Annotated in this window: 47 protein-coding genes, 1 tRNA gene, 1 other RNA gene and 1 pseudogene (2 of these 50 running past the window's edge); 15 read left to right on the top strand and 35 right to left on the bottom strand. The window is 64.6% G+C overall.

Annotated elements, in window-relative coordinates:
- The 13 genes from murB to rnpB all read right to left on the bottom strand — a co-directional run.
- On the bottom strand, window positions 1-101 hold the 5' portion of the coding sequence (murB, locus tag AAC071_RS11260) for a UDP-N-acetylmuramate dehydrogenase (protein WP_339832555.1). 838 nt of this gene lie to the left of the window's left edge; the window shows 101 of its 939 coding nt (coding positions 1-101); its start codon is at window positions 99-101; its stop codon lies off the left edge, out of view.
- Complete coding sequence (gene murC / locus AAC071_RS11255) at window positions 98-1,528, bottom strand: UDP-N-acetylmuramate--L-alanine ligase (RefSeq protein WP_339832553.1); 1,431 nt, start codon at window positions 1,526-1,528, stop codon at window positions 98-100. The genes murB and murC overlap by 4 nt, the downstream gene beginning before the upstream one ends.
- Window positions 1,528-2,718, bottom strand: coding sequence for an undecaprenyldiphospho-muramoylpentapeptide beta-N-acetylglucosaminyltransferase (gene murG, locus AAC071_RS11250; protein ID WP_339832552.1), 1,191 nt, complete (start codon window positions 2,716-2,718; stop codon window positions 1,528-1,530). The genes murC and murG overlap by 1 nt, the downstream gene beginning before the upstream one ends.
- Window positions 2,715-3,863, bottom strand: coding sequence for a putative lipid II flippase FtsW (gene ftsW, locus AAC071_RS11245; RefSeq protein WP_339832551.1), 1,149 nt, complete (start codon window positions 3,861-3,863; stop codon window positions 2,715-2,717). Before ftsW ends, murG begins: the two co-directional genes overlap by 4 nt.
- Window positions 3,860-5,269: a UDP-N-acetylmuramoyl-L-alanine--D-glutamate ligase gene (murD, locus tag AAC071_RS11240; protein ID WP_339832549.1), complete on the bottom strand. Its 1,410-nt coding sequence runs from the start codon at window positions 5,267-5,269 to the stop codon at window positions 3,860-3,862. The genes ftsW and murD overlap by 4 nt, the downstream gene beginning before the upstream one ends.
- Window positions 5,270-5,273: 4 nt before the next feature.
- The gene (gene mraY / locus AAC071_RS11235) at window positions 5,274-6,362 is read right to left on the bottom strand and encodes a phospho-N-acetylmuramoyl-pentapeptide-transferase (RefSeq protein WP_339832548.1); all 1,089 of its coding nucleotides are present in this window, start codon (window positions 6,360-6,362) and stop codon (window positions 5,274-5,276) included.
- A 3-nt stretch (window positions 6,363-6,365) separates the two neighbouring features.
- Complete coding sequence (locus AAC071_RS11230) at window positions 6,366-7,802, bottom strand: UDP-N-acetylmuramoylalanyl-D-glutamyl-2,6-diaminopimelate--D-alanyl-D-alanine ligase (RefSeq protein WP_339832547.1); 1,437 nt, start codon at window positions 7,800-7,802, stop codon at window positions 6,366-6,368.
- Entirely contained in the window at window positions 7,799-9,268 is a 1,470-nt protein-coding gene (locus AAC071_RS11225) for a UDP-N-acetylmuramoyl-L-alanyl-D-glutamate--2,6-diaminopimelate ligase (protein WP_339832545.1), read from the bottom strand. Before AAC071_RS11225 ends, AAC071_RS11230 begins: the two co-directional genes overlap by 4 nt.
- Before the next feature lie 31 nt (window positions 9,269-9,299).
- Complete coding sequence (locus AAC071_RS11220) at window positions 9,300-11,063, bottom strand: penicillin-binding protein 2 (RefSeq protein WP_339832543.1); 1,764 nt, start codon at window positions 11,061-11,063, stop codon at window positions 9,300-9,302.
- Window positions 11,060-11,434 (bottom strand): hypothetical protein, encoded by a 375-nt coding sequence (locus tag AAC071_RS11215; protein ID WP_339832541.1) that lies wholly within the window; start codon window positions 11,432-11,434, stop codon window positions 11,060-11,062. Before AAC071_RS11215 ends, AAC071_RS11220 begins: the two co-directional genes overlap by 4 nt.
- A complete protein-coding gene (gene rsmH, locus AAC071_RS11210; protein WP_339832539.1) occupies window positions 11,431-12,462 on the bottom strand; it encodes a 16S rRNA (cytosine(1402)-N(4))-methyltransferase RsmH in 1,032 nt (343 codons plus the stop codon). Before rsmH ends, AAC071_RS11215 begins: the two co-directional genes overlap by 4 nt.
- Window positions 12,459-12,935: a division/cell wall cluster transcriptional repressor MraZ gene (locus AAC071_RS11205; protein WP_339832536.1), complete on the bottom strand. Its 477-nt coding sequence runs from the start codon at window positions 12,933-12,935 to the stop codon at window positions 12,459-12,461. The genes rsmH and AAC071_RS11205 overlap by 4 nt, the downstream gene beginning before the upstream one ends.
- 349 nt (window positions 12,936-13,284) lie before the next feature.
- Window positions 13,285-13,658, bottom strand: an RNA gene (gene rnpB / locus AAC071_RS11200) — RNase P RNA component class A.
- 104 nt (window positions 13,659-13,762) lie between these two features.
- Here rnpB and AAC071_RS11195 point away from each other — a divergent pair.
- Entirely contained in the window at window positions 13,763-14,725 is a 963-nt protein-coding gene (locus AAC071_RS11195; protein ID WP_339832535.1) for a zinc-binding alcohol dehydrogenase family protein, read from the top strand.
- Here AAC071_RS11195 and AAC071_RS11190 read toward each other — a convergent pair.
- The 4 genes from AAC071_RS11190 to AAC071_RS11175 form a co-directional block, all read right to left on the bottom strand.
- Entirely contained in the window at window positions 14,722-15,465 is a 744-nt protein-coding gene (locus AAC071_RS11190) for an N-acetylmuramoyl-L-alanine amidase (RefSeq protein WP_339832534.1), read from the bottom strand. The two genes, AAC071_RS11195 and AAC071_RS11190, sit on opposite strands and share 4 nt — an antisense overlap.
- On the bottom strand, window positions 15,465-16,331 hold the full coding sequence (locus AAC071_RS11185; protein WP_339832531.1) for a DMT family transporter: 867 nt from the start codon (window positions 16,329-16,331) through the stop codon (window positions 15,465-15,467). Before AAC071_RS11185 ends, AAC071_RS11190 begins: the two co-directional genes overlap by 1 nt.
- Before the next feature lie 264 nt (window positions 16,332-16,595).
- Entirely contained in the window at window positions 16,596-17,783 is a 1,188-nt protein-coding gene (locus tag AAC071_RS11180) for an MFS transporter (RefSeq protein WP_339832530.1), read from the bottom strand.
- A gap of 69 nt (window positions 17,784-17,852) precedes the next feature.
- On the bottom strand, window positions 17,853-19,337 hold the full coding sequence (locus AAC071_RS11175) for a DUF2779 domain-containing protein (protein ID WP_339832528.1): 1,485 nt from the start codon (window positions 19,335-19,337) through the stop codon (window positions 17,853-17,855).
- 330 nt (window positions 19,338-19,667) lie between these two features.
- Here AAC071_RS11175 and AAC071_RS11170 point away from each other — a divergent pair, with 330 nt between their 5' ends.
- Window positions 19,668-20,579 (top strand): hypothetical protein, encoded by a 912-nt coding sequence (locus AAC071_RS11170; protein ID WP_339832526.1) that lies wholly within the window; start codon window positions 19,668-19,670, stop codon window positions 20,577-20,579.
- Between the two features lie 188 nt (window positions 20,580-20,767).
- Here the strand turns inward: AAC071_RS11170 and AAC071_RS11165 are convergent, their stop codons facing one another.
- Window positions 20,768-21,478 (bottom strand): TerB family tellurite resistance protein, encoded by a 711-nt coding sequence (locus tag AAC071_RS11165; RefSeq protein ID WP_339832523.1) that lies wholly within the window; start codon window positions 21,476-21,478, stop codon window positions 20,768-20,770.
- Window positions 21,479-21,620: 142 nt separating this feature from the next.
- Here AAC071_RS11165 and AAC071_RS11160 point away from each other — a divergent pair, with 142 nt between their 5' ends.
- Window positions 21,621-25,244, top strand: coding sequence for a hydantoinase B/oxoprolinase family protein (locus AAC071_RS11160; protein WP_339832521.1), 3,624 nt, complete (start codon window positions 21,621-21,623; stop codon window positions 25,242-25,244).
- Between the two features lie 444 nt (window positions 25,245-25,688).
- Here the strand turns inward: AAC071_RS11160 and AAC071_RS11155 are convergent, their stop codons facing one another.
- Entirely contained in the window at window positions 25,689-26,243 is a 555-nt protein-coding gene (locus AAC071_RS11155; protein WP_339832520.1) for a carboxymuconolactone decarboxylase family protein, read from the bottom strand.
- A gap of 83 nt (window positions 26,244-26,326) precedes the next feature.
- Here AAC071_RS11155 and AAC071_RS11150 point away from each other — a divergent pair, with 83 nt between their 5' ends.
- On the top strand, window positions 26,327-26,671 hold the full coding sequence (locus AAC071_RS11150; RefSeq protein WP_339832519.1) for a helix-turn-helix domain-containing protein: 345 nt from the start codon (window positions 26,327-26,329) through the stop codon (window positions 26,669-26,671).
- Window positions 26,672-26,689: 18 nt separating this feature from the next.
- Here the strand turns inward: AAC071_RS11150 and metH are convergent.
- The 3 genes and pseudogenes from metH to AAC071_RS11135 form a co-directional block, all read right to left on the bottom strand.
- A pseudogene (gene metH / locus AAC071_RS11145) lies at window positions 26,690-30,485 on the bottom strand (methionine synthase).
- A gap of 11 nt (window positions 30,486-30,496) precedes the next feature.
- Window positions 30,497-31,399, bottom strand: a complete 903-nt coding sequence (metF, locus tag AAC071_RS11140; RefSeq protein ID WP_339832517.1) for a methylenetetrahydrofolate reductase [NAD(P)H] — start codon at window positions 31,397-31,399, stop codon at window positions 30,497-30,499.
- Window positions 31,396-32,391, bottom strand: coding sequence for a metalloregulator ArsR/SmtB family transcription factor (locus tag AAC071_RS11135; protein ID WP_339832515.1), 996 nt, complete (start codon window positions 32,389-32,391; stop codon window positions 31,396-31,398). Before AAC071_RS11135 ends, metF begins: the two co-directional genes overlap by 4 nt.
- Before the next feature lie 347 nt (window positions 32,392-32,738).
- On the opposite strand from AAC071_RS11135, the gene AAC071_RS11130 reads away from it, so the two are divergent.
- The 6 genes from AAC071_RS11130 to AAC071_RS11105 all read left to right on the top strand — a co-directional run bounded on the left by AAC071_RS11130 (window position 32,739) and on the right by AAC071_RS11105 (window position 37,243).
- Complete coding sequence (locus tag AAC071_RS11130; protein ID WP_339832513.1) at window positions 32,739-33,530, top strand: VacJ family lipoprotein; 792 nt, start codon at window positions 32,739-32,741, stop codon at window positions 33,528-33,530.
- A gap of 53 nt (window positions 33,531-33,583) precedes the next feature.
- The gene (locus tag AAC071_RS11125; RefSeq protein ID WP_339832511.1) at window positions 33,584-34,240 is read left to right on the top strand and encodes an ABC transporter substrate-binding protein; all 657 of its coding nucleotides are present in this window, start codon (window positions 33,584-33,586) and stop codon (window positions 34,238-34,240) included.
- 481 nt (window positions 34,241-34,721) lie between these two features.
- Window positions 34,722-35,915 (top strand): MFS transporter, encoded by a 1,194-nt coding sequence (locus tag AAC071_RS11120; protein WP_339832510.1) that lies wholly within the window; start codon window positions 34,722-34,724, stop codon window positions 35,913-35,915.
- Window positions 35,916-36,000: 85 nt separating this feature from the next.
- Window positions 36,001-36,216: a type II toxin-antitoxin system PrlF family antitoxin gene (locus tag AAC071_RS11115; RefSeq protein ID WP_339832509.1), complete on the top strand. Its 216-nt coding sequence runs from the start codon at window positions 36,001-36,003 to the stop codon at window positions 36,214-36,216.
- Window positions 36,203-36,541 carry a type II toxin-antitoxin system PemK/MazF family toxin gene (locus AAC071_RS11110; protein ID WP_339832508.1) on the top strand — a complete coding sequence of 113 codons (339 nt, stop codon included), beginning with the start codon at window positions 36,203-36,205 and terminating at the stop codon, window positions 36,539-36,541. The genes AAC071_RS11115 and AAC071_RS11110 overlap by 14 nt, the downstream gene beginning before the upstream one ends.
- 147 nt (window positions 36,542-36,688) lie before the next feature.
- A complete protein-coding gene (locus tag AAC071_RS11105) occupies window positions 36,689-37,243 on the top strand; it encodes a PAS domain-containing protein (RefSeq protein WP_339832507.1) in 555 nt (184 codons plus the stop codon).
- Between the two features lie 30 nt (window positions 37,244-37,273).
- On the opposite strand, the gene AAC071_RS11100 is transcribed toward AAC071_RS11105, so the two are convergent.
- The 10 genes from AAC071_RS11100 to AAC071_RS11055 all read right to left on the bottom strand — a co-directional run bounded on the left by AAC071_RS11100 (window position 37,274) and on the right by AAC071_RS11055 (window position 47,606).
- A complete protein-coding gene (locus AAC071_RS11100) occupies window positions 37,274-37,492 on the bottom strand; it encodes a hypothetical protein (protein WP_339832505.1) in 219 nt (72 codons plus the stop codon).
- A 217-nt stretch (window positions 37,493-37,709) separates the two neighbouring features.
- A complete protein-coding gene (locus AAC071_RS11095; protein WP_339832504.1) occupies window positions 37,710-39,335 on the bottom strand; it encodes an ATP-binding protein in 1,626 nt (541 codons plus the stop codon).
- Window positions 39,336-39,611: 276 nt separating this feature from the next.
- A complete protein-coding gene (locus AAC071_RS11090) occupies window positions 39,612-40,256 on the bottom strand; it encodes an MT-A70 family methyltransferase (RefSeq protein ID WP_339832503.1) in 645 nt (214 codons plus the stop codon).
- Window positions 40,257-40,258: 2 nt separating this feature from the next.
- A complete protein-coding gene (locus AAC071_RS11085) occupies window positions 40,259-41,053 on the bottom strand; it encodes a BglII/BstYI family type II restriction endonuclease (RefSeq protein WP_339832502.1) in 795 nt (264 codons plus the stop codon).
- A 124-nt stretch (window positions 41,054-41,177) separates the two neighbouring features.
- Complete coding sequence (gene ettA, locus AAC071_RS11080) at window positions 41,178-42,833, bottom strand: energy-dependent translational throttle protein EttA (RefSeq protein WP_339832501.1); 1,656 nt, start codon at window positions 42,831-42,833, stop codon at window positions 41,178-41,180.
- A gap of 75 nt (window positions 42,834-42,908) precedes the next feature.
- Window positions 42,909-43,397, bottom strand: a complete 489-nt coding sequence (locus AAC071_RS11075; protein ID WP_339832499.1) for an SRPBCC family protein — start codon at window positions 43,395-43,397, stop codon at window positions 42,909-42,911.
- Window positions 43,394-43,735, bottom strand: coding sequence for a metalloregulator ArsR/SmtB family transcription factor (locus AAC071_RS11070; RefSeq protein WP_339832498.1), 342 nt, complete (start codon window positions 43,733-43,735; stop codon window positions 43,394-43,396). Before AAC071_RS11070 ends, AAC071_RS11075 begins: the two co-directional genes overlap by 4 nt.
- 205 nt (window positions 43,736-43,940) lie before the next feature.
- A tRNA-Ile gene (locus AAC071_RS11065) sits at window positions 43,941-44,017 on the bottom strand.
- Between the two features lie 57 nt (window positions 44,018-44,074).
- Complete coding sequence (locus AAC071_RS11060) at window positions 44,075-45,112, bottom strand: alpha/beta hydrolase (RefSeq protein ID WP_339832497.1); 1,038 nt, start codon at window positions 45,110-45,112, stop codon at window positions 44,075-44,077.
- 22 nt (window positions 45,113-45,134) lie between these two features.
- On the bottom strand, window positions 45,135-47,606 hold the full coding sequence (locus tag AAC071_RS11055; protein ID WP_339832496.1) for a 2Fe-2S iron-sulfur cluster-binding protein: 2,472 nt from the start codon (window positions 47,604-47,606) through the stop codon (window positions 45,135-45,137).
- Between the two features lie 190 nt (window positions 47,607-47,796).
- Between AAC071_RS11055 and AAC071_RS11050 the strand changes: the two genes are divergently transcribed.
- The 4 genes from AAC071_RS11050 to AAC071_RS11035 all read left to right on the top strand — a co-directional run bounded on the left by AAC071_RS11050 (window position 47,797) and on the right by AAC071_RS11035 (window position 51,335).
- Complete coding sequence (locus AAC071_RS11050; RefSeq protein ID WP_339832495.1) at window positions 47,797-48,522, top strand: SIMPL domain-containing protein; 726 nt, start codon at window positions 47,797-47,799, stop codon at window positions 48,520-48,522.
- 109 nt (window positions 48,523-48,631) lie between these two features.
- Complete coding sequence (locus AAC071_RS11045; RefSeq protein WP_339832494.1) at window positions 48,632-49,681, top strand: methyltransferase domain-containing protein; 1,050 nt, start codon at window positions 48,632-48,634, stop codon at window positions 49,679-49,681.
- A 90-nt stretch (window positions 49,682-49,771) separates the two neighbouring features.
- Window positions 49,772-50,797, top strand: a complete 1,026-nt coding sequence (locus AAC071_RS11040; protein ID WP_339832491.1) for a hypothetical protein — start codon at window positions 49,772-49,774, stop codon at window positions 50,795-50,797.
- A gap of 271 nt (window positions 50,798-51,068) precedes the next feature.
- A complete protein-coding gene (locus AAC071_RS11035) occupies window positions 51,069-51,335 on the top strand; it encodes a hypothetical protein (RefSeq protein ID WP_339832490.1) in 267 nt (88 codons plus the stop codon).
- A gap of 403 nt (window positions 51,336-51,738) precedes the next feature.
- On the opposite strand, the gene rpoD is transcribed toward AAC071_RS11035, so the two are convergent.
- The 3 genes from rpoD to AAC071_RS11020 form a co-directional block, all read right to left on the bottom strand.
- Entirely contained in the window at window positions 51,739-53,715 is a 1,977-nt protein-coding gene (rpoD, locus tag AAC071_RS11030; protein ID WP_339832489.1) for an RNA polymerase sigma factor RpoD, read from the bottom strand.
- Between the two features lie 285 nt (window positions 53,716-54,000).
- On the bottom strand, window positions 54,001-55,923 hold the full coding sequence (dnaG, locus tag AAC071_RS11025; RefSeq protein ID WP_339832487.1) for a DNA primase: 1,923 nt from the start codon (window positions 55,921-55,923) through the stop codon (window positions 54,001-54,003).
- Window positions 55,924-55,996: 73 nt separating this feature from the next.
- On the bottom strand, window positions 55,997-56,461 hold the full coding sequence (locus AAC071_RS11020; RefSeq protein ID WP_339832486.1) for a GatB/YqeY domain-containing protein: 465 nt from the start codon (window positions 56,459-56,461) through the stop codon (window positions 55,997-55,999).
- A gap of 358 nt (window positions 56,462-56,819) precedes the next feature.
- On the opposite strand from AAC071_RS11020, the gene carA reads away from it, so the two are divergent.
- Window positions 56,820-57,671, top strand: partial view of a glutamine-hydrolyzing carbamoyl-phosphate synthase small subunit gene (carA, locus tag AAC071_RS11015; protein WP_339832485.1) — the 5' portion only. Its footprint extends 348 nt past the window's final position; 852 of the gene's 1,200 nt are visible here — the first part of the coding sequence; it begins with the start codon at window positions 56,820-56,822; its stop codon lies off the right edge, out of view.

The following is a 57,671-nucleotide window of genomic DNA, read 5'->3' as shown; positions in this document are numbered from 1 at the left end:
AACCAGGTCAGCGGTGCCAGCGGCGCATCGGCAACGAGTTCGCCGCGCACCGAAGGCAGCCGGTCGATCAGATGCGGAAGGGAAGCACGCGCGGCCATCATTTGCGCCCCCCTGACTTGCCGGCGCCGAGCGCCGCCAGTTCGGCGGGCAGCGCATTGGCCCAGGCAGTAATGTTGCCCGCGCCGAGACAGACGACGAGATCGCCGGGCTTCGCCACCTGCGCCACCAGCGCCGCCAGCCCCTCCGGGCCGGGCAGCGGCATCACGTTGCGGTGGCCGCGCGCGCGCAGGCCCTCCACCAGCGCGTCGCGGCTGGCGCCCTCGATCGGCTTCTCGCCGGCTTCATAGACATCGGCCACGATCACCGCATCGGCATCGTTGAAACAGGCGCAGAATTCGTCGAACAGATTGTGCAGCCGCGTGTATCGATGCGGCTGCACCACGGCGATGACGCGACCCTGTGTCGCCGAACGCGCCGCCTGCAGCACCGCCGCGATCTCGACCGGGTGATGGCCGTAATCGTCATAGATGCTGACGCCGTTCCAGTTGCCGACATGCGTGAAACGCCGCTTGACGCCGCCGAAGCCTTCCAGCGCCAAACGGATCATGTCGTCGCCGATGCCCATCTGCAGCGCCACGCCGATCGCCGCCAGGCTGTTCAGCATGTTGTGCATCCCGTGCATCGCCAGCCGAACGCGCGGAATCTCGCGCGTCGCACCGGTCTTGCGGTCGGTGATCGTGACATCGAATGTATTGAAGCCGTCCTCGACACGCATGTTGGTCGCGCGGATATCGGCCTGCGGATTGGTGCCATAGGTCACAATGCGCCGGTCGCGCACGCGGCCGATCAGCGCCTGCACTTCCGGATGGTCGACGCACATCACGGCACAGCCGTAGAACGGCACGTTTTCGACAAAGGCGAGGAAGGCGTCCTTGGCCGCCTCGAACGAGCCGTAATAATCGAGATGTTCGGGATCGATATTGGTGACGATCGCAATCGTCGAGGGCAGCTTGACGAAGGTACCGTCGGATTCGTCGGCCTCGACCACCATCCATTCGCCGTCGCCGAGCCGCGCATTGGTCCCGTAGGCATTGATGATGCCGCCATTGATGACGGTCGGATCGAGCCCGGCGCCGTCGAGGATCGCCGCCACCAGCGAGGTTGTGGTGGTCTTGCCATGCGTGCCGGCCACCGACACGCAGGAACGCAACCGCATCAGTTCGGCCAGCATTTCGGCGCGCCGCACCACGGGCAGGAAGCGGGCGCGCGCCTCGATCAGTTCCGGATTGTCGGGTTTGATCGCCGACGACACGACGACCACCTGCGCATCGGCGAGGTTCTCGGCCTTCTGGCCGATGAATACCTTGATGCCGAGCCCGGCGAGCCGCTTGACGTTGGCGCTTTCCGACAGGTCGCTGCCCTGCACGCTGTAGCCGATATTGTGCATGACCTCGGCAATGCCGCTCATGCCGATACCGCCGATGCCGACGAAATGGATATTGCCGATGTCGAGAGGCGCGGGACGCATCATGCACCTCCGATCGCGAATTTGAGGACGCCGGAACCGCCGGTCGCGTCGGTGGCACGCAGCGGCGTACCGTCGGGCTGGAATTCGCCGCGGCCGAGCCGCTCGACGAGATCGGCGAGATCGCGCACGGCATGGGGCTGACCATGCGCCTTGGCGGCGCGCGCCGCCGCCGCGAGTTGCGCGGGGTCGGCCAGCAGCGTCGTCAGCAGCGCCGCCAGCGCCGTCTCGGTGAAATTCTTCTGCTCGATCGCCCAGGCCGCGCCGCTGCGCGCCAGTTTCTCGGCATTGGCCTTCTGGTCGTTGTCGAGCGAATGCGGCAGCGGCACCAGGATCGACGGCCGGCCGACGATCGCCAGCTCGCTGATCGTCGAGGCGCCCGAGCGGCCGATAACCAGATGCGCCGCCGCCAGCCGTTCCGGCATGTCGTCGAAGAAGGCGCTGAGTTCGGCCGCGATCCCGGCCGCCGCATAGACCGCACGTACGCGCTCGATATCCTCGGCCCGGGCCTGCTGCACCACCGACAGGCGGCGCCGCAGCACGTCGGGCAGTTGCGCAAGCGCGCCCGGCACGACATCGCTCATCACCCGCGCGCCCTGGCTGCCGCCGAACACCAGCAGATGAATGTGCCCCTCGTCCGCCGGCGCCTGGTAGCCGCGATCGGCGACGGCCATCACCGCATCGCGCACCGGATTGCCGGTCAGCACGACCTTGCCGGCATCGCGCGCCTTGAGGAATTTCGGTGCTTCGAAGGTCGAGGCGATGGCGTCGACATAAGGCGCGACCAGACGGTTGACCCGGCCGAGCACCGCATTCTGCTCATGCACGCAGACCGGCACTCCGCGCAGGATCGCGGCAGCGACCGGCGGCAGCGTCGGATAGCCGCCGAAGCCGATCAGCGCGGCCGGCTTGATCCGGCCGAGAATGCCGAAGGAGCGGGCGATGCCGGCGAGAATGGCCGGCGCCGCACGCACCAGCCCGATGGCCCCCTTGCCTGAAGGTGTGGCCGCCGGAACGGGATAGATATCGGCATCGGGAAACAGCCGGTCGAAACGCTGCACGCGCTCGTCGGTGATCAGCGCGATACGGCGGCCGCGGCGGCGCAGTTCCTGCGCCAGCGCCTGGCCGGGGAAAAGATGTCCGCCCGTGCCGCCCGCGGCAATGACGATGGGACCCTGCGGATAGCGCTTCATGCCGGCGCCCTCCCGTTGCCGGGCAGCGCGACATTGCTGCCCGCGCGGCGTCGCGTCAGCGCCAGCAGCATGCCCATCGCGAGCGCCAGCGCCAGCAGCGACGAGCCGCCATAGGAAATGAACGGCAGCGTCATCCCCTTGGACGGCACGAGATTGAGATTGACCGCCATGTTGATCAGCGCCTGCAGTCCGAACATCGCGACCAGGCCGCAGGTCGCGAACTGCACGAAGAGATCGCGCTCCTCGGCCGCCCGTTTCAGCGGCCGCACGACGATGAAGGCGAACAGGCCGATGATCATCAGCCCGACCACCACACCGAACTCCTCGGCTGCCACCGCGAAGATGAAATCGGTATGGGCGTCCGGCAGGATGCGCTTGACCTCGCCCTCGCCCGGGCCGCGCCCGAAGAACCCGGCCGCATGGAAAGCGTCAAGCGCCCGGTCGATCTGGTAGGTGTCGCCCGAATCCGGATTGAGGAAGCGGTCGACGCGGCTGGCGACATGCGGCATCAGCGTATAGGCGCAAACGACGCCCGCCAGCGCGAGCGCGGCCAGCGAACCGATCCAGCGCCAGGACAGGCCGGCCATGAAGAACATCGCGCCGAAGACCATCGTCACCAGCATCAGCTGCCCGAAATCGGGCTGCAGCGCCAGCACGCCCACCACCGCCGCGTAGAGCACCAGGGCAATGCCGGTGCCGGGAATACCGGGGCTGCGCTGGGCCTCGGCAAAGAGCCAGGCGACCAGCACCACGAAGGCCGGCTTGACGAACTCCGATGGCTGGATCGCGAACGGACCGACCTGCAGCCAGCGATGCGCGCCCTTGACCTCCGGGCCGACAAGCAGCGCCAGCACCATCAGTACCAGCGCGCCTGCAAAGACGAGCGCCGCGAGACGCCGCACCTGCCTCACATTGAGCAGCGACACGCCGATCATCACCGCGAGCGCCGGCAGGAAGAAGATCATCTGGCGATAAACGAAATGGAATGGCGGCAAATTGATGCGCATGGCAACCGCCGGACTGGCCGCCAGCGCCAGCACTGCGCCCAGCACCATCAGACAGACCAGGCAAAGCAGCGTCCACCGGTCGACGGTCCACCACCATTCGGCGATCAGGCTGCGATTGGTACGCGCGAGACGGATCATGCGGCAGCCCCTCCCGTCACGGCGAGCGCGCGCTGCACTTCGCGGCGGAACTGGTCGCCGCGCTCCTCGAAATTGCGGAACTGGTCGAACGAGGCGCAGGCCGGCGACAGCAGCACGACGCGCAGATCCGCATCGTCGGCCGTGGCATCCTGCGTCGCGGCCTCGACGGCGGCGGCCAGGGTGCCGCATTGCCGGTAGGCAACCTTGCCGTCGAGCGTATGCGCGAAGCTTTCGGCCGCTTCGCCGATCAGATAGGCGCGCGCAATATGCGGGAAAAGCGGCGCGAGGCTTTCGATGCCGCCTTCCTTGGCCTTGCCGCCGGCAATCCAGTAGATGTTCCGGTAGGCGGCCAGTGCCTTCGAGGCGGCATCGGCATTGGTCGCCTTGCTGTCATTGACGAACCGCATGCCGTCGCGCTCCGCCACGATCTCCATGCGGTGCGCAAGCCCGGGGAAACTCTCGAAGGCGGCGAAGATCTTTTCGCGCGTATAGCCGAGCGCGCGGCCGGTCGCATATGCCGCTGCCGCGTTCTGCCAGTTATGCGCGCCGGCCAGCGTCCGCATCTCCTTCAGGTCGCCGGCCTTGACCGCCTGCGTGCCGGCATTGTCGTAGAGCACGCCGTCGATCGCATAGACGCCGCGGCCGAGCGACTTGCCGACCGAAATCGGCACGACCCGGGCCGCGCGTCGCGCGCTGACACCGGTGCAGATATCCTTCGACAGCACATCGTCGACGCCGATGATCGCCGTATCGCCCGCCCCCTGCCGGTCGAAGAGCCGCGCCTTGACGGCCGCGTAATGCGCGAGCGAGCCGTGCCGGTCGATATGGTCCGGCGTGATGTTGAGCAGAATGGCAATGTTCGGCGCAAGACCGGGCGCAAGGTCGATCTGGTAGGAAGAAACCTCGATCACGTAGACGGTTGTCGATTTCGGCGCTTCGAGTTCGAGCACCGCCTTGCCGATATTGCCGCCGACCTGTGCCTCGCCGCCGCAGCGCCGGATCATGTGCCCGATCAGTGCCGTCGTGGTCGACTTGCCGTTGGTGCCGGTGATGGCGACGATCCGCGCGCCGGTGCCGCTTGCCGTCACCGCCCGCTGGAAAAGCTCGATATCGCCGATGATCTCGACACCGGCGGCCTGCGCCGCGCGCGCGGCCGGATGCGGTTCGGGGTGGGTCAGCGGCACGCCGGGGCTCAGCACCAGCGCCGCGATCGCCGTCCAGTCCCAGCCATCGATTTCGGCAAGCGCAAAACCCGCCGCCGCCGCTTCGGCCCGCTTTGCTTCCGAATCGTCCCAGGCCAGCACCGTCGCACCGCCGGCTTCGAGCGCGCGCAGCGTCGCAAGCCCGGACGTGCCGAGCCCGAACACCGCGACCTTGCGCTTGGCGAAACCGGTGGCTGCGATCATCCCCTCACCTCAGCTTCAGCGTTGCGAGACCAGCCATGGCGAGCACGACCGAGATGATCCAGAAGCGGACGACGATGGTGGGCTCCGCCCAGCCCTTCTGTTCGAAATGATGATGCAGCGGCGCCATGCGGAAGACGCGCTTGCCGGTCAGCTTGAACGAGGCGACCTGCACGATGACCGACACCGCTTCCAGCACGAACAGCCCGCCGATGATGGCGAGCACCAGTTCGTGCTTGGCCGCGACGGCGACGGTGCCGAGCGTGGCGCCGAGCGCCAGCGACCCGGTGTCGCCCATGAACACCATGGCCGGCGGCGCATTGTACCAGAGGAAACCGAGGCCGGCGCCGATCAGCGCGCCGCAGATGATCGCCAGTTCGCCGGTGCCCGGCACGAAATGCACCTGCAGGTAGTCGGCGAACACCGCATTGCCGACCAGGTAGACGATGAGGCCCAGCGACGCCGCGGCGATCATCACCGGCACGATGGCAAGCCCGTCCAGCCCGTCGGTCAGGTTGACGGCATTCGACGAACCGACAATGACCAGCGCGCCGAACACGAAGAAGAAGCCGCCGAGCTGCAACAACACGCTCTTGAAGAAGGGCACGGTCAGCGCCGTCTGCAACGGCTCGTTGGCCACCAGCACCAGCGCCCACATGGCGGCGATCGCAATGACGAATTCGAAGAAGAGCTTGACGCGCCCCGGCACGCCTTTCGGCGAAATCTTCGACACCTTGAGATAGTCGTCGGCAAATCCCACCGCGCCGAAGCCGAGCGTCACCAGCAGCACGATCCAGACATACTTGTTGGACAGATCGGCCCACAGCAGCACCGACGGCACCAGTCCGACCAGGATCAGGAACCCGCCCATGGTCGGCGTGCCCTGTTTCTGCACGATATGCGATTGCGGCCCGTCCTCGCGGATTGGTTGGCCGCGGCGCTGCCGTGACTTCAGCAACGCGATGATGCGCGGCCCGAACAGGAAGCTGATCAGCAGCGCCGTCAGCGTCGCCCCGCCGGTGCGGAACGTGATGTAGCGAAACACGTTGAACGCCGGTATCTCGCCTGCCATGCCGCCCAGTAGATCGTACAGCATCCCCTAATCCCCCCTGTTGCGCCGCAGGCTGGCGCCGTCGTCGTCGCCCATCCCCTTGAGCATCTCGACCAGCGGCCCCATCCGCGAACCGAGAGATCCCTTGACCATCGCGACGTCGCCGGGACGAATGGCGTCGCGCAGCAGCGGCGCGAGCGCATCCGACGTCTCGGCATAGGCACCCTGCAGGCCGGCCGGCAGCGCCTTGAAGAGTTCGCGCATATGCGGACCGCAGGCGAAAACGAGATCGATCCCGGAACGGTCGATATCGGCGGCCAGTTCGCGATGCATCGCCATCGAATCGTCGCCAAGCTCCAGCATGTCGCCCATAATCGCGAGACGCCGGCCGCCATTGGCAGGACGCGCCTGTCCGAGCGCGGCCAGCGCGGCGCGCATCGAGGCTGGATTGGCGTTGTAGCTCTCGTCGATCACGGTGAAGTCGCCGAGCGGCGCCGATACGACATGGCGCTCGCCGCGGCCCTTCGGCGCCTTGAGCTGCGCCATGGCAAGTGCGGCCAGCGCCAGATCGGCGTCGAGCGCCTGCACGCAGGCCAGCACCGCAAGGCTGTTCATCGCGATATGGCGCCCGGGCACGGCCAGCTTGTAGGTGACCTTCTGCCCGCAGATCGTTGCCGAGACGCAGGAGCAGCTTTCATTGAGCGCCAGCTTGTCGAGACGTGCGTCGGCGTCGGCATGCTCGCCGAACGAGATGATCCGCGCCGCGCCGCGCGCTTCGGCCCGTGCCCGGAGCCGCGCATAATGCGGGTTGTCGCGATTGAGAATGGCAACGCCGCCTTCCTGCAGTCCGTCGAAGATTTCGGCCTTGGCATCGGCGATCTCCTCGACCGAATTGAAGAAGGCCAGGTGCACGGCCTCGACCGTGGTGATCAGCGCGACAAAGGGCTCGACCAGCTTCGACAGCGGCGTGATTTCGCCCGGATGATTCATCCCGACTTCGAAAATCCCGAAGCGCGTATCGGCCGGCATTCGCGCCAGCGACAGCGGTACGCCCCAGAGATTGTTGTAGGACGCCGCCGAGGCATGGGTCGCACCCTGCTCGGACAGCACGAAGTGCAGCGCCTCCTTGGTACCGGTCTTGCCGACGCTGCCGGTTACCGCGACGATCTTCGCTGCGGCACGTCGCCGCGCGGCACGGCCCAGCGCATTGAGCGCCGAAAGCGTGTCGGCAACGACGACAAGAGGGCCCGCCGCACGCATCTGCGCGGTCGGCTTCGACACGATGGCCGCCGCCGCACCCTTGGCAAAGGCGCCTTCGACGAATTTGTGCCCGTCCGAGTTCTCGCCCTCGATCGCGACGAAGAGATCGCCGGCCTGCAGCGTCCGGCTGTCGATCGAAACGCCCGTCGCGCTCCAGTTTGCACCTTCGGCCTTGCCGCCGGTCGCCGCAATTGCATCGGCCTGTGTCCAGAGCGGTGTCGTCATGCGCCACCGCCGATCTTGCGCGCCGCTGCCGCAACGGCGTCATGGTCGGAAAAGGGAATGACCCTGTCGCCGACGATCTGTCCCGTCTCATGGCCCTTGCCGGCGACCACCAGCACATCGCCGGCCGCAAGCCCGCGCATCGCCGTTTCGATGGCTTCGGCCCTGTCGCCGATCTCCTGCGCGCCGGGACAGCCCTGCAGGATTGCGGCGCGAATGGCTGCCGCCGCCTCGCTGCGCGGATTGTCGTCGGTCACATAGACAATGTCGGCAAGCCGTGCCGCAATGGCACCCATCTGCGGGCGCTTGCCGGCATCGCGGTCGCCGCCGCAGCCGAAGACGACCGTCAGCCTGCCTTGCGCATGCGGACGCATCGCTTCGAGCACATTCTCCAGCGCATCGGGGGTATGCGCAAAATCGATATAGACCGAGGCACCGTTCGCGAGATGTACCGCCTCTTCCATGCGTCCGCGCGCACCCTGGAGCTTTTCAAGTGCCTTGAAAACCGTCGCGGCCATGCCGCCGCAGCCGATGACGAGCCCGGCCGCGACCAGCGCATTCGATGCCTGGAAGCCGCCGACCAGCGGCAGCGCGACTTCGTAATTGGCGCCGCCATGTACCAGTTCGAGTGTCTGCCCGCGCGCCGTCGGCCGCGTCGTCAGAAGGCAGATGCCGCGCCCCTTGCGCCCCACCGAGATGATCCGGTGTCCGCGCGCCCAGCACAACGCCTCGACTTCGGCCGCCTGCGGCGTGTCGGCATTGATGACGGCAATGCCGCCTGGCCCCATCACTTCGCCGAAAAGCCGCAGCTTCGCATAGAGGTAATCGTCGAAACTGGCGTGATAATCCATATGGTCGCGCGTGATATTGGTGAAACCCGCCGCCGCAAGCCGCACCCCGTCGAGCCGGTATTGCGCCAGGCCGTGGCTCGACGCTTCCATCGCCAGATGTGTCACACCCTCGTCTGCCAGCGTCGCCAGTTCGGCCTGCAGTGCCACCGGATCGGGCGTGGTGAACCCGAGCGGCCGTGTCCCGGCCGCGCGCTCGACGCCCAGCGTGCCGAGGCTGGCCGCCTCCTTGCCGAGCGCCGCCCAGATCTGCCGCACGAAAGTGGCAACCGATGTCTTCCCGTTGGTCCCCGTCACCGCGACGACGAGTTCGGGCTGCTTGCCGAAGAACCGCGCCGCCATCAGCGCCAGACGCCGGCGCGGATTGCGGTCGGCAATCACCGGCACGCGCGCCTCGATCACGGCGCCCTGCGGCACCAGCAGCGCCGCCGCGCCCTGCTCGAGCGCCTGCGGGATGAAGCGGCTGCCATCGACCTTGGTCCCCGGCAATGCGGCAAAAAGAAATCCGGGCCTGACCGCACGGCTGTCCGCGGTCAGGCCGAGTATCTCCGTCGCGCCCCCCTCCGGGAGCGCCGGGAGGTCGGACCCCATCAACGCCGCAAGCTGCATCTCTCCCAACATTCCTGTTCGCCGTCTACGCATACGCCTGTCGTCACTGCCCGCCCGCATCGAAGGACACGAGCTTCGCTTCACGCAACATTTGCTGTTCCTGCGGCTTCGTCGCCGGCCGCAACCCGAGCAGCGGCGCGACCCGCGCCACCACCCGCGAGGTCACCGGCGCCGCATTCCAGCCGGCCGTCGCATAGCCATAGGTGTCCTTTGTCGGCTTCGGTTCGTCGAACATCACGATCATCGCGTAGCGCGGATCGTTGGCCGGAAAGGCGCTGATGAACGAGGTGATCAGCTTGTTGCGGGCATAACGGCCGTTCTCGGCCTTCTCCGCCGTCCCGGTCTTGCCCATCACCGGATAGCCGGCCACATCGGCCTTGCGTCCCGTGCCTTCCGCCACCACCATCCGCATCAGCCCGCGCATCGTCTGGCTGACGTCGCTCGAAATCACCCGCGCCCCAAGCTGTGTTTCGTTGCGGCGCAGGAAGGTCGGTTCGACCTTGAACCCGCCATTGACGATGGTCGAGATCGCGCTGACGACCTGCAGCGGCGTCACCGCAATGCCGTGACCATAGGATGTGGTGATGGTCGACAACTCGGTCCAGCGCGCCGGCGTCAGCGGTGCGCCGGCCTCCGGCAGTTCGATCTGCGGCCGCGTCAGCATGCCGAAGCGGCGCAGATACTCGCGGTGCTCGTCACCGCCCAGCTGCAACGCGATCTTGGCAGTACCGATATTGGAGGAGTGAACGAAGACCTCCGGCACGCTGAGCCAGCGGTTCTGCGCATGGAAATCGTGAATCTTGAAGCGCGCCACCTGCATCGGCTTGGTCGCGTCGAACTGGCCGTCGAGCCGAACCTTGCCGCTGTCGAGTGCCGCCGCAAGCGTAACCGCCTTGAATACCGAGCCCATTTCGTAAACGCCGAGCGTCGCGCGATTGAAACGCGCCTCTTCGGGTGCCGCCATCGGGTCGTTGGGGTCGTAGTCGGGCAACGACGTCATCGCGACGACTTCGCCGCTATGCACATCCATGATGATGCCGACCGCGGCCAGCGCCTTGAATTCGCTCATTGCCTTTTCGAGTTCGTCCGTCAGCGCATGTTGCGCCTTGATGTCGATCGACAGCATCACCGTCCGGTTTCGGTCGAAACGCGGCGCGCCGAACGAGTCAGGGCGGGCGAGCGTCCGGTCCATGTAGCGCTCGATGCCGGCCGTGCCGTTATTGTCGATATCGACCATGCCGAGCACGCTGGCGGCGGTCTTGCCGTTGGGATAGACCCGCTTTCGCTCGTTTCGGAAATCGAGCCCCGGCAGGCCGAGATAATGCACCGCATATTGCTGGCGCGGCGCGAGATCGCGCTTGACCCACATGAAAGCGCGGCCCGAGGCAAGCTTGGCCGTCATGTCGCCAACATCCAGCTCGGGCAGCACGGTCGCAAGCTGACGCGCCGTTTCGCCGGGATCGATAATGCTGCGGCCATCGGCATAGAGCGAAGCGGTGCCGATATCGGTTGCCATCACCTCGCCATTGCGATCGACGATATCGGGTCGCTGGATCGGTGCGGCGCTGTCGACCGCGGCAACGCGCGACGCGCCGTCGCCGCCGATGATCGCCAGCCCGACAAGCCGCGCGCCGATCAGCGCGAAACAGGCAGCGAACACGGCGATCGCCAGCGTGATACGGCGCTCCGATGGCGTCCGGCCCTGCCCGTCGCCGGCACGGGCGGCATGACGCGGCCGGGCGATCGCGTCATGTCCCGGCTGAAGGAAACGCGGCTGCGGCTGGGGCAGGTTGCGGCGACCGATCATTGAATGGACCTCCCGCTTCCAGCACCTTCGGCGACGGAACCGGCATAGCCGCCCAGCGGCTGCCGGCCCGAAGGCACGTAGAAATCGTCTGCCATATGCGGCATCGGCAGGTCCTCGAACTCGACGATCTGGCTGGCCGTCAGCGGCCTGAGCTCCATGTAGCGCGCGGCCAGCTCCTGCAGCCGCTCCGGCTGGTTGAGATAGCTCCACTCGGCCCGCAGCACGCGAATGGCGTCCCGCTCGCCATTGATCTCCGCCTCGATGCGGGTTGCCATGCGGTCGGCGCCCTCGGCGCGATACTTGATGTCGTAGAGACCGACCGAAAGGCCAATCACGGCGGCAACGAGCAGCAGGTTGATGAACCGGATCATGCCCGCCCTCCCGCCGGCGCTTGCCGGTCGAGCATCGGAACCGCGCGCAGGCCGAGCGCTGCGGGATCGAGCGGCAGCGCCGGCGCGCCGGTCCGTTCAGCCGCGCGCAGCTTGGCCGAACGTGCGCGTGGATTGATCTCGATCTCGGCCTCGGGCGCCTTGCGCGCCTTGTGTTCGATTTCGTGGAACGACGGCGCGGCCTCGTCGCGCTCGGGCATGTGGCGGTTGGCGCGCCCCGCCCGCCCGGTCCGCGCGGTAAGGAAGCGCTTGACCGCCCGGTCTTCGAGCGAATGGAACGTGACGACAGCGAGGCGGCCGCCGGCATGCAGCAGGTCTTCGGCGCCCGACAGCCCGCGCGCCAGTTCGCCCAGCTCGTCATTGACGAAGATGCGAAGCGCCTGGAAGGTGCGCGTCGCCGGATGGATACGGTCCTGCGGACGGCGGCCGATCACCCGCGCCACCGTTTCGGCAAGCTCCAGCGTCCGCTTGAACTCGGCTTGCGCCCGCGCCGCGACGATCGCCTTGGCGACCGCCCGTGCGCGCTTCTCTTCGCCATAGACGGCGATGATCCGGGCAAGGTCGCTTTCGTCGAAATGATTGACGACATCGGCGGCGGACGGGCCCTCGCCGCCCATGCGCATGTCGAGCGGTCCGTCCTGCTGGAACGAGAAGCCGCGCGCGGCCTCGTCGAGCTGCATCGAGGAAACGCCGAGGTCGAGCACCACCCCATCGACGGTCTCGTGACCGAGCGCGCGCACCAGCCGAGCCATGTCGCCGAAGCAGCCTTCGATCAGCGTCAGCCGGCCGGTGAACTCGGTCGCCAGCGCCCGGCCACGCAGGATCGCGCTCGGGTCGCGGTCGATCGCCAGCACCGCGCAATCGGCGGCGCCGAGAATGGCCCGCGTGTAGCCGCCCGCACCGAACGTGCCGTCGACATAGATCCCGCCATCATGCGGCCGGAGAACATCGAGGACATCGGCGAGCATCACCGGGATATGAGGGGCGTTGCTCCGGCCGCTGTCGCTCATCGTCCACCTCCATCCGGGATGGGAAGCGGCGCCTTGAGCATGGCGCGGAAACCGGGAACCTGCTTCCTGGCTTCGACGGCAAAGGCCTCATAGGCCCTGGGTTCCCAGATCTGGAAGCGTTCGCCGGCGCCGACAAAGGTCGCCTCGTCGGTGATGCCGGCCATCTCGCGCAGCGTCTCGGGAAGAATGACGCGGCCATCGGCGTCGAACATCAGTTCGGCACTTTCGCCGAGCAGCACCGAGGCCAGCATGTCGCGCTCGGGCGAGAACGGGTCGAGCCGCGCCAGCATCTGGTCGATCTGGCTCGAAAAGGCAGGCCCGCAGCCCTCGATGAACCGGCCCTCGTTCAGCGGCGGAAAGCAGATGATCCCGTTGAAGCCCTGGGCGACCGTTACGGCGCGAAACTTCGCAGGCACGGACACGCGCCCCTTCGCATCGATCTTGTTCGTGAAACGCCCCCGGAACGACTCCATCGGCCGACCTCTCCCCTCTCTCGGGCCGCCCCCTCCTGCCTGAGGGAACTTGTGCCCGCGGGACCGGCGGACGCTCTATGGGCGCGGCTGGGCCTTGTACGGGACATCATGGGATAACATGGGATTTCATGGTCGTCAACGGGAAAGCCTAGTATTTTCGCGGTTTTCCGCCCCATTTTGACCCGCCTGAACTGTCTGAATGGGGGGTTAATTCATCGAGGACTTGAGAACACAAGTAGAACATCTTTGCTCTCCAGTCGTCGCATCTGGACCGGCTCGCCTGCCTTCCTTCTGACCGGTCGCCACGGCGGCAGCGCGCCCACTTTGTGACAGTTCGATGACAGAGGGGGGTGTCAGATGGCCTGTAAGCCGGGTTCTGTGCCCTTGCGGGCGATGGCCATTCATCTGGGACGCCCGTTGCCGGACGCCTCTAGCAACCAACCCGGGCGGCGGCCCGGAAACGGGTTGTCAGGCTAAGTGCCTGAACTGCCGCCCCTATTTGGTCTTGCTCCCGGTGGGGTTTGCCGTGCCGCGCCCGTTGCCGGCCGCGCGGTGCGCTCTTACCGCACCCTTTCACCCTTACCCCGGCCCGCAGGCCGCGGCGGTTTACTTTCTGTGGCACTTTCCCTGAGGTCGCCCTCGCCGGCCATTAACCGGCACCGTGTCTCCGTGGAGCCCGGACTTTCCTCTGCGCTTGCACGCAGCAGCCATCCGGCCATCTGACGTGACTGAGATGGGCCTGAAATTCATCCGCGTCAAGACGCTTGCGGATCGCCGCCGCAGTCCCGACATTGCCTGCAACGACAATCCGAACAGGGAGAAACACAATGAAGGCAGCGGTCTATTACGAAAACGGTCCGCCCTCGGTCCTGAAATACGAAGACATTGCCGATCCCGAATGTCATCCGCAGGGCGTCGTGATCAGGGTCGAAGCGGTCAGCATCGAAGGCGGCGACACGTTGAACCGCGGCGGCGGCGCGCTTGCCACCGAGCCGCATGTGGTCGGCTATCAGGCCGCCGGCACGATCGTCGAGACCGGCGCGGAAGTGACACATCTGAAACCCGGCCAGCGCGTCACCACCGTCAACGCATTCGGTTCGCATGCGGAGCTTCGCGCGGTGCCGGCACGCAATGCATGGATCGTCCCCGACAGTCTCGACATCAAGATCGCCTCGGCGATTCCGGTCCCGTTCGGAACCGCGCATGATTGCCTGTTCGAGTTCGGCCGCCTGAAGGCCGGCGAAACGGTGCTTGTGCAGGCGGGCGCCGGCGCCGTCGGCCTCGCCGCGATCCAGCTTGCGAAACGGGCAGGCGCCACGGTCATTGCAACCGCATCGAGCGATGAACGTCTCGAAGGTCTGAAACAATACGGCATGGATCACGGCATCAACTACCGCACGCAGGATCTGGTCGCCGAAGCGAAACGCCTGACCGACAACAAGGGCGTCAATCTGGTCGTCGATCCGGTCGGCGGTTCGACCTTGCAGAAATCGATCCTCGCCCTCGCCTATCGTGGCCGCATTTCGATGGTCGGCCGCGCCGGACGCGAGGACATGCGCGTCGATGTCTCGACGATGATGGGCGGCAACCAGTCGCTCTCGGGCGTGTTCCTCGGCGCCGAGATCTTCACCGACCGCGTCCACGACAACATCCAGAACCTGATCGACGACATCGCGAAAGGCGAGCTGAAGGTCGTGCTCGACAAGTCCTTCCCGCTGAAGGATGCCGCCGCGGCCCATGAATATATCGAAAGCCGCAAGGCCTTCGGCCGCGTGACGCTTATTCCTTAAGCGACGGCTTTCGCGGCATCCGCAAGACGGCGAAGGGTGGCGACGGTCGAGAGATCCGCCACCCCGTCGACCCTTGCCGGACGGAAATGCCGCTGAAAGGCGGTGACGACGGCCTGCGTCGCCGCGTCATAACGGCCGAGCACCTCAAGCCCGTAGCCGTAATCGGCCAGCAGGAATTGCAGTTCGGCAACGCTGTCGCCGCGGTCGCCGAGCGACAGCGACGGACCTTCGACAAGCGGTTCCGGCTCGACCCAGAGCCCGATGCCGGCCCGCGCCAGGCGGGCCCAGTCGAACCACTCGCCCGGATCGGCCTTGCGTGCCGGCGCAATGTCGGAATGGCCGAGAACGCGCGCGCGCGGAATCGGGTGACGCGTGAGAATGTCGCGGCACAGGGCTTCGACGGCCGCCATCTGGATATCCGGATAAGGCGGCGAACCGAAATCATGCCCGCCATTACCGATCTCGATACCGATGGAGCAGCCATTGATGTCGCTCTCGCCGGCCCAGTGACCGACACCGGCATGCCAGGCCCGCCTTTGTTCCGGCACCATGCGCGTGATGCGTCCACTCTCGTTGACAAGGTAATGCGCCGACACCTTGGCCGCGGGATCGCACAGCCGGTCGAGCGCTGCCGCCGTGCTGGCCATGCCGGTGTAATGCAGCAACAGGATGTCGACGGCGCGCCCGGCCGGCCGTTCGTCGCAGTTCGGCGAAAGTCGCTCGTCACAGAGAAGGGTCATCAGGGTCCGGTATCCACAATCCGCTTCTGGCGTATCGACACGATCAGAACGCCCGTCAGGGCGACGAGCGCACCGATCAGCATACGCTCTGTCAGCACTTCGCCAAGCAGCATGACCGCAAAAAACACCGTAAAGACCGGGGCCAGAAGCGTCAGCGGCGCGGTCTGCGTCACCTCATAGCGCTGCAGCAGATAATAGATGCCGGCATGGCCGACAAGGCTCGACGCGAAGGCGACATAGAAGACACCGGCCCATTCCATCAGATCGGCTTCGGCAAGTGCCGCAATCTGTCCCTGCTCCAGCGCCAGCGACCCCGCGATCATCAGCGGCGCGGCGGCAAGCGCGACCCAGGCCTGCATTTCGAAGACGCCGACATTGCGGATCTGGCGCTGATAGATCGTGCCGATGGAACCGACCAGCGCCGAGGCAACCACGAAGAGCAGTCCGTCGATATAGGTGAAGACGGCCGGATCGAAACTGATGACCATGACGCCGGCGAATGAGAGCGTGATGCCGAGCCAACGCCGCCAATGCACCTGTTCCTTCAGAAAGACGATCGACATGATCGTCGCGAAGGGAACGCCGAGCTGGCTCGTGACCGCAACGACAGACGCGGTGGAAAGCGAAAGGCCGACAAAGAACAGGCCGAAGCCGATGGGCCCGGCGCAAAGCGCAATGATGATGACCTGTTTCATCCGGCCCTGGTGGATCCGCAGGAACGGAAACAGCACCAGCACGATCAGCGTGAAGCGAAGCGCCGCGAACAGCAGCGGCGGAAAATGGTCGAGCGACACCTTGGCCGCGATCAGCGCAAAGCCCCAGATCAGATTGATAAGGACCATGAAGCCCAGATGGAGGGGGGTCATCGCAAATCCATGCCGTCCGAAGGCCCCGTCCGGCCGGCGCCCTGTGCGGGCGTTGTTAGCGCAGCCCGAAGGCCGCGCATAGGGCTGGAATGGGCCCGGCTGTCATCGAACTGTCAAAAAACTGTCACAAACGGCACAGCCGCAAATTTTTTGAGCCATTTCCCGACCCATTTTCCCGGGTTAATTTTTCCCGTCTGGTGCCGGCAAGCCGGATACCCCCGGCTTGTGGAGATGCCGGAAATACTTGGCCAATACTTGCCTGCCTCATGAAGTCTCTTGTGCCGGATGCGGGCTCTCCCGGATGTAGCTGGAGCGAACAGCCAGGGCCGCAGCCGCTGCGAGCATCGCCGTCCCGAGGAACATCGGCGCTGCGCCGAACGCATCGGCAGCCGACCCGGCCGCGACCGGGCCGAGTACGCTACCTGTGGCAACGGCAAGAAGCACCGCCGTGAACCCGCGCGACGGGAGAGCCGGGAACAACCGATCCGACCAGAACGCCATCGCGGCACTCATCATCATGACGTTGATGCCTTGCAGTCCCGCCGAGACGACCACGCCCGTCCATGATGTCGGTACCAGCGCGATGAGCGCAGAAGACAATGCGGAGGCCAGCATCAGCAGGCGCAGGAGCAGAGGCAGACCCATTGCGGTCTTCACGCTCCCCGTGACAAGCCCGACAAGGCCGAGGACGCCGTAGCAGATGAAGACGAGGCTGCCCGAGACATTGGCTGGAACGCCAGCGACACCGCCGGCCTGCGCGATCCGATCGGCGGCAAAGGAAATATAGACTGTCGAGGTGATGCCGAAACAGAAACCGATTCCGAACAGCGGTATGGCTGCCCGATGAAACAGCACCCGCCATCGCAGCGCGGGGCGCGGGCGCGGCGTTCCGGTAACATCGCGCAACGCAATCCAGTTGCCGAGAAGCGAGAAAGCGCTGCCGAAGGCAAATATGGCCCAGCAGAGCCGCCAGGAAACGCCGCCCATGCTCATCAGAAGCGCCGCGGTGCCGGCAGCCGCAATCCCGAGGCTCGTGCCGGTGCTGACCAGCGAAAGCGCCGCGGGCCTTGCCGCCTCGTCTACGCCTCGATTGATCGCGTCGCTGAACGGTGTCCAGGAAAAGCCGGCACTCAACATCGCCAGAAGGATACCAAGCGAGAGCACCGGCAGGTTTGGGGCGACCGCGACCATCGCGATACCGGCTGTCGCGGCGGCCAGGCCGCAAACGATCGGCAGCCGCGGTCCTTTCCGCGCCGTCATGACCTGCGAAATCAACAGGCCGACGAAGAAACCGAAGAAACCCAGACTCGCGATGATGCCGGCTTGCTGGATCGAGATCGAGAACACCGATCTGAATTCCGGCAGGAACAGGCCGAACCCCATGCGGGCGGGACCGTAGGTAATGGCGGTTGCCGCAAAACCGGCGGCAGACAGCTTCCAGAACGGCGTCATGATGCGGCCAGGATCAACGGCGCGCCTGAAATTCTGGCTGCTCGGTCGCTGCGACAGTCATCCTCTGCGTCATACGGACTGCGCCTTGCCAACGAGAACGCGTGCCACGGCGATCATCGCCGAGGTATCGCGCATGCAGTAAGCCTTGAGCGCATCTTCAATGGCCGAACGACGTTCCGGAGTTGTGGCGGGATCGATCGCTTCCAGATAGGCCGCCTGCGCATCGCCGCCGTCCTTCACTTCGAGGCCGGAATAGCCTGCCTCGCCTATGGTCGGAAGCACGGCCTTGATCGACCAGCTGCCGCGTTGGTCGTGGTGATACCAGTGGTTTCTGGCAACGGGAAGGAGATCGACGGTCCTTTCGGCCATTGCCAGCAAGGCTTTTGCACGCTTGGGGCAGTCACGCGCCAGTTCGTTGAGTACGCGCCGTTCGAACTGCGCGTTGTAGGCAACAATCGTGGCGCCCTCGGGAATCGACCGGACGAGCGCCTCGGCGCAGGCCGTACGTGGGTCGGCGCCGGTCATGTCGAGGGACTCATGATGTTCGATTCGTCCGTCCTTGCTTTCGAGATGAAGCGAGAATTGGAAGGGCACTTGTTGGTAGGGCCGCGTGCCGATCCACCTGGGAACCGCGAAGGCGATCGTCTCGAAATCGAGCCATGCTCGTGGCCAGCCCCATTCCGCCATGGCGGTCCTGGCTCCGGCAACATCGTGATAGGGCGTGCCACTGCGCGTGGCGGCAACGATGCGGGCATTTCGTTGGCTGAGCTCGCGCTCGTCAAGATCGAGCAAGTCTTCAATCCCCTGCTCAAGCCATTTCCTCCCCCCGCCGTTGGGCAGGATCGTAACCGGCCATTCCGGCCCCGCGGGCATGTCGCGGTTGCACCACCCTGCAAACTCGCAGGAGAACGGTTTGCTGCAATGATCGCCGGGCATAATTTCTGGCTCAGGACCGGCCAGCACCTCGCGCGCCTGTTCGACCACGCTCGGGCGCGCGCTGACGGTGCCTTCGATTTCGGCCATCAACTCTGCATCGGCGAATAGACCATCGTAATCGCCCTCGCGTTCCAGTACAAAACCGTTGTCCAGATGGCGGATCGCCGCGCCGGTCACTTCGATGCCTGCTTCGCGCGCGACCCACACCTGGGTCGCCAGATCACCACGATGGTAGTCCTTGGCGCCAGTCGAGCTCTTGACCTCGAACATCCGCCAGCCATTCCCGTTGCGCGCGAGGATGTCGACGCGCACAAGCACGCCATCGTGTTCGAACGTCGCCTCGAAGATCGGGCCGGGATGCCCTTCCTCCAGCAGTCGCAGTGTCTCCGCGACCGCAGCAGAAAGATTGGGCTCCGCCTCCACCATCACGCCTTGCGGATACAGCGCGCAGGCCAGCGCCCCGACCTCATGTCCCGCCGCAAACCGCGCCTCGGCGCCTTCGTCGAGCTCGGCACGGCCCGGCGCATGGACCTGCTGCCACAATCGCCGGGAGCATTGCTCGAAGGCAGTGATCTTCGATTTCGAAAGACCGAAGCGGTGTAAGCGGTGGTTGGTCATAACCGGAGCTTAGATGGACTGACATACAGTTGAAAGCCTACGTGCAGCAGCCTGTGTTGGCTCCGCGCCGTTCGACGGGATCGCGGTAAGCCGCTAAATCCGCGGTCGTGAAAAAAATCTCCTGCCGCCGATTGCCCCGCTGCGTGACGTGATGCGGGACATCCGGAACGACAATGCGTGCAAGCCGGGCCATGGGCTGAAAACGTAACGACGCCCGTATCGTCCGTCAATTAAGTATTGTGTCCTCGTGATTACCTTGTGTTCCCGCAATTACCGTTGTTGTTTTCAAGTGATTTCGGTATTTTCAGTTGGGTTTCAAGAGGAGATTTTATGACGGCGACAGCGAAGCATGCCTATTACATCAAGCTGGGACGGGGTGGCGAGTGGGAAGACGAATGCCTGCGTGATGGGACGATCCGGTTTGGCTACCGCGAGACCCCGCACAAAGATTGCACCGCAGGGGCGTGGGATCGGGTCAGGGACTTCTGGACGGAAAGGCGCGGCGACGCTGGCACGGCCGCCCGCGATACGAATCAGATTCGCGCCTTCTATGAAGCCGACGAAGATGACCTGTTCATTACGTTCGCGCACGGCCTGTTGCACTGGTGTAGACCGGCCGGGCCGGTGGAAGTGCTCCCGGATGGTGGACGACGTCGCGCCACGGCCCATGGCTGGAGTAGTCAGAGCACCAGCGGTGCATCGCTGAGTTCCGATCGAATCTCGGGCCATCTGCTGAAGGTCCAAATGTTCCGGGGCACGATCTGTCTGGTCAAACCCTTCGACTATCTGCTCCGCAAGCTCAACGACGAGCTTTCGCCAGAGGTGGTGGTGGCAGAGGTTGCCGAGCGCGCGCTGATGGAAGCCATCACGGGTCTGATGCGCTTGCTCACCTGGCAGGATTTCGAGCTTCTTGTCGATCTCGTATTTTCGACTAGCGGCTGGCGGCGCGTTGGCGTGGCCGGGAGAACGCAGAAAACGGTCGATCTCGAATTGATCCTGCCGACGACTGGCGAGCGTGCCTTCGTCCAAGTCAAATCTCAGGCAAGCAACGCAAGTCTGAAAGACTATAGAGCACGGTTTGATCAGGCCGATCTTTATGACCGCATGTTCTTCGTCTGGCACACCGGCACGGTTACCGCCGAAGATGATTTTGACGGGATCACGCTGGTCGGCCCGGAGCGTCTATCCCGCATGGTACTCGATGCGGGCCTGTCGTCGTGGCTGCGCGAGAAAGTCTCCTGAGCAAGGAAGGGTGAACGTGCATCGATAACCAATGCTGCCATGACACGAACTAAGGGCGAATTAATGGGACACAATACCTGATTGCGAGTCCGCTGATCCCGGGCTCTTTTTTGTTCAGCACACGTCCTGTCTCGATGAAGGGCAGGCTTTCTTTTTTCGGGCAGCCGGCAAGCGCACGGCGGCGCGCCTCACGCCGCGATACCGCGCGCCTTGGCGATCCTGTCATAGGCGACATTGATCGCCGACAGCTTCTCGTTGGCAATGGCGACCAGTTCCTTCGGCACGCCCCGCGCGACCAGCATGTCGGGGTGGTTTTCCTTCACAAGGCGGCGATAGGCCTTCTTGAGGTCCTCGTCGGAAATGTCGGGCGTGATACCGAGCACGAGATAGGGATCGCCCTTCTCGTGGCCCAGGTGGCTGGCCCGGATACGCGCGAACTCGATTTCCGAAAAGCCGAAAATATCGGCCACCGTGCGCAGATATTCGAGCTCCTGCGGATGGACATAGCCGTCAGCCTTGGCGATGTGAAAGAGCGCGTCGAGCACGTCTTCAAGCACAGCCGGCTTGTCCGCATAGATGCGCGCCACCTGGCTTGCATAGGCCTCGAAGCCGGCAACGTCCTGCTGGGCAATGCGGTAGACGCGCTGCACGTTGCGTGCCTCGCCGGGCGGGACATGAAAGATTTCCTCGAAAGCCCGCACTTCCGCGTCGCTGACCTCGCCATCGGCCTTGGCCATCTTGGCCGAAAGCGCGATCAGGGCGACCGTGAACACGACTTCGCTGTCCTGGAGCGCGCGGTCGATGACGATATGTCCGGCGACCGCACCCAGAAGCGCGCCCAGAGGCCCACCGACGGCCAATCCGACGCCGGCGCCCGCGATTTTTCCCCAAATCGACATGGGCGCCAGCTTAGGATGTTTCGGGCGCTTTCGCATCTGCGAAATGCGAGGGACACCTTGCGGAAATCGGCCGATGTGACCCGAAATTGGTCCCATGCCTTTCCATTTCCGCCCGGCCGGAGCCTGTGGCAGTTTGCCCGCCATGACGCATGACCCCTTGCCCGAAAACACACACCCCCGATGGGATTTCTGGATCGATCGGGGCGGCACCTTCACTGATGTGATTGGCCGCGCGCCGGATGGCAGCCTGACGGCACGGAAGCTGCTGTCGGAGAATCCGGAGCACTATGCGGATGCGGCGCTCCAGGGCATTCGCGACCTTCTGGGTGTGCCGGCCGGCGCCCCCCTGCCGGCAGGCCGCATCGGATCGGTCAAGATGGGAACGACGGTCGCAACCAACGCGCTGCTCGAACGCAAGGGCGAGCGCACGCTGTTTCTGACCACGCGCGGCTTTGCCGACGCGTTGGCCATCGGCTATCAGGCACGGCCGCATCTCTTTCGCCTGAAGATCGAAAAGCCCGAACTTCTCTATGAGCGCGTGGCGGAGGTTGGCGAGCGCGTCACCGCCGAAGGCGAGGTTGTGGCGGGTCTCGACCGCGACGAGACCCGCGCCGCGTTGCTGGCGGCCCATGAAGCGGGCATACGCGCCGTCGCCATCTGCTTCATGCATGGCTACCGCTATCCGGCGCATGAGGACGCGGCCGCAGCCATCGCGCGCAACATCGGTTTCACGCAGGTTTCGGTCAGCCACAAGGCAAGCCCGCTGATCAAGTTCGTCGCGCGCGGCGACACCACGGTGGTCGATGCCTATCTTTCGCCAATGCTGCGCCGTTATGTCGACGGCGTGGCCCGCGAGATCGGCGCCGAGGATGAGGGCACGCGGCTTTTCTTCATGCAGTCGTCTGGCGCCCTGACCGATGCGGCATTGTTCGAGGGCAAGGACGCGATCCTGTCCGGTCCCGCTGGCGGCGTGGTCGGCGCGGCGGCAACCGCGGCGGAAGCAGGCTTCAGCCGCGTCATCGGCTTCGACATGGGCGGCACCTCGACCGACGTGTCGCATTTCGACGGCGACTACGAGCGCAGCTTCGAGACCGAAGTTGCCGGCGTTCGCATGCGCGTGCCGATGATGCGCATTCACACGGTGGCGGCGGGCGGAGGTTCGATCCTTCACTACGCGGACGGACGTTTTCAGGTTGGGCCGGATTCGGCAGGCGCCAACCCCGGCCCCGCCTGCTACCGGCGCGGCGGGCCGCTCGCCGTCACCGACGCCAATGTGATGCTGGGGAAACTGCAAGCCGATCTCTTTCCACCGATCTTCGGACCGGCGCAAAACGAACCGCTGGCGGCCGATCTGGTGCGCGAACGCTTTGCCGAACTTGCCGCACGCATCGGCGGCCGGACGCCGGAAGACGTGGCCGAAGGCTTTCTCCGCGTCGCCGTCGAAAACATGGCCAATGCCATCAAGAAGATCTCGGTCGAGCGCGGCCACGACGTGACGGCCTACACACTCTCCTCATTCGGCGGCGCCGGCGGCCAGCATGCGTGTCTCGTCGCCGATGTACTGGGCATGAAGACCATCCATATCCATCCGCTTTCGGGCCTCCTGTCGGCCTATGGCATCGGCCTTGCGCGCGTTGCAGCGTCGCATGCGCGCGCCGTGATCCGCCCCTTCGACGACGAAATGACGGCGGAACTCGATGCCACGATTGGCGAGCTGACCGACGCGGCGCTGGCGGAACTCGCGGCGCAAGGCGTCGACACGGCGCGCGCGACAACGCGGACGGTCCTGCATCTGCGCTACGAAGGCAGCGACACGACGCTGCCTTCCGATTTCACGGCCCGCGACCGGCAGGCCGCCATCGAACATTTCGAAGCCGCGCATCGCGCGCAATTCGGCTTCAGCTTCGAGGGCCGGACGGTCGTGGCGGAAGCCGTCGAAGTCTCCGCCGAGGACGCGAGCCGCCCGCACCGCGACGGCGAAAGCCCGGAGCGCGCGGCCGGCGCGCCCGAGCCGCATGACAGGCGGCGCATCTATAGCGGCGGCGAATGGCGCGAGGCGAACATTTATATGCGGGCGGCGCTGACGGCCGGCCATGAGGTGGCGGGACCGGCAATCATCGTCGAGCCGAACCAGACGATCGTGGTGGAACCCGGCTGGCGCGCCGAGGTGACGGCGAAGGACCATATAGTGATGCGCCGTGTCGAGCCCCTGCCCGCCCGCATGGCCATCGGCACCGGCGCCGATCCGGTGATGCTGGAGGTTTTCAACAATCGCTTCATGTCGATCGCCGAGCAGATGGGCGCGGCGCTGCAAAACACCGCCTCGTCGGTCAACATCAAGGAACGGCTGGATTTTTCCTGCGCCGTTTTCGACCGCGCGGGCGGCCTGGTGTCCAACGCGCCGCATATGCCGGTGCATCTGGGTTCGATGGGTGCCAGCGTGCGCGCCGTGATCGACCAGAACCCGGACATGGGTCCCGGCGACGTCTTCGTGCTCAATGCGCCCTATAATGGCGGCACGCATCTGCCCGACGTCACCGTGGTCGCGCCTGTCTATGACGAAACGGGGAAGGATCGGCTGTTCTATGTCGCCGCACGAGGGCACCATGCCGATATCGGCGGTATCACGCCGGGCTCCATGCCGGCCCATTCGCACAATGTCGAGGAAGAAGGCGTTCTGATCGACAATTTCCGTATCGTCGAAAAGGGCCGGCTGTGCGAGACGGAGTTGCGCGAGCTTCTGACGGGCGGCAAGTACCCTTCGCGCAATCCCGACCAGAACATCGCCGATCTTCGTGCCCAGATCGCAGCCTGCGAAAAAGGCGCGCAGGAACTCCGCCGCATGATCGCCGAGTTCGGCCTCGACGTCGTCGAGGCCTATATGGGCCATGTCCAGGACAATGCCGAGGAAAATGTCCGCCGCGTGATCGGCCGGCTGAAGGATGCGCGTTTCGAGCAGAAGATGGACGATGGCTCCGTCATCTGTGTGAAAGTAACGGTCAACCGCGAGGCGCGTACCGCCCGGATCGATTTCACCGGCACGAGTGCGGAACGCGCGTCCAATCTCAATGCGCCCTCCGCCGTTGCCCGGGCGGCGGTTCTCTATGTTTTCCGCTGCATGGTGGACGACGACATTCCGCTCAATGAAGGCTGTCTGAAGCCGATCGAGATCGTCATTCCCGAAGGTTCGATGCTGGCGCCTCGCTTTCCGGCGGCCGTCGTTGGCGGCAATGTCGAAACGAGCCAGGCGATCACCGATGTGCTTTTCGCCGCCTTCGGCGCCATGGCTTCGGCCCAGGGCACGATGAACAACCTGACCTTCGGAAATGCGCACTACCAGTATTACGAAACGATCGCCGGCGGCGCAGGCGCCGGTGCGGACTTCGACGGCGCCGATGCCGTGCAGACGCATATGACCAATTCACGCCTGACGGATCCGGAAGTTCTGGAATGGCGGTTTCCGGTTCTGCTGGAGGAATTCAGTATCCGGCGCGGCTCGGGCGGTGCCGGGCGCCACAAGGGCGGCGACGGAACGACCCGGATCATCCGCTTTCGCGCGCCGATGAGCCTCTCCATTCTGTCGACGCGCCGCATCGTTGCGCCGTTCGGGCTGATGGGTGGCGGAGACGCGGCAACGGGCGAAAACCGGATCCGCCGCGCCGATGGAAAAATCGAACGGCTCGACGGCTCTGCGCAGGCCGAGCTCGACGCCGGCGATGCGGTGATCGTCAGGACGCCCGGCGGCGGCGGCTTCGGCGGGCGCTGACCGCGGCATCCGATATCGGACGAAGGGCGCGCGCCTCTCGCGTTGGACCGCGAGTCGTCCCGGCAGCGTTCAATGGCATCAATTAACGGTCTCGCGATGTCAAAACCGGATTTTTATCCACATTGGATTCCGTTCGGGAATTCAAGCGCTTGAAGTCCGAAGCTCAGACCGTCAAAAGTCATGTTGCAGCGCAGCCACGAAACCGCTTGCGAAGATCCCGGTTTATGCCCGAAAGTCCTCCTCCACCCACGACGAGTGGAGGCCGAAAATGATTGCAACGAAAGTCGGTTACCTCGCTACCGGGCTTGCGTTTTTCTTCGTCGGCGCCGTGGCGATGGGCTTGTTCTGATCTCGACAGGACCTCAACACCAGCGGCAGCGATGCCGCTCCCCCCAAGAGCTCCGAGGGCGCGTTCGCAGGGCGCGCCCTCTTCATTTTTTCAGGTCAGTCCGCCGCCTGCGGAAAACGCGCGGCATAGTCCTCAAGCGGCAGCCGCGTCGCGTTCACCACGAACGACACCATGTGGTAGAGGCCGGCAAGGACGATCATCTCGAGCAATTGCTCGTCGCTGAATGCTGTCTTGAGCGTCATCCACAGATCATCGTCGACGGTGCTTGTATCGTGCAACTGATCGACGAGCCGGACGATGAGTTTTTCGCGCGCATTCCAGCAATCGGCATCCGCGCCCGGCGCGACGGTCGCGGCGACTTCGGCCGGACCGAATCCGACACGCTCACCAAAAAAGGCGATATGGACCCCCCATTCATATTCGCCGCCGCAACGCGCACAGGCGCGATCGATGACGATTTCGCGCTCGCGTAGCGAAAGCGTCCCCTTGTCGAGCAGTCCCCCCGCCATGAACCGCCGAAAGACGCGCGGATTGCGGGCAAGCGTGCGGAAGAGCACCAGCGGTTCGACGCCGGGCGGCATCAGCTTCTCGAGCGTCCGTTCCATGTCGTCGTCGTAAGGTCTTGCAGCGGGTTCGATCCGGGCCGGCATGGCGCCATCTCCTTTATTGCTACGATTTCAGTAGCAAGAACATGGCGCTTCTCTTTTCGTAGCGCAAGCGCTAATCTGCCGGCATGACGAAAACGCCGAAACCCGCCCCTCGCCCCGGCCGCCGCGCGCGCGGTTCGACGACGGGCCGTCCGATCATGGTGCTGCTCGACCTGCTCGGGCGGCGCTGGGTCTTGCGGATCCTCTGGGAGTTGCGCGGCTCCCCCCTGACCTTCCGCGCGCTGCAGGCAGCCTGTGGCGGATTGTCTCCGAGCGTTCTCAATTCACGGCTGTCCGAATTGCGCGACACCGGAATCGTCGAGCAGCGCATCGACGAAGGCTATGCGCTGACGGAACAGGGGCGCGAACTGCTGTCGCAACTCGCGCCCCTGACGGCCTGGTCTGAAAAGTGGGCACGCTCGCTCGCCTGAAACAAGGCAAGCTTCAGTTCAGGCCGCTTCCTCTTCCGTTTCGGCGCCCGGTGTGTAGTTGAGAATGGGCGCCAGCCAGCGCTCGCATTCCTCGAGCGTCATGCCCTTGCGGGCCGCATAGTCGACCACCTGATCCCGGCCGATCTTGCCGACACCGAAATATTCCGACTGCGGATGGCTGAAATAGAACCCGCTCACGGCGGCGCCGGGCCACATGGCACAGCTCTCCGTGAGCTTCATGCCGATCTTCGCTTCCGCATCGAGCAACCTGAAAAGCGTCTTCTTCTCGGTATGGTCCGGCTGGGCCGGATATCCGGGTGCCGGCCGAATGCCCTGATATTTCTCGGCAATCAGGTCCTGATTGCTGAGCTTCTCGTCTGCCGCATAGGCCCAGAACTCGCGGCGCACGCGTTCATGCATATGCTCGGCAAAGGCTTCTGCCAGACGATCGGCCAGCGCCTTGGACAGGATGGCCCGATAGTCGTCATTGGCCTCCTCGAAGCGCCTGGAGACTTCGTCCTCGCCGAAGCCCGTCGTCACGGCAAAGCCGCCGACATAATCGGCGATGCCGGTTTCCTTCGGCGCCACGAAATCCGCAAGCGCCATATTGGCGCGATCCGATGTGCGCTTCATCTGCTGGCGCAATGAATGGAGGACCGCCAGCGTTTCCTTGCGCGTGTCGTCGGCATAGAGCTCGATATCGTCATCCGCGATCTGGTTGGCAGGCCAGAACCCGATGACGGCCGCCGCCTTGACCCATTTCTCCTCGACCATCTGCTTCAGCATGGTCTGTGCATCGTCGAACAATGCGCGTGCGGCCTCGCCCACCTTGTCGTCCTTCAGGATCTGCGGGTACTGACCGGCCAGCTCCCAGGTCTGGAAGAACGGCGTCCAGTCGATATAGGGAACCAGCTTTTCGAGCGGATAGTCCTCGAAGATTTTCGTGCCGAGAAAGGTCGGATGCACGGGCTTGTAGCCCTTCCAGTCGACGACAAGGCGGTTCTCCCGGGCCACCGCGAGGCTCTGCCGATCCTTTTTCTCGCGCGCGCCGGCATGCGCCGTCGCCATCCGGGCGTACTCCTCGCGAATATCCGCAACGAACTTTTCGCGCGACGTCTCCGAAATGAGATTCGAGGCTACGCCGACAGCCCGGCTCGCATCGGTCACATAGATGGCCTGACCGCGCTTGTAGTTGGGATTGACCTTGACGGCCGTATGAATCCGGCTCGTCGTCGCACCGCCGATCAGCAGCGGGATGTCGAAGCCTTCGCGCTCCATCTCGGCCGCGACATGACACATCTCGTCGAGACTCGGCGTGATGAGACCCGACAAGCCGATGATGTCGACCTTCTTTTCGCGCGCGACCTTCAGAATCTTGTCGGCCGGCACCATGACGCCAAGATCGATCACCTCGTAATTGTTACACTGGAGCACGACGCCAACGATGTTCTTGCCGATATCGTGAACATCGCCCTTGACCGTCGCCATCAGAATGGTCGCCGCCGTCTCCTTCTGCGTCGCACCTGTCAGTTCCTTTTCCTTCTCCATGAAGGGCATCAGATAGGCCACGGCCTGCTTCATCACCCGCGCACTCTTGACCACCTGCGGCAGGAACATCTTGCCGGCACCGAAGAGATCGCCGACGACGTTCATGCCGTCCATCAGCGGCCCCTCGATCACATGCAGCGGACGTTCGGCCTGCTGCCGCGCTTCCTCGACATCCTCCTCGATATAGGCATTGATGCCCTTGACCAGCGAATGCGTCAGGCGTTCGCCGACAGGCTTTTCGCGCCAGGACAAGTCTTCCTCGCGCTTCTTGCCGGCACCGCCCTTGTATTGCTCCGCCGCCTCGAGCAGCCGCTCGGTCGCGTCGGGCCGGCGGTTGAGGATCACGTCCTCGACTTTCTCCCGCAGCCCCGGCTCGATATCATCATAGATGCCAAGCTGACCGGCATTGACGATGCCCATGTCCATGCCCGCCTTGACGGCGTGGTAGAGGAATACCGAATGCATCGCCTCGCGTACCGGCTCGTTGCCGCGGAACGAGAACGAAACATTGGACACGCCGCCCGATACATGCGCATAGGGCAATTGCTGCCGGATCCGCTTTGTCGCCTCGATGAATTCGACGGCGTAATTGTTGTGCTCCTCGATGCCCGTGGCGACGGCGAAGATATTGGGATCGAAGATGATGTCCTCGGGCGGAAACCCCACCACTTCGGTCAGCAGCTTGTAGGCCCGTTCGCAGATTTCGAACTTGCGATTGGCCGTATCCGCCTGCCCCTCTTCGTCGAATGCCATGACGACGGCCGCCGCGCCGTAACGCTTGACCTTGCGCGCCTGTTCGAGAAACGCTGCCTCGCCTTCCTTCAGGCTGATGGAATTGACCACGGCCTTTCCCTGCACGCATTTGAGGCCGGCTTCGATCACCGTCCATTTCGACGAGTCGATCATGATCGGCACGCGCGAGATGTCGGGCTCCGACGCGATGAGGTTCAGGAAACGCACCATCGCCGCCTGGGAATCGAGCATCCCCTCGTCCATGTTGACGTCGATGATCTGTGCACCATTCTCGACCTGCTGCCGCGCGACATCCAGCGCTTCGTCGAAGCGATCTTCGACGATCAGCTTCTTGAATTTGGCCGAGCCCGTGACATTGGTGCGCTCGCCGATGTTGATGAAATTCGCAGTCGATTGAGTCATGAGTTTCTATCTAACTTTTCTGAAGGCAAGAAGTTGGCGGTCCGGGCGTTCAGGCCGCCGTAAAGGCCTCGAGTCCCGACAGTCGCAAGCGACGCTCGATCTCCGGAATGGCGCGCGGACGAACGCCCTTCACCGCCTCGGCGATGGCACGAATATGATCGGGAGTCGTGCCGCAACAGCCCCCGACGATATTGACAAGCCCGGACGCGGCAAATTCGCCGACCAGTGCCGCCATCTGCGCGGCATCCTGATCGTACTCGCCCATCTCGTTCGGCAGCCCGGCATTGGGGTGCGCGCTGACATGGGCATCGGCGATACGCGAGAGCGTGTCGATATGCGGCCTCATTTCCTTCGCGCCCAGCGCGCAATTGAGTCCGATCGAGAACGGCTTCACATGCCGCACCGAATTCCAGAAGGCTTCCGGCGTCTGCCCGGAAAGCAGCCGGCCCGACATGTCGGTGATCGTTCCCGAAATCATTACCGGAAGTTCGAAGCCGAGCTCTTCGAAGACTTCCTCTACCGCAAACAGCGCGGCCTTCGCGTTCAGCGTGTCGAAGATCGTCTCCACGAGAATGGTATCCGCGCCACCCTCGATCAGTCCGCGCGTCGCCTCCTTGTAGGCCGCCACAAGTTCATCGAAATTGACATTGCGGAATCCCGGATCATTGACCTTGGGCGAAATCGACGCCGTACGGTTGGTGGGCCCCAGCACGCCGGCAACGAAACAGACGCGTCCCGGCGTCTCGCTTTCGGCAATATCGGCAGCCTCGCGTGCGATGCGGGCACTTTCGACATTCATCTCATAGGCGAGATCTTCGAGATGGTAGTCGGCCTGGGCGATCCGGGTCGCGCCGAACGTATTGGTCTCGGCAAAATCTGCGCCGGCCCGGTAATAGGTGAGATGAATCTCGCGCAGGATGTCGGGCTGCGACAGCGAGATCAGCTCGTTGTCGCCCTTGACGTCATGGGGATGGTCCTTGAGACGCGCCCCGCGAAAGTCGGCCTCGGCAAGCTTGTAGCCCTGGATCATCGTGCCCATGGCGCCGTCGAGCACCAGGATGCGTTCCTTCGCAAGCGCCTTCAGTCTTTCGATACGTTCGTCTCTGGTCATGATGTGGTTCCTCAAGCCGGCTCTGCCGGCGTCAGCGCTGCCTGCGGGCGCAAGCCCAGTACGTGACAGATCGCGAATGTGAGATCGGCCTGGTTGAGCGTGTAGAAATGAAACCGGTCGAAGCCGTAGCCGCGCAGCCGGTTGACCTGCTCGGTCGCGACATAGGCGGCAATCAGTTTGCGTGTCTCCAGTTCGTCATCGAGGCCGATATAGTAGTTTTCCAGCCATGACGGGATGCTGGCGCCGCAGCGGGCGGCCATGCGCCTGGTGCCCTTGAAATTGGTGGTCGGCATGATGCCCGGCACGATCGGCACCGAGATTCCCGCCCCCCGCACCTTCTCCAGAAAGCGGACATGCTTTTCGGTATCGAACACGAACTGCGTGATCGCCCGCGTCGCGCCGGCATCGATCTTTCGCTTCAGCAACTCGATATCGGCCTCCATCGAGGTTGATTCCGGATGCTTCTCCGGATAGGCCGATACGATCACGTCGAAATCACCGATCTTGCGGATTCCGGCGATCAGCTCCGGGGTCGACTGGTAGCCGTCGGGATGCGGCTGATAGGGCGCGCCGAGTTCGGGCATGTCGCCGCGCAAGGCGACGATGTGCCGGATGCCCGCATTCCAGTAGCCGCGGATGACATCGTCGACCTCGGCGCGCGACGCGCCGACACAGGTGAGATGCGCAACCGGCTCGAGTGTCGTTTCATCCAGAATGCGCTTGACGGTTGCATGGGTGCGCTCGCGCGTCGAACCGCCCGCCCCATAGGTCACGGACACGAACTCGGGCGCAAGCGGCTCGAGCCGGCGGATCGAACGCCACAAGGTCTGTTCCATCTCCGGCGTCTTGGGCGGAAAGAACTCGAATGAGACGCGCGTCCGCTCGCGCTGGTTCTGGTCGGCCTTCCGGCTCATCTTGCAACTCCTTCATATTCGACCTGGCGCGCCTTCAGCCGCGCTGGATCTCCCGGCCGGTCGGCAACCCAGATCGACACGGTCAGCTTCGCATCGTCATCGCCCTCCGGGGGCAGGTGACACACCTCCCGCATCGCGAGTCCGGCATCGACAAGCCATCCCGCAACCTCGTCTTCGCTGAACCCCAGCCTCCGATGCGCGTGGCTCTCGCGCAGGAAATCCAGTTCATGCGGCGCAAAATCGGCAATCAGCAGGCGTCCGCCGGGCTTCAGAACTCGTGCCGCCTCGGCGATCGACGCCGCCGGATCGTCGAGATAGTGCAGCACCATGTGCAACGTGACGAGGTCGGCCGTCGCATCCTGCATCGGCAGATCGTAGAGGTCGCCCTGCCGGACCGAGCAATGCGCCAGCGCCGGACCGGCCAGCTGCGCCCGCGCCAGCGCCAGCATTTCCGGACTGAGGTCGATGCCGATTCCGCTTTTCGCCATCGGCCCGAAGAGTTCGAGCATGCGACCGGTCCCCGTCCCCAGATCGACCACGACCTCCATCCTGTCGCAAGCGCCCAGATCCATCATTGCCTGCTCGACCTTGCCTTCAGGCACATAGAGCGAGCGAATCCGGCTCCATTCCTCGGCATTCGCGCGGAAATAGGCGGCGGCCTTATCGGCACGCGCGGCCCGCACCGCCTCCAGCCGCTCGCCATCGCGCGCGATGACAATGTCCTCTTGCGGAATCAGACCGGTCAGCACCTCGGCAAGCGCCGCCACGGTGCCGCCACTGGCAAGGCGATAGAAAACCCAGCTTCCCTCCCGGAAACGTTCGAGCAGCCCGGCTTCGCACAGCAGCTTGAGGTGGCGACTGACGCGTGGCTGGCTCTGACGCAGGATCTGCGTCAGTTCCGTCACGGTGAGTTCGCCGCGCGCCAGCAAGGCCAGCAGACGCAGCCGCGTCGGCTCGCCGGCGGCCCGCAACCCTGCAAGAAGTTGTTCCATACGGCATCCATCCGTCGCGAATTTCGAAACATATAAACATATCCTTATGTCTTTCAAAAGGTCTTTGTTGGGCTGCAGCATTTCCGCAACAGAACGGCCGAATCGACTGTTCGACGTATCTGCCATAGCTGGTTAACGCCCATCCCCTGTGCTACCTAGAACCGTCATGGGCGCTCGAATCGAAGCGCAAATGGCAGGGTTTCTGCGGCGTTCATGCGAATTTAAGGGCTTCGCGGGATGCTTCAGGGGGCAGACGGACAGTCCCGCGAATTGAGCGCAGATTGCAGCGATCGGTTGCGGTCGGACGACCTTGCGGCCCGGTGGGTTTCGGATTGAGGACGAACGAGATGACGAACATCGGGGCACGGACGGCGCGGTCGCGCCTGCTGGCGGGGATTCTGGCGATCGCGATGCTGGGCGCTGGCGGCATGGCGCGGGCCGACGATGTCGAGAACGATCCCCTCGAACCGATGAACCGCTATTTCTTCGAGCTCAACAAGTTCTTCGACACGATCCTGCTGAAGCCGGTCGCCACTTGGTATGACGGCGTGGTGCCCGAGCCGGGCCGCGACGGCGTGCGCAACTTCCTCGACAATCTCAGAAGCCCGGTCATTCTCGCCAACGACCTGCTGCAAGGCGAATGGGATCGCGCCGGCACGACCGCCAGCCGCTTCGGCATCAACACCACCGTCGGCGTTCTCGGCCTGTTCGATCCGGCATCGAGCTGGGGCATGAAGCAGCACAGCGAAGACTTCGGCCAGACGCTTGCCGTCTGGGGCACGGGCGAAGGGCCCTATCTCTTCCTGCCGGTGCTCGGCCCCGCCCCGCCCCGCGACCTGACCGGCTTTGTCGTCGACCAGGCCTTCGACCCACTGACATATATCTACTGGGACCGCGCCAAGACCGTGCCGACCACGCGCTTCGTGGTCAACGGCATCGACCAGCGCGCGCGCAGCCTGACCACGCTTGACCAGATCGAACGCACCTCCGTCGACTACTATGCGACAGTGCGCAACCTCTACCGGCAGAGCCGCGCCAATGAAATCGCCAATGGCGAGCGCGATCTCGATGCCTTGCCGGACATCGACAACCTCAGTTTCGACACAAACGAGCCCAACACTCCGGGCATGAGGCCCTGAGCGACGGCGCGCAACGCGCCGGACATTCGCCAGAAACGATCAGGAGATCGCGCATGTTTCGCCATGCTTCGATACGAACCGCCGTCGCTCTGTGCGCTGCGTTGATGCTGGCATTGCTTCACACCGCCGCGCCGGCCCATGCCGGCGACGATCCGAAGGCCTTTGTCGACGCGGTCGCCGAACGCGCCATCGCCATCATCAGCGACGATGCGGCCACGCCGAAGCAGCGCGAGGAAGCCTTTCGCGACCTGCTGCGCGAGAAGGCCGATCTCGATCGCGTTGCCGCCTTCGCGCTCGGACAGTATCTGCGTACGCCGAACGAAACGCAGCTGGCCGAATATCGCAGCCTGGTCGAGAACTTCATCGTCAAGGTCTATGTGACGCGGCTGACCGACTACAATGACGAGAAGCTCGAAGTGCTGAGCGCGCAGATGCGCGGCGAGAATCAGGCGATCGTCAAGAGCGAGATCCGCTTCACCGGCGGCCGCCAGCCGGTGCAGGTCGACTGGTGGCTGATCAGGAGCGGCGACGACTACAAGATCTTCGACATCAATGTCGTCGGCATCTGGCTGGCGCAGGAGCAGCGTTCGACCTTCTCCAGCGTCATCCGCAACAATGGCGGCAATTTCGACGCCCTGCTCGAACATCTGCGGGCCCAGATCAGCAAGGCCGAAAGCGGCGACCTCTCGGGTATCGCCAGCAGCAACTAGGATAGACCGTATACGGACGGAACCGGCCGCGGCGCCCCCCGAAAGAGAGGCGCCGCAGCTGTTTGTGACAGCGACCCCCCCTGCTGTCATCGAACTGTCAAAAAACTGTCACAAAAGCACTTGTCCACAGCGATACCCCATGGGTTATCCCCGTGGGACCGGAATGCCACAGCCCGCCAGCGCCGCCGCAGCGTGGCGCGAAGGCCACGAGCCCGAAAAAATCGCCCGAATTTCGCCCGAACTTGTCCCCGCCCCCTTTATCCCCACCCGGCTTGTCCCCATCGTGCGGCATCGCCGGCCGCCCGATTCCGGCTTGCGCCGGCGCCCCCGGCTGTCCGGCTCAATGTCCGCAGACGGACAATAAAGGTACCGGCCGGCCCGGAAGCCGGTACGGAAACGGGACTTGCCAGCGCCGCCGAACCTCCGCACATTCGCGGCGCGCAACCGGAAGGATTGCGGCACTTCTCAAGGGCGCATTCCCGTGAATTTCGGTCAACCCATGCACCGCCAGGTGCTGCTTCTGTCGACGACGCAGGCGCTGTTCCAGACCGGACCGGTGCTGGTAATGACGATCGGCGGGCTGGCCGGCGCGATGATCGCGCCGCGGCCGGAACTGGCGACCGCGCCGGTCGCCGCGATGATGCTGGGCACGACGCTGGGCACGGTCCCGGCCTCGATCTGGATGGCGCGGGCCGGACGGCGGCCGGGCTTCATCTTCGGCGCCCTGTCGGGCATGACCGGCGCGCTGGCGGCGGCCGCCGGCATCTGGGCCGGCTCGCTGCTGCTGCTCTCGCTGGGCACATTCCTGATCGGCCTCTACCAGTCCTTCGCGCAGTTCTACCGTTTCGCCGCGTCGGAAGTCGCCGATGTGGCCTTCCGTCCGCGTGCGATCTCGCTGGTGATGGCCGGCGGCGTCGCCGCGGCCTTTCTCGGACCCGCACTTGCGCGGACCGGCGGGCCGCTGCTGACGCCGGCCTATACCGGTTCCTTCCTGATGCTGGCACTGGTCTCGCTCATCGCAGTCGTCCTGCTGTTCGGCCTCAGGGTGCCGCGCCCGGCGCCGCGCGCCGAAGGCGCCGATGGCGGCCGCCCGCTTCTGGCGATCCTGCGCCAGCCCGCCTATGCGGTGGCGCTGTTCGGCGCGGCGACCGGCGGCGGCGTGATGATCCTGGCGATGACGGCAACGCCGCTGGCGATGACCCATCACCAGCATCATCTCTCGGACACGGCGCTGGTGATCCAGCTGCATGTGCTGGGCATGTTCCTGCCCTCCTTCTTCACCGGCTCGCTGATCGCGCGCTTCGGCGTGTTGCGCATCATGGCCAGCGGCGTCGCGCTGCTGGCGGGCCATGTGCTGCTGAGCCTGTCGGGCACGGGATTTGCCTCCTTCGCCTCGGCCCTGGTGCTGCTCGGCATCGGCTGGAACTTTCTCTATATCGGCGGCACAGCGCTGCTGACCGAGACCTATAGCGAGGCCGAAAAGGGCCGCGCCCAGGCGATGAACGACCTGACGATCTTCGCGACCAGCCTCATTTGCGCGCTGGGCGCCGGCGTGCTGCACCAGCTTTTCGGCTGGCAGATGCTGAACCTGATGCTGCTGCCCTGGCTCGGGCTGGTCGCCGCGGCGCTGCTGTGGCTGGCGAGCCGGCGGCGTCTGGCCTCCGAGACGCCGTGAGCGGGAAGCGCGGGTTCTCGCCGGCATTCTTGCGGAACGTAAGGATATTCCTTACACTTAAAACGCTCCACACCGAGGCAGGCCAATGATCACAAGCAAACTGACAACCAAAGCCCAAACCACGATCCCGCAGCCCGTGCGCGCCGCGCTGAAGCTGCGCGAGGGCGACGAGCTGGCTTACGAGATCGACGATGGCCGGGTCATCCTGACCAAGGCCGGCAAAGGCACGGGCGACGATCCGTTCCGGACTTTCGACGAGTGGAATTCGGATGCCGACCGGAAAGCCTATGCCAAACTTTAAGCAGGGCGACGTCGTCAAGGTTCCCTTTCCCTATACCGACCGCGCGACGCGCCAGCACCGGCCTGCCCTTGTCGTCTCGGCGGGCGGCATCGAGGACAGGTACGGCCTGTTGTGGGTGACGATGATCACCAGTGCCGAGAACCGTGGCTGGATCGGCGACGTGCCGGTGCAGGATTTGAAGCGGGCAGGCCTTCCCGTCGCCTCGATCATCCGGACGGCGAAAGTCGTAACCATCGAGGCAGAAGACGCGACAAGGCTCGGCATGCTGAAGCCCGGAAATCTCGCAGCCGTACTCGAGGAAATTAAGTCCGAACTTGCCATGTGAGGCGGGCACTCTCATTCGCCGTAACCGGGATGCCGGTTCCGTCGCGGCTGCATGAACTTCGACGCTGCACGTTCCGCATTCAGCCCCTGTTAAGCGGCAGCGCCCAAGATGGCGGGGTATTCCCGTAGTGAGTTGCGTGAGGCCGACATGATCGCGGAAACCGATCCGGGCGAAACCGGTACGATGAAGGCGACGACGCCGCGCTCGGCGCGGAGCCGCGACTTCGAACGGATCTGGGCCGCCATTCCGCGCCATGGCAAGCCGCTTCCCGACAAGGCCGATTTCCGCCCCGAACGTTTCGCGCGCTTCCTCGCCGACATCTATCTGGTCGAACTGCATGACGTGCCGGGCAAGCGGGTCCCGATCCGGCTGGCCGGCAACCATATCCGCGATCACCTGGGCATCGACGTCAAGGGCATGAATTATGCCGACTTCGTGCCGCCGGAACGCCAGGCCATAGCCGGCGCCTCGATGCCGCGCATGTTCGAGATGCCCGTCTGCGGCCGCTGGGTGCGCAAGGACATTCTCCACCGCGACGGCCACCGCGAAATGATCGAGATGACGCAGCTGCCGATGTCCGAAGCAGCGACGGGGACGCGGCTGGTGCTGGGACTGATCGAGGGCTTCGGCGAGGAACTGCACGGCGAAGGCCAGTTCCGCATCGAGAGCCGCGACGCCGAGGTCTTTTTCGACCTGGCGTGAGGCGCGGACACGCATCCAGCCTTGCGCGCCTCAGTCTCGGGGCGTGAACCAGCAGGTATAGCGTTCGCCGTTGCTGTAAGGATAGCTCAGCTCAAACAGATCGTCCGAGACCGGCGTCTGGACGCTGCCCCCGCCATCATATTGCAGATAGAGCACCCCAGTCTCCTGCCTCCACTGACCGGTGCGCTCGTTGTCGTCCACATCGTATTCGAGGAAGCTGGAATCGGCCCTGAACTCGAATGCAGTCATGCACTCGTCATCCGTCCATGTCGTCCCGGCGAGGTTCGGCGCGGCCACGGCAGGCAAAACGAGCAAGACACCCGCGAGCACCGCAACCGGCATGTGAATTCTGCGCATGATCAATGCCTCCCCCACCGGGCCCCGAAGCTACGCTCTATTCGGAAAATTCACACCAACAAACATTGCGGGCCGAACCGGGATGCCGAAACAAAGCACCGACCTCCGGTCAGGAACCGACTCCGCGCAGGTCGGGCATGGCGTGTTTCGGCATCGGCGCGCGGCCATAACGCTCTTCCAGCACCCGGCCGATTTCCCGCACCAGTTCGCGATGGTCGATCGGCTTGCCGACATAGCCGTCGGCACCCATGCGGTCGTAGCGCGTATTGTCGGGACCGAGCGAGTCGGCCGTCAATGCGATGACCGGAATGTCGCGGAAAGCCGCTTCATGCGCGCGGATATGGGCGAGCGTTTCCTTGCCATTCATCACCGGCATGTGCATGTCGAGCAGCACCAGATCGAAAGGCCGTGTCTGCAGATCGCGGATCGCATCGGCGCCGTTCTCGGCCTCGACGATCTCGATGCCGAGCGGTTCGAGGAAGAGCCGCGCGACCTTGCGGTTGAGCGGATGATCGTCGACCAGCAGGATCGAAAGCCCCTTGGCCCAGCGCACGCCGCCGGTGCGGTCGACCTCGGCCTCGGCCGGCGCCTCGGTTTCACGGCGGCCGGGCATGGCGCGGAAGGTCAGCGTGAAGGTCGAGCCCTTGCCCTCCTCGCTTGTCGCCACCAGATCGCCCTCCATCAGATGCGCCAGCTTGCGGCTGATCGACAGGCCGAGCCCGGTGCCGCCGAAACGGCGTGCGGTGGAGGCGTCGGCCTGGGTGAAGGGTGCGAACAGCTTGTCGAGCGTTTCGGCGCTCATGCCGATGCCGGTGTCGGACACCGCGATACGCACCTCGACGGCGCCGTCATCGGCCGGCACGGCGCTTGCCGCAATATCGATGCGGCCCTGGTCGGTGAACTTGATCGCATTGGAAACGACATTGGAGATGCATTGCCGCACGCGGATCGGGTCGAAGCGCAGGAAGGTCGACATCGCACCGTCGACCGAAAGCGACAGCGCAAGCCCCTTTTCCTTTGCGCGCGGCGCCCAGAGCTTTTCGAGGCGGCGCAGCAGATGGCCGAGATCGTTGTCGATCGGCGATATGTCGAAACGCCCGGCCTCGATCTTGGCGAGATCGAGCACGTCGTTGAGGATCGCCATCAGCGTCTTGCCGCCGTCGAGAATCGTCTCGATCTGGTCGCGCTGCTCGGGCGAGAGATCGCCCGAGGCCATGACCTGCGCCATGCCGAGAATGCCGTTGAGCGGCGTGCGGATCTCGTGGCTGATATTGGCGAGAAAGGCCGACTTGGCCTCGTTGGCGGCTTCGGCCTGCTTGCGTGCCTTCTTCAGTTCGCGTTCGCGTTCCCGGAGCACCGTGACGTCGGCGCCGACCGCGACCCAGCCGCCGAAGGACAGCGGAATCTCGACGACCTGCATCACCGTGCCGAGATGGGTCTTCAATTCGACCGGCTCGCCGCGCATCAGCGTCTCGTTGATGTCCCTGGCCACGGCAAACGCTTCATCGTCCGGCAGTCCGGGGACCACTTCCTTGACCGCGACATACGTCGCTTCGAGATAAGTCTTGCCTTCCCGGAGCGCCTTGTTGGTGAAGGGGAAGTCGCGCTCGTTCTGCGCGTTGGAGAGAAGGATTTCGTGATCGGGACCGAAAATGACAAAGCCGCCCGGCAGGCGGTCCACCGCCTCCCGCACGATCTCGGCCATCTCCCGGTCGCCGATCTTCTTTCCGCCCATGATCGAGCCTTTCGCCACGCGCGCCGCAGGACGGCGCGCGGGAGCCGCCTGACCCCCGATTTCACAGGTTGAATCTAGATTTTGCGGCTTAATGCTACGTGAATGGTGCGCAGCCGGCCGGGCCGGAAACGCAAGGGATTCCAGCCTTTTCAATAAAATGACAGTTTTTGAGGATCCCGCTGGATGCGAGGTGCCGTCTTGGGTACTCGCCGCCACGACATTCAGGGAGGTTGAAACTCCCCGGGATGTTCTGTGCACGAGCCTTAGGAAGCCACTTCAATCGGCGGCAGGACGCAATAGCCGAGTCTTGCTGTTATTTGAGTAAGTATCCCAAGTAATATCGTATTCTTCAGCTTGATTGCCCCACGCTGTCCAGCCAGGCCTAGTGCCCCGCGCAAACAACTCAAGAAACGGTCCCTTAGAGCAAGACTCAATCACATCATACAGTTCGTCTGGCTTACGGCTATGTTCGCGCTTTCTGGTCCCAATATAGTTGACTTGGGTGCGACCGGGTTGAAGCGTCCTCGCATTTCTCCCACGAACACCGAAAAGCACCAACTCGGTTACATTGCGAAAATAGAAACCAACCCCGCGTCCATCACTCCCACCATCTTTTCTAAGCTTGTGCCAAACAATATTTGACTTGTATTCGAACCCCCATGCCTTCATCACTTGCAATCCATCTGGCAAAAGAGCGTTTGGAACCCAGAGATAAAGGTGCGCAGCGTCTGCAAGCGCAGACGAGACCGGCAGGGACATGATCTGCTCGAGATCCATTGTTCCGTAGCGCGATAGCCGCCGATGTTCCGGCGCCATCTTTCCTGTTCGATTTTGGAAACGCCATGGAGGATCAGCCAGCACAGTTCCGAACTGAGAATGCCCCACGCTTTTCGCGAAGTCTTCGACAGGATCTATCGTCATGTCTATTCCTCTAGCTCAATACACTCGGGGCCAATACCAACCGCTAGAACCGGACAGCCACCATTTCGGCCAGCATTGAGGCGATAAAGCAGCTTACCCATCCAAGTGGTGGAGGCGCCATATTTCTGGCTAATCGTTCTCTTCGGATCTTCTGTTCCGTCCTTCTTCAGCGCCTGCCCCATCGCCCTAAATAGGGGATTGAGACTAGCGCTCCTTGTAAGGATCACCGCAGCATCGATCACCCCACATTGGCTGAATGCACTGAACGCATAAAGATCTCGATCAAAGGTCTGGTCTTTACTATTCCACTCCAAGTCAAAGGCAACCCGACCCTTCACATAATCGACCTTATGTCCGTCGAGAAACCTTTCACGTGTAAACCGCTCAACGCGCCGTTCGGTAGCCTTGGCTTTGCCACCTGCGGTCGGCACACGGGAGATAAGCTGCACAGCGAGATCGGCCTGAATAGTTGTCTCTCTCCATCCCCTGGGACGGAGCGCACTGGAAATCAACTTCGGGATCTCGCTCTCGTTTCCGCCTGGCTTTCGTATCATCCGCGCTGGAATCGAAAGCTCCCGCAGCATCGCAAGAATTTCATGAAACTCCTCTTGATGTGCATGAGTCAAGATCGCCGCCGCATTCCTGTAGCTATAGACTTCAAATCGCTCCCTAATATCCACGGGAATAAGGCCATCTACAAAGGGCTGGGGATCCGCGGCATTATTGGGAGCCGCTGCGACATCGACTGGCGCCTCGTCCTCACCCCCGTTCAGATCTTCCTCAGCGTCATCGGCCATAGAGTACCGCCCTCCGAATCGGACTACCAAGCTTCGCAGCTATGCGGACGCATTGAAACAGTGCGATTAGAGCGCGACAATCCAGAACTAAAAGGCCCAACTCTGCACCTAGCCGCACTAAATCTTACCGGCTGAAGCGCTTGTATTTGATGCGGGTCGGGATTTCGGCGGCGGGCCCCAGGCGGCGTTTCTTGTCTTCCTCATAGTCCTGGTAATTGCCCTCGAACCATTCGACATGGCTGTCGCCCTCGAAGGCCAGCATGTGGGTGGCGATGCGGTCGAGGAACCAGCGGTCATGCGAGATCACGACGGCGCAGCCGGCAAAGGCCACCAGCGCGTCTTCAAGGGCGCGCAGCGTCTCGACGTCGAGATCGTTGGTCGGTTCGTCGAGCAGCAGCAGGTTGGCCCCCGATTTCAGCATCTTGGCCAGATGCACGCGGTTGCGCTCGCCGCCCGACAGGAGACCGACCTTCTTCTGCTGGTCCGAACCCTTGAAGTTGAAGGAGCCAACATAGGCGCGGCTCGGCATGGTGATCTTGCCCAGTTCGACGATGTCGGTACCGCCGGAAATTTCCTCCCAGACGGTCTTGTTCGAATCGAGCGAGTCACGGCTCTGGTCGACATAGCCCATGACGACCGTATCGCCGATCTTCAGCGTGCCGGAATCCGGCTTCTCCTGACCCGTCAGCATACGGAAGAGCGTCGTCTTGCCGGCGCCGTTGGGGCCGATGACGCCGACAATGCCGCCGGGCGGCAGCTTGAAGGAGAGATCGTCAATCAGCAGCTTGTCGCCGAAGCCCTTGGCGATGTGTTCGGCCTCGTAGACATTGCCGCCGAGACGGGGCCCCGCCGGAATGACGATCTGGGCCTTGCCCTCCTGCTGCTTGCCGGCCTCGGCCAGCAATTCGTCGTAAGCCGAGATGCGCGCCTTGGACTTCGCCTGACGCGCCTTGGGACTCTGGCGGATCCATTCGAGTTCGCGCGCCAGCGTGCGCTGCTTGGCCTCTTCCTGACGGCCTTCCTGTTCGAGCCGCTTTTCCTTCTGTTCGAGCCAGGAGGAATAATTGCCTTCGTAAGGAATGCCCGAGCCGCGATCGAGTTCGAGAATCCAGCCGGTCACATTGTCGAGGAAATAGCGGTCATGGGTGACCATGACGACGGTGCCTGTGTATTCCTTCAGGTAGTTCTGCAGCCAGGCGATCGATTCCGCGTCCAAGTGGTTGGTCGGTTCGTCGAGCAGCAGCAGATCGGGCGAGGCAAGCAGCAGGCGGCAGAGCGCGACGCGGCGCTTCTCGCCGCCGGAGAGATTGTTGACATCGGCTTCCGGGTCCGGGCAGCGGAGCGCATCCATCGCCATCTCGACCTGTGAATCGAGATCCCAGAGATTCTGCGCGTCGATGATGTCCTGGAGCTTCGCCATTTCCTCGGCCGTCTCGTCCGAGTAATTCATGGCAAGTTCGTTGTAGCGGTCGAGCAGCGCCTTCTTTTCGGCCGCGCCTTCCATGACATTACCGAAAACGTTGAGCGCCGGATCGAGCTCCGGCTCCTGCTGCAGATAGCCGACCTTGGCGCCCGCCGCCGCCCAGGCCTCGCCGGTGTGGTCCTTGTCGACGCCGGCCATGATGCGCAGAAGCGTCGATTTGCCGGCGCCATTGAGGCCGACCACGCCGATCTTGACCCCCGGCAGGAAGGACAGGCGGATGTCCTTCAGGACCTGCTTGCCGCCCGGATAGGTCTTCGACAGGCGGTCCATCACATAGACATATTGGTAGGCGGCCATGGCGGGCTTTTATCCTCGGAGCTGGCGTTGAATTGGCGCCCCTTCTAGCGGATCGGCCCCCGGCGGGCAATCGACCTAGACCGTCTTCATGTACTCCACCAGCTGGTCGAGCGCCGTGCCCCAGCCGTCCTGGAAGCCCATTTCGGCGTGGCGCTTCGCGCTCGCCTCGTCAGGATGCAGGGCGATGGCGGTGTATTTGGTGCCCTGCCCCTGCGGCTCCATCAGAATGAAGGCGGTGAAGAAGAGATCGTGCACCCGCGCCATGGCCGGCCGGTAGCCCGGCCCCAGCGCCGAGGTCCAGACCAGCCGGCGCTCCGGCACAACTTCGAGATAGCAGCCGGAGCCACCTTCCATGTTCTCGCCTTCGGGCGAGCGCATCTGCGTGTAGAACTCGCCGCCGGGGCGCAGGTCGATGCGGCAGTCGACCGTCTCCCAGGGGCGCGGACAGAACCACTTTTTCAGATGTTCGGGTTCGGTCCAGGCGCGCCAGACGAGCGCGGGCGGGACATCGACGACGCGCTCCAGCACGAGGTCTGTCTTCGGGTCGATGGTCGGGATGCTCATTTCTCGCGCTCCTTCATCTGCAACAGGTAGTCGTCGAGCCGGTCGAGCCGCGCTTCCCAGAGCGCGCGCTGCTCGACCATCCATTTTTCGGCCGCCTTCAACGGCTTCGGCTGAAGCTGGTAGGTGCGCACGCGGCCGGTCTTGCGCGAGCGGACGAGGCCGCATTTTTCGAGCGCCGCCAGATGCTGCATGAAGGACGGCAGCGCCATTTTGAAAGGCCGCGCCAGTTCGCTGACCGGCGCCGGCCCTTGGCCGAGACGGCGGATCACCGCGCGGCGCGTCGGATCGCCCAGAGCGTGGAAAACACGGTCGAGCTGGCGCTGTTGTTGGTTAGGCATGTGGCTAAGTATGGAGGTGCGAAATAGTCAGGTCAAGGGCTTAGTTTTGAAGAAAGGAATTGAGAGGGCGTGGCTCGCCGGGCCGTCGCGCGCGGGCGCGACAGCCCGCCTTCGCCTTTGGCTTCGGCGCGGCAGCCTTCGCTCGCTTCGCCAATTCACGCATGAGGAGACTCGCCGAGCCGTAGCTCGCGAAGCGAGCGAAGGCTGGTGGGCCCGGCAGGACTCGAACCTGCGACCAAACCGTTATGAGCGGTCCGCTCTAACCAACTGAGCTACAGGCCCCCAGCGCCCCGCCATATAGCAGCAAGGGGGCCGGGTCGCCAACCGGGAAGCCCGGTTTCAGCGCAGGGCGCGCAGGAAGTCGAGCACGGCGGCGTTGGTCTCTTCGGGATATTCCTGCTGCACCCAGTGGCCGGCGCCCTTGACGATGCGGGCGCCCAGCCAGTTGGGGATGACTTCCGGCGCCCGGGCGATGGCCTCGGTGCCCCACCAGCTGCCGACATCATATTCGCCGCCCAGGAACATGGCCGGGACCGTCATCGGCTTGCCCTGCATCGGCGCGAGGTCGTGCCAGTCGTTTTCGAGATTGCGGTAGTAGCTCAGCGGACCGGAAAAGCCGCCGCGCTCCAGCGCGTCGACATAGATGTCGAGATCGGCCTCGGTGAACCAGGCCGGCATTTCGGGCGGCGTCATGAAACGCTCGCACATGCGCTGGCCGGGCTTCAGGCAGAAGGCGCTGCCGCGGATCAGTTCGATCGGATCGCCGGCATTGAAATCGACGCCGGCGCCCGCGATGCCGGCGCCCGACGCCGTCCAGGTGAGATCGCGCACCCAGCCGCGAAGGTCCTGCTCGATTTCGACGATGATGCCGTCCAGCGCGCTGAAATGGACCTGATAGAAATCCTGGTCCGGCCCCGAGATCGCGCGGTGGATCTCGTGCGGCGGCCGCTCGCCGAAGGGATTGCCCGGCAACGCGATCAGCCCGCAGCCCGAAAAGGGCACGCTCATGCCCATGACGCCGGTGAAGATGTCGGGATGAAGCCAGGCCGCCGTCCAGACGACCGGCGCACCCCAGTCGTGCCCGATCAGGATCGCCTGGCCTTCGCCCAGCGCATGGACGAGGCCGACCAGATCGCCGACCAGCGGATGGATGCGATAGGCATCGGGCTGCCAGAATTTCGAGGAACGGCCATAGCCGCGCTGGTCGATGGCGACGACGCGGTAACCGGCCCCGGCGATCGCCGGCATCTGGAAGCGCCAGGAATACCAGAGCTCGGGAAAGCCGTGGACGAGGATCACCAGCGGTCCCTCGCCCTGTTCGACCAGATGCAGCCGGACGCCGTTGACATCGACCAGCCGGTGTTGCGCTTCGCTCATCCCGCTCCCCTCCCCGGCCGCCTTACGGCAGCTCGACTTCCTGTTGTCCGAAATTCTTCTGGATCAGCGTTTTCCGTCCGCTGAGGCGGCTGGCCAGCCATTTGCCAAGCACGCGCGCCATCACGTCGGGCCGCAGCAGCACGCCGGGCCGGGCGACGAAATGCGTCACCATCAGATAGTGGCGATAGATCGACGGATCCTCGTGCATCGCCTCGAGCACGCGGTCGATGTACCAGTTCTGCGCGCGGAAATAGAAGGGGCGCTTCTTCTCGACATCCGGGATCCAGGGATAGCGCAGGTTCTGTTCGCGGATCACCGACCAGACGAGATCGGCAATGCGGCTGACGCGGCGATAGTAGCGGCGCACGAATTTCGGATCATGCACCGAGCCGCCGCGCAGCAGCTTGCGCAATTCGTCGAGTTCGAGCAGCGCCTTGGTCATGCCGGCGCCCGAGACCGGATCGGCACTGCAATAGGAATCGCCCAGCGCGACCAGACCCGAGGGCTGCGCCGTCATATCCTCGTAGTGCCAGCGCTGCATTGTCGGATAGCGGAAATTGTAGACCGGCGAACAGGGTTCGAGCCCCTCGATCTCGGCGGCGAGTTCGGGCGTCGGCATCTGCCGCGCAAAGGCGCGGAACTCGGTCTCGTTGCGCGGCGGGCTGTAGAAATTGTAGCCGACGAGACTGGTCGCCAGCGTGGTGCGGCTGCTGTCGGTGAGGAACTGCGCCGCGTAGTAACGCTGATGCGGCCGGTGCGCATAACAGATGGTCATTACCCGGTCCTGCCGCGCGCGCCCCGGCGGCACACGGTGCTGCATGGTCGAATAGAAGCAGTTGAGTTCGTCTTCCTCGATGGCGGGCACATCGAGGCCGAGACGGGCCAGCGCGGCGGGCACCGGCGTGTTCTTGCCGGAAGCATCGACGACGAATTCGGCCGGCAGAAATTCGGCCGCGCCGTTGCGCGTGGCGACGACGCCGACAATCGCATGGGCATCGCGGTCGAGCACCAGGTCGGTGACCTCGCTTTCGTAGCGGTAGTCGATCGCCGGATCGCCGTCGAGACGGCGGCGAACGCACCATTCGAGCAGCGGCCGCCCGGCACAGATGATCTCGACGCCGCTGCTGACCGGCTTCTTCCAGGCGCCCGCCAGCATGATCCGGTACTGCTCGCCCATGTCGACGCGGAAGGCGCCGGCCGCGACCATCTCGTCGATGATGCCGGGAAAGACCGTTTCGAGCTGGCGCTGGCCGGCGACCAGCAGATGATGGATATGCCAGCCCTGCGCGGCGCCGGGACGGCCCTCCATGCGGCGATGATCCTGGTCCTTCTCGACCACGATCACCTTCTCGAAATGATCGCCGAGCATCCGCGCCGCCGACATGCCGGCGATCGAGCCGCCGATGACGATGGCGGTGCCGCGGCCGCGCTGCCGGGCGGCGGCGATGTCGATGGCGGGCGGCGCGGCGGCGGGCCCCGCAGCGGCCGGCCCGCTGGGCAGGAACTTCTCGTACCAGAGACTGGCCTGGCCGAAGCCTCGCGCGGCCAGCCAGGCCCGCGTCGCATCGATCATGGCCGACGGACCGCAGAGATAGATGTCGACCGCGCCGCCGTGCAGATCGGTGCCGGCGAGGAGATCGGTGACGAGGCCGCGGCGGCCCTGCCATCCGGGCGCGGGCTCGGCGACGATCGCCTCCCAACTGAAATCCGGATGCGCCGCGGCGAGGCGGTCGAGCCTGTCGGTCAGCACCAGATCGTCGGCGCGCGTGACGCCGTAGAGCAGACGGACCGGCTGCGGGCAGGCTTCGGCGACCAGCTGTTCGGCCATGGCGAGGATTGCCGAGAGGCCGGTGCCGCCGGCGATCAGCACGATCGGCCGGGTGACCTGGCGCAGATGGAAATCGCCCTTCGGCGCGCGCAGCCGGAGCCGCGCACCGGGCGCGGCACGGCGCAGCCAGTCCGACATCGCGCCCTCCGGCAGCAGGCGGATCAGGAATTCGACCTCGCCGCGCCCGTCATCGGCATGGGCAAAGGAATAGCTGCGCCAGACGCCGCTGCCCGGCACCTCGAGCTGGGCGAACTGGCCGGGCCGGAAACCGGGCGCGGCCGGCAGGCCGGAAATGTCGAGCGCCAGCAACATGGTCTCGGGCGCGAGACGCTCGACACGCGTCACCACGGCCTCGCCGGCCACGATGCGCGCCGCATTGCCATCGAAGGGATATTCGAACTCGACCACGCAATCGGAACGGACGCGGGTCTGGCAGGCGAGAATGCGACCCTCGGCGCGTTCGGAACGGTTGAGGCCGACGACATGACCGGCCTCGTAGTCGCCCGATATGCAGCGCCCGACACAGGTGCCGCAGACGCCGCTCTGGCAGGCGCTGACGACCGGTATGCCGTTCTCCTCGGCCGCCTGCAGCACGGTCTGGTCGGGCGCAACCGCCATCTCGCGCGTCGTCCCGTCGGAATAGCGAACCGTCACTTGAAACGTCACTGGCCAGTCTCTTGCATCATGGGCGGATTTATTGGCAGATTTCCCGTTCAATTTCGGCGCCGGGGCGACCGGGCGCCATTGCGCAAACCGGTGAGGCCCCCGCCTCATTCGGGGGGTGGACAGGCGCCGCAATTTCGCCCCGTTCGGCGCCGAAGCTCCGCCCCCAGACGCATTCACAGGAGGCATCTCCATGCCGCGCCGTATCGCTCTCGCCGCCCTTGTCGCTCCCTTGCTGTTCGCCGCGCTGCTTGCCGCGCCGGCCCAGGCGAGCGATGCGCCGCCGCAACGCACCCTGACCATCACCGGCGAGGGCGAGGCCGTCGGCGTTCCCGACATCGCCTGGATCGATACCGGCGTCGTCACCGAGGGCAAGACCGCCGCCGAGGCGCTGGCCGCCAACACCAGAGCGATGGAATCCGTGTTCAAGGGGCTGGAAGAGGCCGGCATCGAGAAACGCGACATGCAGACCTCGCAATTCTCCGTCTACCCCGTTTACGAACAGATGCAGCCGGAAGACCGGCCGCAGACGCCGAAGATCAGCGGCTACCGTGTGCAGAACCAGTTGACCGTCAGGGTCCGCAATCTGGATGCCCTTGGCGGCATTCTCGACCGCGTGGTGAGCCTGGGCTCGAACCAGCTTTCGGGCATCCGCTTCTCGATCGACAAGCCCGAACCGCTGATCGACGAAGCCCGCAGGAAGGCCGTCGCCGATGCGCTCCGCAAGGCCAAGCTCTATGCCGGCGCCGCCGGCGTGGCGCTGGGACCGATCCAGAGCATTTCGGAAGGCGGCGTCAGCATGCCCCAGCCGATGTACATGAAGGCGGCGATGGCGATGGAACGCGATTCGAGCGTGCCCGTGGCGGCCGGCGAACAGACGCTGTCGGCCAATGTGACGCTGGTGATCCGCATCGACTGAGACGGCGTGTGCCGGACATCCGTCTTCCTCTCCATCTTGTGACTGGACGGTGAGCCCCCGCGCCGGGCAGGCTCGCGCCATCGCTCACGGGAAAACGGAGAAGGCGCGGATGTCGGTCGAGATGGTGAAGGAATATTACGGCCGGACGCTGCAGGGCTCGACCGATCTCAAGACCGATGCCTGTTGCGACGTGACGGCGACGCCGGCCCATATCCGCACCGTGCTGTCCGAGATTCACGACGAGGTGCTGAGCCGCTATTACGGCTGCGGCCTCGTCATTCCCGAAAGGCTCGAGGGCGCGCGCGTGCTCGATCTGGGCTGCGGCGCCGGCCGCGACGTCTATGCGCTGTCGCGCCTGGTCGGCGAGAGCGGCTCGGTGACCGGCGTCGACATGACGGCCGAGCAGCTGGCCGTCGCCCGCGCCCACCGCGAATGGCACCGCGAACGTTTCGGCCATGCGCAGAGCAATGTCGATTTTCGCGAAGGCTATATCGAGGGCCTGGGCGATCTCGGCCTCGAACCGGGAAGCTTCGATATCATCGTCTCGAACTGCGTCATCAATCTCTCGCCCGACAAGCGCGCGGTGCTGGATGGCGCCTGGTCGCTGCTGAAGCCGGGCGGCGAACTCTATTTCGCCGATGTCTATGCCGACCGCCGCCTCGACCCGGCCCTGCGCGACGACCCGGTGTTGCTCGGCGAATGCCTGGGCGGCGCGCTCTACTGGAACGATTTCCTGACGCTGGCGAAACAGGCGGGCTTTGCCGATCCGCGCCTTGTCGCCGACCGGCCGCTCGCGGTGACCGACGCCGCGATCCGCCGCGCGCTGGGGCCGGCGCGCTTCTTCTCGGCAACCTACCGGCTCTTCAAGCTCGACGGTCTCGAACCGGCTTGCGAGGATTACGGCCAGGCCGTGATCTACAGGGGCGGCATCGCCCATGCCGAGGATGTCTTCACGCTGGACGCCCATCACCGCATCGAGAAGGGCCGCGTCTTCCCGGTCTGCGGCAATACATGGCGCATGCTGAAGGAAAGCCGGTTGGCGCCGCATTTCGACTTCATCGGCGATTTCGCGCGTCATTACGGCATTTTCGAGGGCTGCGGCACACAGATGCCGTTCGGCGCGAATGACGCGGCCGCCGAAGGCGGCGCCTGCTGCTGAAACCCGGCCGCGATTGACTTGCGGCGCGCGCGACGTAAAACGGAGCCTCGTGCGCGCCCGCCACCATCGCGACAGGGGAGTTCGCCCCGCATGACGCCTGCCCCCTCCCTCGCCGGCTACAAGGCCGTTGCGAAACTCTACAACGCCCTGATGACCGGCCTCGTGCTGACGCTGGTGACGCGCAAGAGCGCCGAGGCGGCGGCGCAATTCGTCTTCGGCCATTTCCGCCGCCAGCATCTCGAGAAATTCCTGCCGGGCCTGAAAAAGCTCGGCCTCGACGATCTGCCCGACGCGGTCGCCTGCGCGCAGTATCATTATTTCTCGAATGCGCTGGGCGGCGTCAAAACCGAATACATGCCCGAAAGCGACGCCAAGGCCTGGGTGCGCTATCCGCCGCCGCGCTGGATCTGGCAGGGCGCGGCGATCTGCGCCATTCCGGCGCGGGTCAACGAGGCGATGCTGCATGGCTGGCACGGCCATAACGGCGTCTCGCTGGGCAATCCGCGGCTCGGCTTCGTCTGTACCGGCCAGACGGTGGAAGGCGCACCGGGCCTTGAGGGCTACTATTACGACTACGGCCGCGAAATCGCCGAAAGCGAACGCGTCCGCTTCGCACCCGATGAAAGCGCACCCGATTTCGACCCCGCAAGGGCGCCGCAGCTCGACAGCGCCAGCTGGCCCGAGGAGCGGCTGAAAAAGGTCGAGCGCGCCTATGCGATGGAATATGTGCGCTCGCTGCTGCCGACGCTGCTGGAGCTGTTCGGACCGGCCGAGACGCGGACGCATCTCGGCCATGCGGCGCGGCTGGTCGGCATGCAGTTCTACGACGAGACGGCCGCCCTGCTCGGCATCGCGCCCGGCGCGCCGGGCGACTTCGCGCGCTACCTCGCAGCCATGGCCGCCGCACAGGGCGAGACGGTCGAGATCGCCGAAACCGGCGGCCGCACATTGCTGCATCAGCAGGGCTGGCGCCTGATGGACGGGCTTGCCCCCGGAGATGCCGGTTTCGCGGCCTGGAACGAGCTCTGGACCGGCGCGCTGGCGGTCCATAACCGCCGGCTGCGCCTTTCGGCCCGGCGCGAAGGGGACGGCATCGTCTGGGAAATCGCCGGCTGAGCGCCGCACCGGCCGATTGTCTCCCGATTGTCCATTGTATTCGGGCCGTGGCACCCCATATTGATGAAAGCGACGGAAATCGTGGCTTTTCGCGCGCCTCAGGGTGCAGCGGGAATGCCCGTCCGGCGAAAGCCGGGGCCGAGGCCCTGTCGCTTTTCATCGCAAGGCCCTGACCACGGATGTAACGGCAGGGTGGCGGGATGATTGGGAAAGGCCGGGACAACCCGGCCTTTTTTCATGCCCGGCGCGCAACCAGCGGAAGGAACCAGCCATGACGGCCAGGAATTTTCACGTCAAGCTCAAGACCGCCGAGGCGCGCCTGTCCAAGGCCGACCAGACCAGCATTGTCGCGCATGGCCTCAACGAGACCGCCGCGCGGGCCTCCGCGGCCAAGACCGCGCGGCTGCGCGAACTCCGCCTCGCCCGCGACGCCGAGGAAGCCGCCGCCAAGGCCAAGGCCGAGCGGGCGGCCGCGAAAGCCGCCAGGCCGAAGAAGAAGCTGGCGGCGAAGAAGGCCACCGACGAAACCTCTCTCTGACACCCGCCGCCCGCATCTGAAACGCCACGCACCGAAAGCCCCGCGAAGCGATGCTTCCGGGGTTTCGGCACGCGAACTTGCGATCTTCAACGTGAAGGATGCGCGGGGCGTGTGTCGAACTCGGCCGCACATGTGGGTACATGTGCATGTTGCATGTGGGGGCGGCGTCCTTCGCACGCGCCCCGCGCGCCGCATTCCGTCTGCACATGGCCTAGCCCCACGCGCCCCAGAACCGCGACACCCCCTCCCCGCATTCGGACAATCCGGATACGCCCTTCGCAGGAGCGGGTACGGATCAATATGGTGATGGTTTGGCGGGCGGGGATAAGTTTATTTTTGGGGGATGACAAAGAGCCCGGACCTTTCGATCCGGGCTTTGATTCTTGTGACGGGTGCGTCAGTCTCAGTTGTCGAGGAACGAGCGCAGCTTCCTTGAACGGCTCGGATGCTTCAGCTTCCTCAGCGCCTTCGCCTCGATCTGGCGGATGCGTTCGCGCGTCACCGAGAATTGCTGACCGACTTCTTCCAGCGTGTGGTCGGTGTTCATGCCGATGCCGAAGCGCATGCGCAACACGCGCTCCTCGCGCGGCGTGAGGGACGCGAGCACGCGGGTCGTCGTTTCGCGCAGGTTCGACTGGATCGCCGCGTCGATGGGCAGGATCGCGTTCTTGTCTTCGATGAAGTCGCCGAGGTGGCTGTCTTCCTCGTCGCCGATCGGCGTTTCCAGCGAGATCGGCTCCTTGGCGATCTTCAGAACCTTGCGGACCTTTTCGAGCGGCATGCCGAGCTTTTCGGCGAGCTCTTCCGGCGTCGGTTCGCGGCCGATCTCGTGCAGCATCTGGCGCGAGGTGCGCACCAGCTTGTTGATCGTCTCGATCATGTGGACCGGGATGCGGATGGTGCGCGCCTGGTCGGCGATCGAGCGCGTGATCGCCTGACGGATCCACCATGTCGCATAGGTCGAGAACTTGTAGCCGCGGCGGTATTCGAATTTGTCGACCGCCTTCATCAGACCGATATTGCCTTCCTGAATCAGGTCGAGGAACTGCAAGCCGCGATTGGTGTATTTCTTGGCGATGGAGATGACGAGGCGGAGATTGGCTTCGACCATTTCCTTCTTGGCGATGCGCGCTTCGCGCTCGCCCTTCTGCACACCCGATACGATGCGGCGATATTCGGAAATGTCGAGGCCGGTTTCGGAGGCCAGCGTCTGGATTTCCTGACGCAGATCCTTGACCTGGTCGCGTTCGTCCTTGGTGAAGCCGGCCCAGCCCTTGCCCTTGAGGCGGCTGACGCGGCGGATCCAGTTGGGATCGAGTTCGTTGCCGAAATACTGCTTCAGGAATTCCTCGCGCGGAATGCCGTGGCTTTCGGCAAGGCGCAGCAGCCGGCCTTCGAGGCCCATCAGGCGCTTGTTGATCGCATAAAGCTGCTCGACCAGACTTTCGATACGGTTGTTGTTGAGCGAGAGGCTCTTGACCTCGTCGATCAGGTCCGAGGTCAGCTTCTGATATTTCTTGTCGGCCGCACCGCCGAAATCCTCGCCCTTCAGCGCCAGCTCGACCTTCTGGTCCTGCAGCTTGCGGAGCTTCTTGTAGTCGGCGGCGATCTTGTCGAAGGTCTCGAGCACTTTCGGCTTCAGCTCGGCTTCCATCGCGGCCAGCGACATCGAATTGTCGTCCTCGCCGTCCTCGTCGACTTCTTCCTCTTCCGGTTCGATGCGCGGCGGCGCCTCGCCGGCAAGCGCGGCCTGGCTGTGATCGACCTTCTTGGCGTCGGGGCCGGCAAAGGTCGCGTCGAGATCGATGATGTCGCGGAGAAGGATCTTTCCTTCGTTGAGTTCGTCGCGCCAGATGATAATGGCCTGGAAGGTCAGCGGGCTTTCGCAGAGCCCCGCGATCATGGTTTCGCGACCGGCCTCGATGCGCTTGGCAATGGCGATTTCGCCTTCGCGCGACAGCAGTTCGACCGAGCCCATTTCGCGCAGATACATGCGCACCGGATCGTCGGTGCGGTCGAGCGCCGTGCTGGTGGTGGTCGTGGTGGCGACCGCCTTGCCGGTGGGGCGGTCCTCGTCGTCGCTCTCGCCGTCGGCATCGGCCTCGCCGTCGCCTTCCGCCTGATCCTCGACCTCGTCGTTCTCGACCACGTTGATGCCCAGTTCGGAGAGCATCGAGAGCGTGTCCTCGATCTGTTCGGAGGAGAATTCTTCCGACGGCAGCACCTTGTTGAGCTCGTCATAGGTGACGAAACCGCGAGACTTGGCAGCCTTGATCATCTTCTTGACCGCCGCATCGGACATGTCGAGAAGCGGCCCGTCCTGCGCCACTTCGGGCGCCGCTTCGGGGGCTTCTGTCTGTTCCGCTGTCTTGCTCGCCATTCAGTCGTTCTCCGCCTGATTGAGGCCCGGCGCAGGCGCCGGGTTCATGCTGTCATTTAGGGCCGTGGCCGCCGGGGTCCAGCGAGAGCGCGGCGATCAGCACCAAACATAAAAGAAAGACGTACCGCCGGACGCCGCCCGGCCGCCACGCTTCCCTCGTTCTCGTCTGATCTCTTGTGCGCTCGCGTTTCCCCGGATGGCCTTCAAGCCATCACCCGCCAGCGCCGCACGCCCTCGAAAATCCCGCTGGTTGACCCGATCCCCTGAAACTCAAAACCCGAAATCCTATCCCAGTCCGTCGGCCAGTTCGGAGCGCTCGATCTGCTCCTGAATGGCCCTGAACCGGGCATAGTTTTCTTCCGTCATCTCCTCGGCCAGCACACGCTCGGCAGCTTTCAATTCGGCCTCCAGCGCGATCGCGCGCCGGTGCCGCGCCAACGTGTGCAGGAAGCCCGCTTCCGCCTCGTCGGGCGGTGCATCGGGCCAAGCATGACGGTCGCCGACAAAGGCCGGACCGGCCTCAAGACGTCGCGCAATTTCCGCCAAATCCCTGCTCAGCAAGTGGTCCTTGAGCGCCTCCCTTTCAAGAGGCGCATGAAGGGCGGCTATATCTATGATTTCATTGCGTAATCTGTCAAGCGCCGGGGTCCGGATCTCGACACTGGAGAATTCCTCGGCGTAATTCTCAAGGAGTTCCGGGTGGTTAAGCACCGTGAGGACCAGCAGGCCTTCCCGGCCCTGACCCCCGGCCAGACCGCTGGCAATGGCCGAACGGCGCAATTCGGGCGTGACCGGGGGCACATAGCCATGGCCCTGCCCGAAGCCCTGGCGGCCGCGCCAGGGCCGGCTGCCGCCGGCGCCACCCGCGCCGAAACGGCCGGACTGCATCGGCCCGCCGCGCCCCGGCTGGCCGCTGCCGCGCGCGCCACGCCCGAACATCCGCGCGATGCGGCCGCGCAGATCCTCGGCATAATGACCGCGCACCTTCGCATCGCCGATCATGCCGATCACGGCCTCGATCCGCGCCTCGAGCGCGGCGCGGCGCTCCGGCGTGTCCCAGGTGCCGGCGGCGACTTCCTTTTCCCAGACCATTTCGGCCAGCGGGCGCGCGGCATCGAGCACGGCGCGCATCGCCGCCGATCCCTCCTCGCGCACCAGATCGTCGGGGTCCTTGCCTTCCGGCAGAAGCGCGAAGCGGAGCGAATGGCCGGGCTTCAAGAGCGGCAGCACGCGCTCGACCGCGCGGAAGGCCGCGCGCAGCCCCGCCTTGTCGCCGTCGAAACAGAGGATCGGTTCGGGCGCCATGCGCCAGAGAAGTGCGATCTGGTCTTCGGTGAGCGCCGTGCCGAGCGGCGCCACCGCGTGGTCGATGCCGCCCTGGGCGAGGCCGACCACATCCATATAGCCCTCGACCGCGATCACCGTGCCTTCGTCATGCGCGGCCTTGCGCGCACGGTGCAGGTTGTAGAGCACGCGGCCCTTGTGAAAGAGCGGCGTGTCGGGCGAATTGAGATATTTGGCCTTGGCATCGGCCGAAAGCGCCCGCCCGCCAAAGGCAATGACGCGGCCGCGCGCATCGGCGATCGGAAAGATCACGCGGTTGCGGAAACGGTCGTAAGGCTCGGCAATGTCGGGACCGGAAATGACGAGCCCGGCCTCGGCCATCTGTTCGGGCGTCACGTCGCGCGACTTGAGATAGCGCAACAACGCCGTGCGGTCGGCACGGTCGTCGCCCGGCGCGTAGCCGACGCCGAAATCCTCCAGCGTCTTGCCTTTCATGCCGCGGCGTTCGAGATAGGCCCGCGCCTCGGCGCCCGCGCCCTCGGCCAGCTTCTGGCGGAAGAACTGCGCCGCCATCTCCATTACGTCGATGAGGGAGGCCGCCTCCTTCTCGCGCTCGGCCTCGCGCGGATCGCGTTTCGGCATTTCCATGCCGGCTTCGGCCGCCAGCCGCTCCACCGCTTCGAGAAAGGAGAGGTTCTCGGTCTTTTCGAGAAAGGAGATGACGTCGCCATGCTCGCCCGACGAGAAGCAGTGATAGAACTGCTTGTCGTCATTGACGGTGAAGCTCGGATTCTTTTCGTTGGTGAAGGGCGAAAGCCCGACAAACTCCCGGCCCCGCCGCGTCAGCCTGACCTTGCGGCCGACGACCTCCGAGACGCGGATGCGCCCCTTCAGTTCGTCGAGGAAGGATTTGGGGAAGGACATGGGGGTCGCCGCTCAAGCTCGGGATCGGTCGGCCATTGTGCCACCCGGCCCCGGCCATAGCGAGTCGGCGCGTTCAGGCCAGCTTCGCCTTGACGATGGCGCCGGCCTTGCCGAAATCCATCTGCCCGGCATGGCGCTTCTTCAGCTCGCCCATGACGCGGCCCATGTCCTTGATGCCTGCGGCGCCGGTTTCGGCAATCACGGCGGCGACCGCCGCTTCCGTTTCGGCATCCGAAAGCTGTTTCGGCATGAAGCTTTCGATGATGTCGATTTCCTCGCGCTCCTGCTGGGCGAGTTCGACACGGCCGGCCGCCTCGTAAGTCTCGGCCGATTCGCGGCGCTGCTTGACCATCTTGGCCAGCACTTCGAGAATTTCGGCCTCGCCCACGCCGGCGTCGCGCCCGTCGGTGCGGCCGGCAATGTCGCGGTCCTTCAGCGCCGCCTGGATCAGCCGCAGCGTCGACATGCGCCGCTTGTCCTGGGCCTTGGTGGCCTCGGTCAGGCCCGCCTTGATGCGGTCGCGCAGGGTATCGCTCATCCGGTCGCTCCATGATGACGCCGCGGCGCAAGGCCGGGGCCGGAATCGGCGCCACGCTAAACCAATCGCCTTGGCGGCGCAATTCAAAGACACGCCGCCGCACATCTCGTAACAGGCTGATTTTGTTGATCTATTTCGGCGACACGCCGCCTTGACGGAAATCCGCCGATCCCTTAGTGTCCGCCAAATTCAACGGGAAACCGAGTCTGCCGCCGGGGGCTTCCGCCCCCTGCCCGCTTGCGGGCAAGCCGAAGGCAGGCGCGTCCTCCCCTGGAGTCGTCAGTATGAAGGTGTCGACGAAAGCCGCCACGGAACGGCGCGCGCCCGAGGGCCCGCAAAGTTCCGGGGAGGAATCGGCATGAGCCTGACGACGCCTGAAGCAAAGAGCCGGACCATGACCGACGCCGAAAAGCCGACCGCCCTCCTGATCCTGAAGGACGGGACGGTGCTTTCAGGCCGCGGCATCGGCGCCACCGGCCAAGCGGTCGGCGAGGTCTGCTTCAACACCGCAATGACCGGTTATCAGGAAATCCTGACCGACCCCTCCTATGCCGGTCAGATCATCACCTTCACCTTCCCGCATATCGGCAATGTCGGCACCAATGACGAGGACATCGAAACCTCGAACATGGCGTCGGCCTCGGGCGTGCGCGGCACGGTGATCCGCGCCGATATCACCAACCCGTCGAACTACCGCGCCGCGCAGCATCTCGACGGCTGGCTGAAGGCGCGCGGCATCATCGGCCTTTCCGGCATCGACACGCGCGCGCTGACGCGGCGCATCCGCGAAAAGGGTTATGTGGACGGCATCATCGCGCATGATCCTGCCGGCCATTTCGACGTGCCCGCGCTGCTCGAAAAGGCGCGCGGCTGGCCGGGGCTTGTCGGCATGGACCTCGTCAAGGACGTCACCTGCGGCCAGCCCTACAAATGGGACGAGGCGCGCTGGGTCTGGGGCGAAGGTCACAAGCCGGCGGCAAATCTCAAACATCACGTCGTCGCCATCGATTACGGCGTCAAGCGCAACATCCTGCGCTGCCTTGCCAGCGCCGGCTGCCGCGTGACGGTTGTGCCGGCCGAGACGAAGGCCGAGGACATTCTGGCGCTGGCGCCTGACGGGGTGTTCCTGTCGAACGGTCCCGGCGACCCGGCCGCGACCGGCGAATATGCGGTGCCCGAAATCAAAAAGCTGGTTGCCAGCGGCAAGCCG

It is taken from the genome of uncultured Parvibaculum sp. (assembly GCF_963975745.1).
Classification (GTDB): Bacteria; Pseudomonadota; Alphaproteobacteria; order Parvibaculales; family Parvibaculaceae; genus Parvibaculum.
Note: the sequence above shows the minus strand (reverse complement) of the source record. Positions and strands in the feature narration are given on the sequence as shown.

Excerpts from the sequence above, each read along its gene's own strand:
- AAC071_RS11155 (WP_339832520.1), bottom strand. The coding sequence starts at position 26,243 with ATGCCGGCCCGGATCGAACCCGCTGCAAGACCTTACGACGACGACATG.
- AAC071_RS11105 (WP_339832507.1), top strand. The coding sequence starts at position 36,689 with ATGATCGCGGAAACCGATCCGGGCGAAACCGGTACGATGAAGGCGACG.
- murC (WP_339832553.1), bottom strand. The coding sequence starts at position 1,528 with ATGCGTCCCGCGCCTCTCGACATCGGCAATATCCATTTCGTCGGCATC.
- AAC071_RS11035 (WP_339832490.1), top strand. The coding sequence starts at position 51,069 with ATGACGGCCAGGAATTTTCACGTCAAGCTCAAGACCGCCGAGGCGCGC.
- AAC071_RS11185 (WP_339832531.1), bottom strand. The coding sequence starts at position 16,331 with ATGACCCCCCTCCATCTGGGCTTCATGGTCCTTATCAATCTGATCTGG.
- AAC071_RS11115 (WP_339832509.1), top strand. The coding sequence starts at position 36,001 with ATGATCACAAGCAAACTGACAACCAAAGCCCAAACCACGATCCCGCAG.
- AAC071_RS11135 (WP_339832515.1), bottom strand. The coding sequence starts at position 32,391 with ATGGAACAACTTCTTGCAGGGTTGCGGGCCGCCGGCGAGCCGACGCGG.
- AAC071_RS11190 (WP_339832534.1), bottom strand. The coding sequence starts at position 15,465 with ATGACCCTTCTCTGTGACGAGCGACTTTCGCCGAACTGCGACGAACGG.
- AAC071_RS11150 (WP_339832519.1), top strand. The coding sequence starts at position 26,327 with ATGACGAAAACGCCGAAACCCGCCCCTCGCCCCGGCCGCCGCGCGCGC.
- AAC071_RS11125 (WP_339832511.1), top strand. The coding sequence starts at position 33,584 with ATGTTTCGCCATGCTTCGATACGAACCGCCGTCGCTCTGTGCGCTGCG.
- AAC071_RS11075 (WP_339832499.1), bottom strand. The coding sequence starts at position 43,397 with ATGAGCATCCCGACCATCGACCCGAAGACAGACCTCGTGCTGGAGCGC.
- ftsW (WP_339832551.1), bottom strand. The coding sequence starts at position 3,863 with ATGATCCGTCTCGCGCGTACCAATCGCAGCCTGATCGCCGAATGGTGG.
- AAC071_RS11225 (WP_339832545.1), bottom strand. The coding sequence starts at position 9,268 with ATGTTGGGAGAGATGCAGCTTGCGGCGTTGATGGGGTCCGACCTCCCG.
- AAC071_RS11090 (WP_339832503.1), bottom strand. The coding sequence starts at position 40,256 with ATGACGATAGATCCTGTCGAAGACTTCGCGAAAAGCGTGGGGCATTCT.
- AAC071_RS11220 (WP_339832543.1), bottom strand. The coding sequence starts at position 11,063 with ATGATCGGTCGCCGCAACCTGCCCCAGCCGCAGCCGCGTTTCCTTCAG.
- rsmH (WP_339832539.1), bottom strand. The coding sequence starts at position 12,462 with ATGAGCGACAGCGGCCGGAGCAACGCCCCTCATATCCCGGTGATGCTC.
- AAC071_RS11170 (WP_339832526.1), top strand. The coding sequence starts at position 19,668 with ATGACGGCGACAGCGAAGCATGCCTATTACATCAAGCTGGGACGGGGT.
- AAC071_RS11175 (WP_339832528.1), bottom strand. The coding sequence starts at position 19,337 with ATGACCAACCACCGCTTACACCGCTTCGGTCTTTCGAAATCGAAGATC.
- AAC071_RS11100 (WP_339832505.1), bottom strand. The coding sequence starts at position 37,492 with ATGACTGCATTCGAGTTCAGGGCCGATTCCAGCTTCCTCGAATACGAT.
- AAC071_RS11180 (WP_339832530.1), bottom strand. The coding sequence starts at position 17,783 with ATGACGCCGTTCTGGAAGCTGTCTGCCGCCGGTTTTGCGGCAACCGCC.
- AAC071_RS11130 (WP_339832513.1), top strand. The coding sequence starts at position 32,739 with ATGACGAACATCGGGGCACGGACGGCGCGGTCGCGCCTGCTGGCGGGG.
- AAC071_RS11045 (WP_339832494.1), top strand. The coding sequence starts at position 48,632 with ATGTCGGTCGAGATGGTGAAGGAATATTACGGCCGGACGCTGCAGGGC.
- ettA (WP_339832501.1), bottom strand. The coding sequence starts at position 42,833 with ATGGCCGCCTACCAATATGTCTATGTGATGGACCGCCTGTCGAAGACC.
- AAC071_RS11195 (WP_339832535.1), top strand. The coding sequence starts at position 13,763 with ATGAAGGCAGCGGTCTATTACGAAAACGGTCCGCCCTCGGTCCTGAAA.
- rpoD (WP_339832489.1), bottom strand. The coding sequence starts at position 53,715 with ATGGCGAGCAAGACAGCGGAACAGACAGAAGCCCCCGAAGCGGCGCCC.
- AAC071_RS11040 (WP_339832491.1), top strand. The coding sequence starts at position 49,772 with ATGACGCCTGCCCCCTCCCTCGCCGGCTACAAGGCCGTTGCGAAACTC.
- AAC071_RS11050 (WP_339832495.1), top strand. The coding sequence starts at position 47,797 with ATGCCGCGCCGTATCGCTCTCGCCGCCCTTGTCGCTCCCTTGCTGTTC.
- AAC071_RS11020 (WP_339832486.1), bottom strand. The coding sequence starts at position 56,461 with ATGAGCGATACCCTGCGCGACCGCATCAAGGCGGGCCTGACCGAGGCC.
- AAC071_RS11070 (WP_339832498.1), bottom strand. The coding sequence starts at position 43,735 with ATGCCTAACCAACAACAGCGCCAGCTCGACCGTGTTTTCCACGCTCTG.
- metF (WP_339832517.1), bottom strand. The coding sequence starts at position 31,399 with ATGAGCCGGAAGGCCGACCAGAACCAGCGCGAGCGGACGCGCGTCTCA.
- AAC071_RS11205 (WP_339832536.1), bottom strand. The coding sequence starts at position 12,935 with ATGGAGTCGTTCCGGGGGCGTTTCACGAACAAGATCGATGCGAAGGGG.
- AAC071_RS11085 (WP_339832502.1), bottom strand. The coding sequence starts at position 41,053 with ATGGCCGATGACGCTGAGGAAGATCTGAACGGGGGTGAGGACGAGGCG.
- AAC071_RS11110 (WP_339832508.1), top strand. The coding sequence starts at position 36,203 with ATGCCAAACTTTAAGCAGGGCGACGTCGTCAAGGTTCCCTTTCCCTAT.
- AAC071_RS11095 (WP_339832504.1), bottom strand. The coding sequence starts at position 39,335 with ATGGGCGGAAAGAAGATCGGCGACCGGGAGATGGCCGAGATCGTGCGG.
- AAC071_RS11160 (WP_339832521.1), top strand. The coding sequence starts at position 21,621 with ATGACGCATGACCCCTTGCCCGAAAACACACACCCCCGATGGGATTTC.
- murD (WP_339832549.1), bottom strand. The coding sequence starts at position 5,269 with ATGATCGCAGCCACCGGTTTCGCCAAGCGCAAGGTCGCGGTGTTCGGG.
- AAC071_RS11165 (WP_339832523.1), bottom strand. The coding sequence starts at position 21,478 with ATGTCGATTTGGGGAAAAATCGCGGGCGCCGGCGTCGGATTGGCCGTC.
- AAC071_RS11230 (WP_339832547.1), bottom strand. The coding sequence starts at position 7,802 with ATGACGACACCGCTCTGGACACAGGCCGATGCAATTGCGGCGACCGGC.
- dnaG (WP_339832487.1), bottom strand. The coding sequence starts at position 55,923 with ATGTCCTTCCCCAAATCCTTCCTCGACGAACTGAAGGGGCGCATCCGC.
- mraY (WP_339832548.1), bottom strand. The coding sequence starts at position 6,362 with ATGCTGTACGATCTACTGGGCGGCATGGCAGGCGAGATACCGGCGTTC.
- AAC071_RS11060 (WP_339832497.1), bottom strand. The coding sequence starts at position 45,112 with ATGAGCGAAGCGCAACACCGGCTGGTCGATGTCAACGGCGTCCGGCTG.
- murG (WP_339832552.1), bottom strand. The coding sequence starts at position 2,718 with ATGAAGCGCTATCCGCAGGGTCCCATCGTCATTGCCGCGGGCGGCACG.
- AAC071_RS11215 (WP_339832541.1), bottom strand. The coding sequence starts at position 11,434 with ATGATCCGGTTCATCAACCTGCTGCTCGTTGCCGCCGTGATTGGCCTT.